We start from the raw sequence: 57671 nt of genomic DNA on the forward strand, positions 1-57671 counted from the left end.
CTACATTTTGTCTGCAGATAGAATCATAGGGGTTTAATGGCAAACCCATCACCTGCGTTAAATAATCTGAATTTGGTTTTTCATAGTCTCCACTAATTGCAAGGTAGTTGTCCCTATTAAGTTTCTGTGGTGCTAATGAGCAGCCAGAAATTAAACAAAGGGTAATGAGTGGTAAGAAAAGCAATTTCATTAGAATCCATCCTGTTAAATTTACATTTTCATTAAAGCGGTCTAATAGCATTTACACAGAAACGTGAAATCAAGTAAACACGAACAACATCAACCCTCGAGACGAAAATTAGGAACCCGCCGATAACATTAATTTAGTAACACATTAATGACCATAACATATAGAATTCGAAGAGAGCTTTCTATTCCTATTTTTCCGGCTTATCATCGAGGTGAACTCTTGTTGCAAGTTGTATCTGGGTAGTGGTTTCTTGACTGTCACTTCCTCCGATAATAACCGAAATAAAACCATCACGATCCACCGATACCGATTTAAAGGTTACACCAACGTCGACAACACCTTTAAAGCCAATACTTTTTCGCATTTCGACTACATCGTTAATAGCTGATTCGAAAACTTCACCAACGGTCAAGGCGTCCCTATCAGTCCTATTTCTATCGTCATCATCTGAACGTCTATTTCTTCGTCTACCTGTTCTATTTGGAGGAGGCATTTTTTTCTTCTTCCATTCTAATTACTCCAATATCAGTATCAATTTTCCCTGCAAGGCTTAACTCTATACTTCCTTCGTCATTGACAATTAATTTATCTGTATCGAGCATTTCACATTTACAAGTTAAATTGAATGAAACAGTTCCAGTTATTAATGCGCGAGCTTGACTACTATCGACATTTGAAGAAGCCTTGTTTACTCGACTAATTGATTTTTGCAATGCCAGTAACAAATCGTCAAGAGTTTGATTTTTAGGCGCACTCTGGTCTTTTTTCTCCGATATGGCCATGGTTGTTAACTTTCCTCTAATGGTGTAGATGCTACTGCCAGTTTATCAATTGCATTTTGAACCGAAGCTGCATCTGATAGCGTTACTCCTAAGTCGTTTAAATATTCAGAAAGGGTTATTTCTGTATCATTAGAAAGTGCGTATTGCGCACGTGCTTGTAATATGCTTTCGTTTGTCGTCTCTTGCATAAATCCAAAAGAACCCGATGCTTGCAACAGACCGACCCCCAAACCCAAAGAAGCACTGCCTTCTGCTCTCTCAATTGACGAGACCCTCATAGTAATGCCAATCGAAACTTGTGCACCAACTTTCCATATTGGTGCTAGTTTCATATGTTCATCAATAATTTTCTTTTTCTGAGTGTCGTCAGCATCATTTACCAGCCTAAGTACGTCTTTCAGCCAGTTAATCCAAGTTTTGCGCTGAATAGTTGCTGCTTGCACAACTGCGTCTGTAGGCGCGGTTAGGAGAGTAGTAATTACTTTAGTTATATCATTTGTTGCCATAATTCATCCTTGTTAGCTATATTGCGATGTGGGTGTTCAATTTATATACAATATCGTAGCATAAATTAAAGAAACGTTAACGCTTTTTGTCGCTAAAAGCCGCTAGTTTCACATGCTTGAAATCATCACAGGTAAAGCGAAGAAATCCATGTTCAGCGGCTCCTTGTTTTTCTATTATCTAAGGGTCCGCTTCAAGTACTCAACGGCCATTTCAATAGTAGCAGTAGAAGGGATAAACTGGCACAAAGAAAGAGGCACCATAAGATTCACCGTTAGAATAAAGCAGAAATAGCAGTATTTAACGAAATTACTCACACCCTTCTCTGGAAACCTTATTCTGTATGCAAACCGTCCCAGAGACAGTAGAGAGTTAGATAAAGCATGATCAGACCAGACTGTAAGGACAGTACCAGCATCGATTTGATTAAACAAAAAGACTACGCAGTGTCGCCGTTGGCCATCAATCCGAGGATGTAGACAACTTTTTTTCTTCCTTCTGCTGAAGCGAATAATTCAGAAGGCGTTTGACCAGATAGTATCGGAAGCGGAGTATTAATCCACTCGTTAATCATTTCATCGTCATTACCAAAAAAATTACGCAATTGAGAACCTACGACTTCTTCGGATATTTCATTGAAATTTTCATTCACGCCGACTTCCTCTTACCTAACATTAGTCTGATTCACGTCGCTTCATATTGCAAGAAATTTGAGCTGCAATAGTTAGCGAGTGGTGCACTTCGGAGTTGAATTCGCGAGCTTATTATTTCAGTAAACAGGCATTAATTTTACCGGTAAACACAATGTGTTTACTAAGGGTATACACATCGTGAAAAGCTTATTGTGTTTACTTCCAGTAGTCATTATGTGTTTACTAGTTTTAGTAAGTAATTGCCGCTATGAAGAGAAGCCTGACTATACGTGTGCTCAGCGAAAAACTTTATAGTGAGGGTCTAGAAGCCACATGCATGCAAAGTTACTGAGCTTGAACTTCTCAATTATTGCGCTCCGATTTTTGGCGCTTTTTACTATTTTTCTATCAGCATATATTCTGAATACGTTATCGTTAGCTGAATAAATTACGCGTCCCCTGCTGAATTCTTGATATTGACTTCCTTCGAGCTCAGGAAAAAATGGTCGATATATTCTTTTTTCTTCCCACTCGACGACGTGGCTGAGGTCACTATCATAGAGACCCATGCTATCGCAAGTCAGCGTGTTAAGGTCTTCTTGTTTCGCAATTACTACAGACTTATAAAGCCAAAAAATACCAATTTGAGGTTTCTGAAGTCGCAAGAGATAAAACCCAAAAGTATAAATAGTCAGCAACTACCTTTCGCTGAATTTACAACCCTTTTTAATTCAGATCTTTGCACGTGAGGCAACTTAGATGGCTTTTAAGGCAATTAAAGTGACTTAAATGACAGTTAGACTGTCTTTTGAGGCAATCTAACTGCCTCAAATGGCACTTAAAATGTCGCAAAAGGCAGTTCGGAATCACACGTTTTTTACCAGTTATTGCCTAAAATACGCTCAGAGAATTCTGTCATTATTTTTATTTATAATTTTATAATTGTTTATAATCGTTAGAATAATTTATAACATACAATTTGATATCTGTGTGCACTAGAGCTAAGAAATGAGGTCTAGGTCTCGAACATTACCGGTCTGTGTTCTCTATCATCAGCATTCAAGATTATAAAAGCTAATATTGCCAATCTTCATGCGCAAGCGGCAAACTGTTCAATAGATCACGCCGCTCCCTCCAGTTGGGCATTAACTTATCCATATGAGCTATAAAGCGTTCGTTGTGATGCCGTTCTAGGAGATGCACAAACTCGTGAGCCACAATATACTCAAGGCACTCGAAAGGCTTTTTGGCTAGTTCAGAGTTGATGATGATGCGCTTTGAATCTGTGTTGCAGCTGCCCCACTTCGTTTTCATTCTCCGCACAGTTACTGACGACGGAGTCCGCTCCAACTTTCGAGCCCAAAATTCTTTTAGCGACTCCAGTGCTTTCTGGGTTTCCGTTTTATAAAACGCATCAAACAGAGTTTGTTTGTCTTCAAGAGACATTTCTTCAGTAATAGCTGCTTGTAATCGTCGATTCTTTACACCCTGTACTTCAGCTTTTTTGCTGACACTGATTATGCGTAAGCGATATTTTTGCCCCCAAAGAAAATGGGCCTCACCATCGATAAACTCGCGAGGTGACTGACGAGGCTGCTCGACAAAGTCTCTCTGTTGTTTCTTTATCCAAGCAAGCTTTGATACTACAGCGGTCCTAATTGCAGTATCAGTCATGGCTGTAGGAACTGAAACTCTCACCCTTCCATCAGGTGGTAAAACATTGATGTGAAGGTTCTTAATTGGTTTTCTATGTAGTGCGAAACTTAATTCACCTATTTTTAACTCCGAAACATCGGCCATTACTGATAATCTTTCTGTTTTTTTGCAAGTTCAATGACATCAGTGACGTTAATGTCATAACCTGCCGCTGTATCAGCGACCGCTCGTGCTATTTCGCGCTCTTTAAACCGATCTCCTATCCAGTCGGCTTTTTTGGTTTCTCGAATAGTCCTATCTAACATTGTTACAAGTGACTCGTTTTTACCGAAGTTATCATAGAAAGCTTTCTTTGCTTGCGTGTCCATGCTTGAAGGATACTTATCATCAGCATCAGAAGGCACTTTTACCATTTTAGCTAACGCGATTATCTTCTCTAAGTAGTCCTGATATTCAATGGCCTTCTGCTTCCGGAGATTAATAAGCTCTGCCAGCAGTGTAGACATTTGCTCATAATATTTCGGGTTTACCGGATTCTCATCAACAATAGTCCTACGAACGTTATTCTCGATTGTTTCAGCCATATTTTCCTGACTCTCTTTAATCCCTTCAGGCAAGTCATCAAGCGCTTCTGCTCCTTTTTTAACAATGAGATCAACTAAACCCAAATCTTCAATTTCGACAAGTTGTTCGCTGGGCTTCGCTCTGACGTATGTATCGAGTAAAAAGCGCATCGCTGGCTCATACTGCTTCATATCGACACTATCTTTACTAGCGACCTTAACTTCGTTTCTTACTGTTTCAAAGTGCAAAACTTCCTGACGAATCTTCTCAGTTTGTTGAGATGTATAACCGGCTTTTCCCATCTCATTTGCTAGATTCCCAAAATTACGGATAAGCTTAGCAACCGCTTTGTAAAACGTCAGTCTCAAGTTTTCCTTATCAAAAAGTTCGTCGGAGTTATCACCGGATGATCCACAAAAATAAATCAAATAATCCTGCGTTTCCTTAGGTGCTTTAACCGGCTCACACAGCCCTCTCACCATTTCTAACGCTGTTTCTAACTCGGCCCTAGCCTCGGTGAGTCTGTCTTTCAATAAGCCCTCAACATCTTCGCTGTCATAACTATCGAAAGCCTCACCGGTATAATCACTAATCGCTTTATCTAAGCTCTTAAATAGATCTTTATAGTCAACAATATACCCGACATCTTTATCCTCAGTGTCGAGACGGTTTACCCGGCAGATGGCTTGGAATAGATTGTGATCTGCCATTTGCTTATCAATATACAAATACGTTGCCGACGGCGCATCAAAGCCCGTTAGTAATTTATCAACAACTATTAAGAGCCGCATTTGACCGGGCTCTTTGATAAACTTTTGTTTCACTTGTTTTTCGAACTCTTCAACTAGCTTTGCTGCTTCGTCTTCCGGCTTTTCAAAATATTCTGCGAGCATCTTCCGGTAAACTTCATATTTGAAGAGCTTTTCCGTGAGACCTTCACCTGTAGTCTCGCCCTTAATACTCGCACTTGTGGGTTGATAGCTTGTTACTATAGCGCATTTACCAGCCAACTCCGTCTTTACGAACATGTCATAAACTGCACAAGCTTGATGCACGCTAGCACACACGAGCATAGCATTACCCCGCCCTTCTTTAAGACGAGGTTTTGTATCCATATCCAGCAATATATCGCTTACGATCTGTTCCAGTCGCGAACGAGACGACAGTAGCTTCTGCATCGATCCCCATTTCTGCTTCAACTGGGTTTTAGCGATATTCGACATACCGCTTGTTTTTGCTTCAAACCACTGGTCGACTTTTTTATGTGAAGATATTGCCTGATCGATATCTCTGGCTTCATAGCGCAAGTCAAGCACGACACCATCAGCCACCGCTTCATCAAATTTGTAAGTATGGATATACGGGCCGAAGATCTCTACTGAGCGAGCCTTGTCTTTCTTCATTAGCGGCGTACCGGTAAAGCCAATGAACATGGCATCCGGTAGAATCGATTTCATGGCTTGGTGGAGTTTGCCGGATTGAGTACGGTGACACTCATCCACGAAAACAAACAAATTACCTTTGGGTGCAAAATTGTCTGGTAATGCAGAACGCAAAGAAGCGATGAAGTCCTGTGTACTCTCGTCTTCATTGGCACTTTGGCGGCCGAATTTATGCACTAATGAGCACAGTAACCAAGGATTAGTTTGATTTATCGTAGATACGAGATCTGCCCCACTTTTACTTCGATAGATTTCTTCATCCACACCATAAAATACGCCCTCAATTTGCTCATCAAGCTCTGTTCTGTCGGTTATTATGAGAACACGAGCATTAGTAACATTTTCCCTGATCCACTTTGCCAGCCACACCATTGTAAGGCTCTTACCTGAGCCTTGCGTATGCCAGATAATTCCGCCTTGTCGAGCATCGATATGTTGTTTAGCAGCCTGTATCCCAAAGAACTGATTATGCCTACAAGTTTTCTTTACGCCTTTATCAAATACAATGAAGTCGTGGATAATCTGTAAAAAACGTGCTTTGCTGCAAAGACGGAAAAGGTCATTATCAAGTTTATGAGGGTATGGTTCTACCCCTTGTTCTTTCCACTCAAGATAATATTTTTCGGGTGTTTCGATAGTGCCGTAGCGCAATCCTTGCGTGTCATTACCGGCCATCACTAGTTGCATAGTGGTGAAGAAATTACGAATAAAACTCTTTTTCTGATTATCCAGATTCTGACGAATGCCTTCACTCACATCTACAAACGAACGTTTTAGTTCGAGAACGCTCAACGCGATCCCGTTTACATAAATCACAATATCAGGGCGTTTGGTATTTGGCCCCTTTATCGAGACTTCTTCAGCAATCGCAAAGTCGTTTGCCTGAGGATTCTTCCAATCTATCAACCACACGGTCTGAAACTGTTCACCAGCTCCACCTTTTACCTTTACGCCGTAACGAAGTAACCGATAGATTTCTTTATTAGCTTCATACAAGCTTTTCCCTTCGCCAAGCGCTGCGGCCTTGCCTAATTCATGTAATACACGGGATATCAAGGATGTATCAATATTTCGCCTTTCCAGCCAATCCTCTAAAAGAGATACCTCAACATTACGATTTTCACGCTCTGTCCAATCGCCCAAATAATCGTATTCAAGCTCTTCAGAGAAGAAGGCAACAACACGTTTTTGAGTTTCTTTTTCTTTTTGACCGACTTGGCTCATAATAATCCTTTAATAAATCATCCAGCTTCAAATTTTTATAAAAATTCTTCACAAGACGGGCACACGACATTGGACGTTTGAGTTGCCCTTGTACGATGATATGTCCACTTTAAACCATTCTTAAATAGAGGTTTAGAGCATTTTCTGCATACCGTTTTAATCGTTAGTAACGAACATGCTGAACATGTTAGCTCCCATCTTGGCTTACCACGTTTAGTGGGCGAATACTTTTCTACCATGGGTTGACCACATCCAATACAGCTCATGTTATGCCAAGCAACATTACCGATGCTCCATGGATTAGAAAGTATAACGCCCTTGGGTTGAAGAAACAGGCCAAGAAGTCTCTGAAGATGCTCTGCTGACCGGTAGCTATCTATCGAAGGGGATAAGAAAATAGACCCATATTTGTGAGCATTAGTCTGTCCATAATTACAATTCTCTCCCCACTCCAAGGGAGACGTTGGATTATCGATTGCTTTTCTAACGGGATGAATGATAAACACAGGATTGCTATCGCCTTCTGAATAATCCTTGTTTAGTCTTAGATCATCTACTATTGCCGCTAATGTGTCTTCTGTTTCTTCTCCCCTGAACTTAGCATCGAGTACTAAGCGATATTTCTTCTCCCCCCGGGTCGTCCACAAACTATTTGAGTTTGATGGTTCGACATATTCAGGGCAGAAGAAGTCGATAACAAAATCTGGTCGCTTACCATTTTTTAATTGCTTTTCGTAAGTAAGAATAATGCGCTGTTGCCTTTCCTCACACTCCATATTGAGTTCAATGTTATAACTATTAGGCGATACGGCGCACAATAATTTCGATTTCCATTCTCTTTCAGGCTTGAACCCATATGTCTGAGACAGGATTTTTAGAATTTGTAGTAAACACCAACGTTCATAAAGATTCGCTACATTTACGAGGCCTATCTCATCAATTTTCAGCATTTCATCAAGAAAGCTATCTGTCACACCGCTATTGTCTTTAAAATACTTGTAGCTTGCCTTTGCTTTGGCATAATGAGGGTTTTGAACAAAGGCCATCGTATTAGGGCAAACGGTCACCATTTTCGACGTATGTTTGTTAAAGAAGCGAAATAGTTTATTGAGACGTTGTTCAAGCACAGGAAGAGGTTTAAGCCAATTTGATGTGCGTTCATACAGGTCACCGAAACCCTCACAACGCTTTTTCAGAATCTCACACTCTTTCTGAATATCTAAGAGTTCTTGTTTATCCAGTGGGATTATCCAATCTTGCTTGGCTAATGCTGTCTCTTGTCTCTCAAGCCTGATTATTTCAGCAGATAATTTTTCCTCGGCTTGAGAACATAGTTGGATTGAATCAATCCGAGAAAAGGTGATGTGGTAACAGAATTTGCCAGTTGCTAAACCAACCTTTTTCCTTTCACATAATCCAGAAATTAAAATTTTTGATTTTGCTATCGTTTCAGAAGCGCCGTCTATATTAAGATTTAAGGGTAATTTAACAATTACATAGTTTGCGCCGGATTCATGCTTGATATCTCGACCGTCAATGTAATTGACAAAAAAACAGTTGTCTTCATTTGAAAATCTATCACCAATGCGTAGCTCATAACCTCTGTGGACAAGAGCGAAATTTTCATCTTGAAACGCATCTGAAGGGTCGATAACGAGAGCCTGTTCGAGCAGCCTATTGCTTCTACCTAACTCAAACTGAATATTCGAAAGCTGGCTTTTCAGTGTATTAATTTCGTCTTTCAATACTCTCCGATCTGCTTTTTTAGTCTTTTGCGTTGATAACTCCTCTAGCCTTACTTCTTCTTGCTCTAGTCTTCGTTTATAGAGATTTTTCTGAGAAATAACGACCTTATGCATATTTTTCAGCAGATACCGCATTCGGCTTGCACAATAAGCAATATAACGATTCTCGTTGGTATCGTAGCTCTCAACACTCACTCGACTCGTCAGCTGCCTAGCATGAGGTTGTGAGATTGTTTCTCTGAACGTTGTTGGAAGAGGCCGAACTCGTCTGCGACTAACCTTACCGTATTGTTCAATCAACTCGATGGTTGGTTTCTTTATTATTTTTTCTACACTGTCGATAAAGTCAGCCAAGTATTCTAAGTTCGATAGCTCAAATAAGTTCGTTCCTGTACTTTCCACCTTGGAAGTTATCGAACTGGATTGGTCCAGAATCAAAAGCCATAAGTCGTTTTTAAAATCTTTTAGAAAATATTCCAGTTCATCAGCACTAAAATTGACCGTATGGTTGTTTATCGTTAGGACTTCATCTAATAGTTTAACCCTACTCTTACCTGCCGTACGATAAAGACTGCTGTAGTAATACCCACCCAATTTATCTTTAGAAGATGTCCAATCATCGAGTTGTACCCACCAAATATTTTCACTGCCCGGCTCTTTTAGTGGCGTTAAAGGTTTACGGCTGCCGTCAGCTAATAGCGTTGAAGGCTGAACTTTTTTGCCATCGATAAAGCGTATGCCTACATACTTAAAAGATTTTGGAAAGGTAACCGTGTCAACGCTATAACCGTCTATATCGTCAATTAGCTCCAGCGCATCATTGCTCGCAACAAGCTTTTTAAGCGTGTCAGGGCTTTTCCAATTAATATCGAGGTATCTAACTTCAAAATCAGCCATTAGCGAGACCAGTAGTTAACTACCCAATCATTGGCTTTGGCATTAGCAATAACTCTATCAAGTTCAGCTACGCTGTAATCAATTCCCTTTAAATTTCTCAGGCTATCAAGCTCAGACCCAAGATAGTCACGGAACTCGCTCAGCAAGTCTTTTTTTGCGTAATCCTCGTCTAATTCTTTTTCACCATCAAACATCATCTTTGGCAAAATTTTATGTAGTACCAGACTGTTCAATATCTGCTCATAGCTGGCTTCAAACTTTTCTGCATGCTTTGCAAATTCTCTGGCTTGCCTAACGCTACGTAAGCCAAACTCTATCCCCAAAGGCTCCAGATATTCTTCGGCTATAAACAACAGAGATTTTACTAATTTATCTTCACGATCAAATCGAGGGTATGATGTCCTAAAATTCAGTTCACCCGGACTCAAGATAACCGATAAATTAATATCCAGTTCGGTATCTTCGAATTCAGCTTCGATATCATCCCATTTACTGAGTAAAGAACTTGAAAACTTGATGATATGAGCACGATCAAGGATTTTTGGTGAAAGATAATGGGTGGTTTCATCAACGTTAATGGCGCCAATAAACCTTACATTTGGTGGAATAACTAAGCTCGATGGGGTTGAAAGATAGCTGCCTAAATTTTTGCGTAACTGGGAATGATACTTTAACAGTGAACTCCCATCCTGAAAGCCGCAGAGTTTATGTAGTTTCTCATTCAACTCTTCATTTTTCAGAATATCCACGAAGCTATTAATAGACTCACTGTTTGATGTAGCTTCATCAACTAAGGACAGAAACATTCTGCACTCACTAACTAGATGTGCGCTTTCCGCTTCAGGGTACAGCCGTAATTCAGGCTGCGACTCACGCTCTTCCAACAGGCTTAAAAAGTCAGCGAAGTAATACTCAACACGCGCTAAATTCATCTCATCCAAACAAATTAGATATGGAATTTCGGGGTGTTTGCTCGCTTCAATAATGGCATCCAGAAACTGAGTGGAAAGGTATTTTTTTTCTAACGGATTATAGTATCCAATTAGGTCTTCCGAACTCGTCCAGTTAGGCTTTACTGGTACAATGACGGATTTGCCGCCGATTGCATCAGCAAAAGACTTAACCAAATTGGTTTTACCTGAACCAGAATCACCTGCGAGAATAATGAGATCGTTACTCATCAATAGCGCATAGAAAGTCTCGAGTACGTTGCGCGAGTAATAGATGCCCTTTTCTTTCAAATAAACCTGAATATAAGCCACGGCAGCACTTACATCAGAGCCAAAGACTTCAGAAAAATCATGACCTGTTCTTTCTGTCGGTGAATTTTCAGCTAACCCATCTTGTGGCAAATCGAGCAGCTCAAGTTTAGTTAATAACTCCGTTCTCTGTTCAATGAAGCGATTCAGTTTAAGCAATTTATTCTCTCTCTTGATAATTTCTCTGTCGTAGCTCGCAACTTCTAACTCCTTTGACGTACGGAGCTGTTCTAATTGCTTTTGCAGTTCCTCCGAATCAGATTTAGTGTTTTCCAAACGGTCATTGAGCCAAGCTATCGACTCCTCTATTTGTTTTTTTTCAACGCCAAGTTGCTCGATACTTTTTAATTGCAGTTCATTTTCTGCTTCCAAATCCGATTTTTTCTGATTTACCTCTCGGAGTACATTCTCTTCGTGTGACTTGCGTAGTGCATCGATTACCCATTCTTCTATAAAGTCACCACTTTCTGTTTGGTAGGGTTGAGTTAGCTCTTTCGGAAACTCTTTCAATGGGCTGACCGCATTATTAATTACATTAAGTTCGAACAAATTATCCCGTTTTGTTCGTTCACTTAGTGGAGCCAACTCCGCTTCAAATAGAATCCAACTTCCCGCTTTAACACCAACTTCTCTCAAGTCTTTGGGTATAGAGCCCATGAATATGGTGTGACGGGTTTTGTCATTTGCTTCAGGATATTTGAGCAACCGACCGTTTTTTGGATTGCGGATTTCGTTAACAATATAAAAAGAATTACCTTCCCTAATCGAAATTTGCTCAACTTTACCAATTACTATCAGCTTGGAATGCTCAGGGTATTCCCATACCCGTCTTAGCTCTTCTAAGAGCTCTTCATCTGTTCTCAAAACAAACCTTTTTAATTCTCAAATTTATCACTATCTCTATCTCTATCTCTATCTCTATCTCTAAACGACTATAGTTCTACTGTTGCTTTTCAAGTCTAAAACTGACTTGATAGCGGTAAAAATCGATATTATTTGTCACGCTGAGTGCGCGTTTGATTCTGATATCGTCCTCCAGAGCAATGATGATCCCTTTAACAGTTTGTCCTTGCTCGCAAAGCTCGTCTTTGACATACCCCATATACCGTTGTATTTGCCCTACTACATTGTCGCTGGCACGGCCTCTTTTTAGTTCGACCACCAATAAAGTCTTTTTATCTTTGCTTATTGCCAGAATATCGATAGGTCCGGTATCAGACTGATATTGTTGCCCGACAATTTCTCCCTCATCGGTATAGATATCGAACTCTCTTCCTAAGTCGGTTGAAGCCCAATTAGCCACAAGAAAGTCTTCCAAATGTTTTTCTAACGCAAATACAGATGGGTCTTCTACCGTCGCATCTGAATGGGTCAGTGCTGGCGGAGCTTTCCCCTCCAGCAGAGCTTCCAACTCTTCAGCGTATTTTGTGATATTAGAAACTGTACCTACAGAACCTGTGGAGTTTTTAAGCGGCTTAGACATTTCTTCACGTGCCACACCCTTGCCATACCACTTAACTAATCTGCGATGCGGGAGTACTTCATTAGATCGATAAACATACTCAGAGGTCACTTCGCCCACGAAGTATATGCCTTGTCCGTTGGGACAAAAGACAATATCACCAACCTTAATCCCTTTACATATCGTGTGCATCATGCCGCACGCTAGGCCTGCAGAAACTTTAGACTTATCAGGGTTAGACTCTAGATAGATGGGAATCATGTCATGATTAAACTCTCGCCAATTTTCAGGAAGTTTATCGGTGAGGTCGATATTATCTAACCAATCACAACCAATGAAGCCATGCTCAAAACAGGCTTGAGCATGCATACTGCCTTTACCAGCAATAATTCGAAAATAGCTTTTTGTCGGTGTCATTGTTAACCTCTTAATTCAATTCTTTGTTAACAAAACAATCATTGGGTACAAAGATCCAGCCTTCAGCCTCTTGCGCATCTTGTTCTGGGCGCCATAAAAGCTCGGGGAGTTGCTGGAACGTCCAACCTATTAACGCACAAATGTGTGCATCAAAATGGTCTTGATGGAGTGCTTTACCGTTTACCATAGTTGGTTTGCTAGCGTTTTTCTTCGCTAAAGGCCATTGAGCCCTATTTTGCAGGTCTGTGATATGTCTCGATTGTTTGCAAGGAGAGGGATACGCTTCAATAGCCGTAATATTTTGACGTTGCCATACGCCAGTAGATACCTTTTCAGGTATAAACTTTGCCAATAAATGCATGCCTTTGGTTGCTTGAGCACCAATCATATCTTTCACGGCAGATAACGGTTTAAAGCCACGATCGGCGAGCAGCCGTTCGCAGTAGCGGAACAAATATGGGTTTTGATGGCTTGCAACACGGGTATTACTTACTACGCCATTGAGTAATTTACGAAAACCGTTACTGACGGTTAAGGGTGTATCAATGGCCAGCACAGTTTGTTGTTGCTGGTAATCCAGTTCGCATAAAGCAAAGAGTGTGCTTAAAAGCGCCTGTTGATTATCGGATTCATTAATAATGTGTGCCAGATTTCCCCGCCACGGAAAACCAAACATTTCGCCCCGACTATCCAGCATTACCAGCGCATCGCGGCTGCTACTGTTTTTATCGCAGTTCCAACCGCCGACATCCCAGCCTATGTATACTCTATCGGTCATTCCTTGCCCTTATCCATGATAGTGTTTGATAGGTAAATTAACTGTCCGTAGAAGACAGTAATAACTCAATCATCTCTTCGCCATGTTTATGTATTTGCTCTTTACCCCACTTACACTCACTTAACGTCATCTGCATCATCTTGTGCAGCTTCAGGCTGTCAATTTTGTTATTTGAAAGAGTAACTTTTATATCTTCCAACTTGGTATCAGGCGGCATATTACTTAACCGAGAGTTCTTGTTGTGACTAATGAGGCATAGATTGCCGAACTGGTGAAGGTAATCTTCATCAAGAGGCTCATGCCCTTTCATTGGATGTTGTGGATAAAAATGCTCAACTGAGCTGCGGAAAGAAAACTCAAAATCTAACATTCTGCTGTTCTTATCGTCTTTGTTTTCCTTCCATAGGAGATAATCAAGATAATTGAACACGAACGCTTTAATGTTTGGATAGTTGAGTTTGGCTACATCAAGGTCTTCAAAATCTTTGTTTTCGGGGGTATATTCAAAGTCAGAACCAAATATCATGTCAGCATATTCGTCACCTTCCCCAATACACAAAAAGTGGTCAAAAATATACCTTTTTGCTAAGTTGTTTAAGTACCGTAAGTAATTTTGGGGATTTATTTCATCCTGCTCAATCAGAAAGTAAAGCACCCCGGTCAACCAATGTTTGTAGGCCAGTGTTGGAGTAGAAACATGAAATGCAGATAACAACATGAGAATATCTTGGTTAACACTATCAGCCCTATTTTCGTTAGTGTCGAAGGTATTTATAAAGCTAACGCTTTTTTTATTGTAGTATCTGAGTTTTTTTAAACTCCACCCATCATTTGCAGTAGATAATTCCCGCTTGATTACAAATTGGTCAAATTGAAATTTGCATTTTAGTAGGCAGAATACAAAATCCATTACCTCCTGTGCAGGGCTTTCAACATTGTCCAATAATTTATTCTGGAAAGTCTTTATTAGATTTTTATCGTCAAGAGATATGTCGGAGCCTTTCTCATTCGAAGGCAACCCATGTTCTTCCCCTACACCGTACCAATACTCCCCACAATAAACGCGAAGTACATGTAGTAAGAAATTAGAAAAGTTTATAACACTACTGAATCTGTCTTCTTCTAACTTATCAGCTTCATCTTTTAAAAAGGAATTATCTGATTGAGATCTGTTGTCTAATATTTCAGAGATAGATAATCTTATAGCAATTTTATCATCAGTATCGAGTGCGTCAGACAGCGCATTAAAATTGTCTACAGTAAACCGTCCCCAATCGTTTTTACCAAATATTTTATGCCTTTCAGCAACGGTAAATTCATATTGAACGTACCGCTCCATATTAGCGCAGGCCTCCCACACTCGATTAAGCGTATAGAGCGCTTTCTCTCTTTTAGCGCCTCGAAGCTTACTCTGAAGTACTGACATCAATTCAGCTTTTAATACTTCATGCTTTTCGAGTTGCTCTCCCCTGCTGTTCATGATTTCAAAGTAATGATTTAAATCAGTATCATCAGGCACTTCCACCTGCATAATCTTTACGTGATTAAGTAGGTAATTGGCAAACTCCGTTAATTTTACGTTCCCTATCTCCGCCAGTGCTTTTAAACATAGGTCATAACCCGAAACCAAATCTTCGTTAAACTCATTCTTTTCGTCAGATTGAAGTTTTTTTAAAGGCAGTCCTTCACTGATTGCTGTAAAAGTTGCTTGAGATTTATAACGGCTTTCAAAGTTAATATTAGGCGACTTATACCACGTCGTTACTTTTCTAGACGTCTTAGTCCGTTTGTATTCAACAGCTTGGTTTTTGATAGCAGATATCAATAATGACAAGGTAGTAAAACGCTGTTGACCATCAATTACTTCTAAATGTCCATCTTCTCGCCTATAAACGATTAATGTTCCTATGTAGTAATTATTAGCTGTCATAGAGTCTGCAATATCTCGAACCAATTGCGTGATTTGGCCCTCACCCCAAGAGTAATTTCTCTGATACATTGGAACGAGATAATTATTGCCACTACCCAGTAGGCCTTGAACAGAAAACTCTTTTACTTCGTTTGTGTTACTCATAATAGCCCATTCCTTCAAACAGAATTACAAGTGGGTCATACACTTTTGCGCTCACCGCGGACTGGTTCTTGTTGCCTCTATTTTTGCCTGAGTTATTGCGATTTAACTCATCATTTAACATTGGTAGTCGAAGCGCCATTAACTGGGAAGGGTGTATGGCTTGCGATATGAGCTTAAAAACATTCGACTCTTCAACTACGTATTTATCAACTGAGGAAAGTTGTAACACTTGCCTTTGGATACGTAAGGAATATGCCCAAATAAATAGCTTCTCGATAGCTCTCGATAAATCTGTTACTCCAAACTTATCCCAATAAAATACAAGGGCACAGTCGAATAACTCCCTGATATAAATATCGCCTGTGCGCCGTTTGTTTTTATATAAAGCTGCAGAATTAAGTGTTTGTAATATCTTTTGAGCATTGTCACTTAGTTGAACACCAAGAAAGGCGTCACTTGATTCATATTCATTACTTATTAATGCCTCAATCTGTTTTTGATAATGTGCGATCATCTCAAAAAATCGACGGCCATTAACAATTGGCTGGTCTAACCCAAAGGGGTACTTCTGGTATTGGCCATCGACTTTCCGTTGATATTGCTGGTTGAATTCGTCTGTGTAATGGTGTGCTATTTTAAGACTTGTTGTATAAGGAAATGCATCACCCATGTAGAGGTTTACCCCCTTAAAGACATCTACTTGGTTCTTTCCAAAATAAAGCGCTCGCTCGCCATTTGCCCAACGCCTTATCCGATAGAGATAATCTGCAAATAATTTTTCCAAAGTCTTACTTTTCAAACTCTCCCAGCCTGCCACTGACTGAGCTTTCAAATGTTGTTCCGGTATACCAAACTCTCTTAAATGATATGCTTTTAAGAGGTCATGAGGAGACAAGTCCTTGCCTCTAGCATTTTGAGAATCAAAAAATTGAAACGCTTCTGAAACATTTTGCAGCGTAAAGATCACCACTTGGCACTTATTCAGAAGAAAGTCGATATGTGCTTCGGTAAAGTCCGGCCTGCCGACTATTCTCTTAATTTCCAGAAAATTCGCCCGCAAATTTGCCTTACTAATATCACTAGAAAAAGTCTGATCATTTAACAATTGCTCTACAGGGCTACTAAGCCGCTGAATCTGCTCTTTTAACAGTCCTCGGTCAATCTTACTCAAGCGCTTTTCAATTATTGCCCACACGGCAAGTAACAGAGTTAACGTTCGCTGTTGACCATCAACTATGTTTCTCTGATTTTTTTCTTCATCGTAATGGAACACCACAGTACCAAGACGATAGCTCGTCTTGCTTATATGCATATCTATGTCGTGAAATAGCTGCACCACGTTTTTCAGCGTCCACTTGTAAGGGCGCTGATAGTCGGGAATGGTAAGAGACTCGATTGTAAGCAAATCGGCAATAGAGATAATATCTTTCTTTAGTTCACTCATTGAATAACGTCCCTGTTCCACTATCACACTAACCGGGTTTTACCGGTGAGGAGTTCCTGTATCATGCCTTGTTTAATCTGACGGGTTTTATCGAGGCGCTGTTGCAGTGACTGAATTTCTTCGTCCATATCGGAGAGGGTATTGGCAATGGCGGTTTGTTCTTCTGTAGTAGGAACGATTAATTTGAGAATTTTTAACTTTTCTGCTGATAAACCGGGCTGGGCAGATGACTCTGAATATTGATTTAGGTTCATGCGCTCCAAATAAACAGCTAACCAATAGGCACTAACTATATTTTTTGGTGTTGAAACTAGTGCATGCTCTGAGGCAAAAAATTTACCACTTACATGTTGAATATTTCCACATAGAGCTCCTTGTCTACCAATAAGAACGTACTCTCCTTCATGAGTGAAAGTGTTTGTGTATCCCCTCAAACCATTTCCACCGTAACATCTATATTTACTACTGTTGTCTATAGATTCAGATGTTATTCCTAATCCGCTCTTCAAATCACATAGCTCAGAAAGTGGCTTTACCTCCCAGTCCTCAGGAATCTCGCCCAGTTCGGTTTGCTTGTAGCCCTTCGGAGTGCCGTCGGGGTGGTTGGCGAATTCGGGGAGGCGGGTGCGGCCGGTGAGCAGTTGCTGCATGGTGGCGGTTTTAATCGCCTGCTTTTTGGTGATCAGCTTTTCCAGCTCGGCTATCAATGCATCAACGTCGGATAATGCATTGGCGATGGCGGTTTGTTCTTTGATGAAGTTTGGTATAGGAAGGATAAATTTCTTCATCTCTCCCATCTGAGTATGCACAAGTGCCGATGCGCCGTGGGCAGATTCCTCTATTATCTTGGTAAGTGCCTTTAAAGCAAAATAAAAGTAATCCGGTGCTAAATTTTTGGCAGTTATTACTACTTTCCACGTATGATAATTTAGTAATGCTTTTTGCCCTTTCCAAATATGTGGACCAAATGACGTTCCGCGGCTTCCTGACCAAGCGAAAAGTAACTGACCATTCTCAATCTCAATCTTGGGATCGTAATGTCCGTCAAAGTAATTAAAATCATCTGAACCATTTAAGTTTTGAATTCTAATGATAGGAAAGCCTTCTGTTACCCATTCGTAAGGTTTGAAACCGCGTCCATTAATAAGCTTACAAACATCACCAAGCGGCAGGGATGTCCAATCATCAGGAATTTTTCCTAATTCAGTTACATCTGTCATAAATCCAACCCCATAGCCTTCAAATGCCCTGCAACTTTATCACTGAGTTCGTCAACGGATTTGGTGAGTACTGGCAGCGGCTCTGAATAGCGTTCTTCCAGTTGCTTAACCCGATTGGCGAGTTGCTGGGTGACCCGCTCTATTTCTGCCTGTATTCGGCTTTGTAGCGTTGCGAGCCATTTGTCGTCAACGATAAGTGTTTTACAGTCTTCCTCGTTGAGTTCGCCGTACTGAGCCAGTACTTTTGCATCCAATACTTCCTGCGCCTCTTTTACGGCTTTTTTGCTGGTAGCTTCGGTTTCAAATAGCTTTTTGGCATGTTTGAGCGCGGCTTTTTCTTCCGCGTCGCTGGCATTTTTTAACTGTGCGGTAACTGTGGCTTTGGTTACTTTGTCTTTGTCGTTAAGCGCGTTGGTGAGTAAACCCTCTTCACCGGTTTGCTCTTCAATGTAACTTTCAAGTTCCTGTGTGGCAGCATCCTGCTTGGCTTGTAATTCATCAATGGCCCGCTGCTCGGCTTTAAAATAGCGATTTACAATTAATTGCGGTGGAATGAGCTCCATTACGTACTTGGCTCTGCCAATGGTAAGGTCCGGCGTTTCTTTTAGCTTCTCGCCTTTTTTAGGTACCAGTTCACGAACCTGCTTACCGGCTAGCCAGCCGTCTTGCGCCAGCACGTAAACATCGTCTTGCATAGCTTCGGCCCAGTAATCCATCAGGATTTGGTAAATGTCGTATTTACTTAGCAGTTCAGCATTGGCATAAGCGGCTAACAGCGCCTCTGAGCGGGTGTAGATCCACGTTTTGGGTTTGTCACCTAATTGCACGTTACGCAGGTCGTAATCCCTCGCCCACTGTTTAAACGGTAACAGGCTGCGGGTTGCAAAATCCTTAAACTCCTGCGAGTTTAAGATGGTGGGTTTTACTTCACTCTCACCTACCAGTGCCTTGCTGTAGTTTTCCCGCAGCGGTTCAAACAGGCTGGCTCGTAATGAGGGAAACACTTCCCAGTACTGATTTAATGCATCGATATCTTTATTGGGAATACCACCTTTAAGGTGTGCCGATAAGTCGTGTAAGTCCTCTGCTTCGCTGCTATCGATATAGCGTGGAATATTAAGGTTATAGTCGTTGTCGGCAATTTCTGTTACCGGCACAAAACGGCTGTAGCGGTTAAGCTCGATGCGTTTATTAAAGACATCCACAATTTTATGAATATCCTGACTGCGCAAGCGGTTTTTATTGCCGTCTTTCATAAAGCCTTTACTTGCATCCACCATGAAGATGCCTTCGGCAGTACCTGTAGCTTTAAGCGATCTGGCCTGTGCGTTTTCTTTATCGATAACGATAATACAGGCCGGAATACCTGTGCCGTAAAACAGGTTGGCCGGTAAGCCAATAATGCCTTTGATATACCCTTGTTTAATCAGGTTTTCGCGTATGCGAGCTTCAGCGTTGCCACGGAATAATACACCGTGAGGCAGGATTACTGCCCCTTTACCCGTGCTCTTTAAGCTTTTAATAATGTGCAACAAGAAGGCGTAATCACCGTTTTTCTCCGGTGGAATACCCCAAGTAAAGCGCTCGAATTCATCTTCATTCGGGTTTAAGCCGCTCGTCCAGCTGGCGTAAGAAAACGGCGGATTGGCTACGGCAAAATCAAAAGCTTTTAAGTTGCCATTAGCTTCTTTCCAGTGAGGGCTGCCAAGAGTATTGCCCTTCCAGATCTTCGCGGTTTCGTTACCGTGCAAAATCATGTTCATACGTGCCAGTGCGCTGGTCGCGTTATCCATTTCCTGCCCGAAAATTGATAATCCTCGAGGCGCTTCGTCGCTGGCTTTTAATAACAATGAGCCCGAACCACAGGTGGGGTCATAAACGGTCGCATCCTGCGACGTGTCATCGGTAATACCTACCACTTGAGCAAGAATACGAGAGACCTCTGACGGTGTATAGAATTGTCCTTTCGACTTCCCGGATTCGGTGGCAAAGTGGCGCATCAGGTATTCGTAGGCATCGCCTAACAGATCGTCGCCATCGGCGCGGTTATTGGTTAAGTTAAGGCCTTCAAAAATCCCCACCAGCTTGGTAAGGCGGTCAACCATTTCTTTGCCTTTGCCTAAACGGTCTTCGTCGTTGAAATCCGCAACGTCAATAACACCTTTCAGGTCGTTAGCTTCTGCCAGTGCGTCGATAATCTTATTGAGTTTTTCGCCTATTTCTTTGTCGTTCTTAACGGCAAGCATGTCATCAAAGCCGGCGCCTTCCGGCACCTCAATCATGCCGTAGGGGTCACCTTTGTATTTGTCCGTCACGTACTTCATAAATAACATGGTGAGTACGTAGTCTTTATATTGGCTGGCATCCATACCTCCGCGCAGCTCGTCGCAGCTGGCCCAGAGAGAGGAATAAAGTTCGTTCTTTTTAATTGCCATTATTTGTCCTGATGTATTGCTTAGCGATTTATTCGTCGCTTTAATTTGTTACTGGATCACGTAGCGTTCTTTAGATAAGCGGGTAACCACCTGTCCGAACGTGATCGGATGGCGCTCGCAGAGCGCACTTAATTCGTTGCCGTCAATGATAGTGACGTTCAGTTTACCAGCGATTTCCCGAGTTGATTTTGCCAGTTGGGTAGCGTTGGTAATAAATATCTGCTTGGTAATTTCCCGTCCCAAATGCTGACCATAAATTGCATTAGCGTTGGATATTTCCTGCACTGCATTATGGCCCTTATAAGCACCTTGCTTATGTTTAGCCTGAATCAATATAGCTTCGCCGGCGAAGGTTAACACACCGTCGGCGCCAAAGTCTGAACCGTCTTTGGTAAGCCAAGCACTGTCTGACTGAGATTCGCGAGCAAGTAGCTCAAGCGTAAGCGCTTCGAACTGTTTCCAGCTTAAGCGTGGCATATCTTCAAAGGTAATAACACTGTCAGCACCAAGGCTATGCTTGTCGGAGCCCGTTGGATTAGGCATTACTTCGCCCGGCGTCACCACAGCGTCTTTAAGCATGGACTTTTGCGATAGCAAGCGATGCAGATTCACATCAAAAGATTCAAACGTGGGGTGATGCAATATGGGCACGTAAATGTTTACGTCTTTCTTCTGGCCAATACGAAATACCCTGTCGGTAGCCTGTGCTTCTTTGGCCGGATTCCAGTGCCGTTCGAAGTGGATAACGTTGTTGGCTCCCACAACCGTTAAGCCAACACCGGCCGCTACCGGCGACATAATAATTACGTTAAAGCCTTCTTTGGCCTCAAAGTCAGTGATCATGGATTTACGGCTCAAGGCACCGGCTTTTTTTACTACCGCTTTGGCATCGCCATTGATAACATGCAATGGTCCAAGCCCAAAGTAACTGCCCAGCGCAATGCTTAAAAAACGTTGCAAGCGTTTATTTACCGCGAAGATAATGCACTTTTCGTTTCTCGATTGAATATCTGTAAGTACTTCGATGGTTTTGACCATTTTGGCAGATTCATCGAAAAGGTTTTTAATTTCACGCTTTGATGTAGGCGCGTCTAATCGACCACCGTCTGCTAATCGTGGGTGCAGCGAGCTATCACGTAAGCGCATTAAGGTGGTTAGTACATGACTGTTTTCATCTTCTAATTGAGCTTCTATAGAGCCTTCGTACACCTTTTGCTGATAGGAAGTCATAATGGCATGTAGCTTAGGTTCGTATTGCCAGTCGCTTGACTCTATCCCAACCAGCATACGCTTTTGCGGTAAACCTTCGAGGTTATCTTCTTTTACGCGGCGAAGCATTAATGCCCCTACTTTTTCCCGAAGTTGACGCCCCAAGTTTGCCCTAACGTTATCGATCTCATCCCCTGCTGCCTGCAAGATAGGTGTAATGTAGGTTTGCCTGAACGTTTGGTAAGAATCCAGATAACCCGGACAAGCGGTATCCATTAAACACCAAAAATCGGCTAGGCTGTTTTCTACCGGTGTACCGGTTGCTAGGAGCTTAAACTTAGCTTTTAAGGCTTTGGCGGCTCGGGTTTGCAGCGCATTGGGGTTTTTAATGTTTTGCGCTTCGTCAAAGACCGCCAAGCCCCAGTCAATTTGAGACAGGGAAAACTGGTAATCACGCAGTGTTTGATAGGTAGTGATAACTAAGCGACGTGGTAAATCCAAACGATCCGCCCCGTATTTTTCGCCGAACTTAAGAGAGTAGCGAGGCTCGAATGAATCTACATCAAAATTAGAACCTTTTGTCTCGGTACTGCCATCACGAAAGCGGTTTAGTTCGCCGTCTGACTGTAAAATAACAATGTCTCTGAAAGGCGATTCGTTGAAAGTTGCAGCGACTTCGTCCTTCCAGTTTTCCAGTAAGCTTAGCGGGGCAACAATTAGTGTGGGACGACAGGTTTCGGCCGCTTCTTCGCACAACCGATAGTAATGCTCAGTAGCAGAAAGTGACATATAAGTTTTACCCAACCCCATGTCGTCTGCCAGCAATGCTCCGTTAACCAGATCTTTATGGCGTGCCATTTCTTCCAATCCGAGGATCCATTTAACACCCACTAATTGATGTGGGAACGGTGTACGCTTATGATTCGACCAGTCGAGTTCTTCGCTGTACAGCACGTCATTAAGTGCTTCTTCAACCAGCTTAGAAGGGCTGTCTAGTTCGTCATCATTTAGTGCAATATCGATAACGATTGGGCCATCGTCGATATCGATATTCTCATCGTTATTCGGTGAGTCTGGCGTATCCGGCTCATTTTCGCCGTCATCGTCTGGCTGGTTGCTAATTTTATCTTGCAGTTTGATAAGGGTTTGCGTTACGTCGGCTTCACTACCGATATCGTAGTTTTTGCCCTCAAAGACAACTTCGGTCGCACCTGTTGCTTTAGCATCATTTATAACTTGCTGTAGTTGCGCAAGATCTTCCTGCGTTTTAACTTCTTTGGTAACCGCACTGATTGGCAGAATTTTTCCGGCAGCATGGCTTTGACCAAACCAATCGATTCCCGACTCGTCGGTTTCACCAAAGTAAGCGTGCTTGAAGCGAGTGGCCCCTTTTACGCGAAGCGCAAATCCGACATCCAGATCAACAAGCGAAGCATCCAAAAACGCACCGGGGGCCTTTAAAAACTGTTGAACCTGAGAGCGCGGAATGGCTCGCTGGCTGATAATTTCTTTGGCGGCTTTGGCGGTTTTCTCGTTAAAGAGAATAATTTCGTTACCTACTTTTAGGGTACGGCCATTTTCGGTTTGTAACTGACCTAATACACGTTGAAGTTTATCGTGATCAGTCTTTTGTCCCAGACTCGGGGTAAGAATGAGATTACCTTGAGCATCAAGCTCAGCTTCTACTGCAACCTTGTCTGGTACATGTATATCCAGCTTATCAAAGTGGCTTAACGAGAGTTTCGCCCCCGTCTGTTGAGCTTGCTGTAAGCTATGCAGTAGCAAAAGATTATCTGATTCACTTTTAGCAGACTCAGAGTGATCAGACAGTGCTGAGAAAACCGCAAACATGGCTTTTGTTAACGTATATTGGGTGTCACCAAAGGCGAGAATGCTGCCATTTTGTTTGTACGCTGCCGTCATGCGGCCTGAAGGTGATTCTACATTGACAGAGACTTTAAAGGACTCTCCTGAGCTAGTGCCTTTAATATCGACATCGGCTTTACCATTCCATTTTGCTGGCAAGTTTAATAGCTGGAAAACATCCTCATCTAACGCAGCAACAACGTGATGAGGCACTATAAATCCGTTAGGGATAATTTCGGCATTACCCTCTTCAGCGAGCATTTGTAGGGCAACATACTGCGCAGTGAGATATTCATCTGCTCCACCTGATTTAATTTTATTAAATTGATAATCAGGACAATAAAAATCGATACTTTCATTGCTGACTTCAAAGTTAAACTTTGCACTTGAGTCTTTTACGCTGAACAAAGATGAAATCCAGTTTTTCATTACCCTACTCCATACATCCGCTTATATTTTTTATAGTCTTCTTCGCTAAGCACATCTGAAGCTTTTATTTTTACGCCCATTTGCTTTAACGTATTTACAGATTTTTGCTGCCATTTATATGTTTCCGAAGACGAATGAGCGAAATGATCAAAAGCACTACAACCTAGTGAGTACATCCTACGATTGAGGCGTCCTGTTAAGTCTTCGTATTTGATACGCTGCGTACCAAACTCTAAAACGGGGGCCGATTCGTGTAAATTTTTATAAAACCAAATCTGACAATTATGACTTCCCTCAATCATGTGCCCGCGGGTTAGCTCTGCATAAATAATAGAGCGCTCACCGTCCTCGACTATAGAGTAATCAGGCACGTGCTCGGCTTTGTAATTTAAGCGAATATATCTATCGGCTTTTTTTGAAAGATAGAGTTTAGTGTGAACAATGGTGTCAGCCTCATGCATTCCTTCAAGAAAGTGCTTACGAGAAGGGAACATCCGCATCATATCGCTATCCCTCGAACTTTTTGAGTAGTCTTCCAAGGCTTCAAGAAACAGTTTTAAGTCAAGCTTTGACAACCAACTTTGCACCTTTTTACTTTGTTGCTGGTTTAACTGACTCCACCATTTAGAGTAGCGAGGGTGGCCTTTTGGTACACGAGGGTCACCAGCTATAGCAATAACAGCATTTTGCCAGCTTTCATGTACATTATGTGTAGGCGCTCTATCGATTAAAATACGTAATGCTACATGTCCTATGAGATCTTCTGAATCGTAACGACTATTTGCGACATTCGGTTTACTCACTTCCTCAAGCAAATCATGTGGTTCGTTAACCGGTATACTTTTAAGCTGTTCTACAAAATAAACAAATTGTGCACGCTTTAAAAAATCACCAGAAGAGTACTCATTTAACCCCCAATGACTGACTTGTTGAGCAAAGTTAACGTCTCTTTCAATGGCTTGTTTAGCAATATATGTTGGCCCATCGCTATGCAATATTTTTTCTTCACCTGCACGGCTCAATGACTTACGTTTTCGTTCAGTATGAAGCCATCTACCTACAACATCTGGCTCTTTTATTGAATCAAAGTCACTAAGAAAGAATTGGAATAGATTTTCATTAAATAGGTTACTTCCCTTTGGAATTACTGTTGATACCCTATCAAGTATTTCACTGTTAATTTCAATACGTTTTCGAAGCTCTTTCTTCCCAGTTAAAGCAATAGACAACGCTCGTACATCGAACCTGTCTTCAATTTTAAATTGATCAAAGCGATCTGTACTGAGTAAGTTTAAAAGTATTGACCATGCTCGCTCAAATTTAGGGTTGTCTGTACCTGCTTTCTTCGCAATTTCCTTGAGTTCAGCACTCAATATTTCAAGCTTTTTTACACGCTTAATATAAATGTCGTCACTTAACGAAAACTTCATATCTTACCCCGCATGCAAACGAGCCCGCTAAACATCTTTCGCTCTCTCATAGTCTTCAAGCTTGGGTTTTTTGACCGTAAAACGAATATCAATCCTTCGATTTTTTGCTCGTTGCTCAGCGGTTTCCTCAGTCAAGTCTAGGCGCCTTGTATCAGCGTAACCGCTTACAGAAAACAATAATTGGCCATTGAAATTTTCAAGCTCACTTAATCTTGGTACTACCGGTATTTCAGTTTGCCACAGCTTCCAAATAGAAACGGCCCTATCGGCAGAAAGCCCCCAGTTTCCTTTACCTCTATAGTAGATCCCAACGCTATCGGTGTGCCCTTCTACAAATACGGTATCTAAGTACCTCCATCGCATATTGGTAGTAATTGCTTTATGCAACGCTATCCCTATTGCTTTAACTTCATCTTGTGTTTGTTCATCCTCCGGTAACGTATCTTTTGCAGACTCGAATGAAAGTGTACTTTCAGGGATTCGTAGCACTGTATCGTTCTCTACTATTTCAACATGAATGTTTTGCTTAGCAAGTTCTTCCTGAATGTCGATAAGAATGTTTCTGCGAGCTTCTTCTGCTTTTTTCAGCTCCTCAATACTTGCATCTATTTTTTCTGACTTTTGGGTTAGCTCGATGATCAGCGCTACTGCCGCTAGAATAAAAATTACTAACAATCCTGACATCAAATCTGAAAAAGACATCCAATACGGGTTTTCTTCATCGACCTTCGTGCCACCGCGATTAAATAACCTATCCATACGTTACCCCAGCTTTACTTGCATTTCGTCTACAACACTGGAGAGTGCTTTAACCGCGTTATTCATCTGCGTTGAGTACTCGTGTACTGATTGAGACCAAACTTTTAGGTGAGCGGCAGTTTGTCCATTTGCCTGTTCAGCATAGTCTTCTAACTGTTGAGTCATGTTTCTATTAAGTTTTTCAACTTCACTATTGAGCTCAGCAATAAATTGTTTTTGACTAAATTTGAGTTCAGAAAATGTTGAGCCTGCGCTTTCTATGAGTTCGTTGAGTTGAGTAGTTAGCTGACCAAATCGAGATACGTCGCTTAGAAGCTCTTCGCGTAAGATTTCCATCTTTTCAGCAGACATTTGATTTTGATTTGCTAAATCCGCAGTACTTTCCACAGCTTCTTTTATTGCACCAGACAACTTATTTCCAGCATCGTTAACATGAGAGCTCAAAACCCGCATATTATCTGCTGAAACACGCAGTTCAGTAGAAGACTCGCGCATGGCTTGTGTAGCTTGCGCACTGGCATCTACTGATGAATTAATACTGTTTTGAAGCGTTTGTCCTTGGGCTATCAATTGTTTAACAGTAGCAACCTGATCGCTTACTGATTTTTCTACTGACCGGAGAATTTCATTAGATAGCGAGGAAATCGCTTGGGTTTGCTGCTCAATCTTCAGGTTACGCGCTTGTTCCAATTCATTTGAGCGCTTTTCACGCTCATCAAAGTTTTTAGTTAGTCCGCTGAGTTGTGACTCAACAAAGCTGGTTAATGTTTCCCCTTGAGCTCTGGAATTATTTACTAGTTCGTCAATTTGGGCCCTAATTACAGAAACCAGCTCTTTTTCTCGGTCAGCTGAAGCCTTCTCTCGTGTCTCTATTTGAGAACCCATTGAGGATATTTGAGATTCGAAAAAAGAAGATAATTTTTTCTGGAACTCATCACTGCGAGCTTCATATGCCCTCATACGCTCATCTTCAATATCTTTTACTTTAGCGTCTCTTTCGTTAAAAGAGTGTGTTAAGCCATTTAGCTGAGTCTGTACAAAATTCGTAAGTGTCTCGCCTTGATAACGAGAGTTTTCGATTAATTCATCTACTTGAGATTTAATAGTTTGAACAAGTTCAGTATCACGTTTTGCGGAAGCATCTTCCCTTTTTTGCATCTGAGACGACATTTCATCAACTTGATTTTCAACAAATCGAGTTAACTTTTCGTGAATAGCTTCTGATTGAGATGTAAGGCCACTTACCTGATTTGATATGTCAGCAATTAAGGCTTTCTCTCTATCGCCTGATTCCGCTTGAGACTTCTGGAGCTGTTCCACAAAGTTGCTCATTGTCGTTTGCATCGAATCTACAGCAGAATTAACTCTTATAGAAACATCATCCAAAGCTTCTCTCTGTTGATTCCCTGCTCTTCCAAATCCTTCCATGAAATTTTCAAGTAAGCCATCTAATGCTTTTTGATTACCTTCAGAAGTCGTCTCTACTAGCTTATTAATTGCAGGAGCCATTATCTCAGATAGGCTATTTTCTAAACTAGACTGTATTCCCTGAGTTGCTGTTACAACGGCTTCTTGCATCCTCTCTCCAATTTGTTCAGCTAATCCTTGAAGAACTTCCCTAGACTCGTTGCTATTCTCAGAGATATTTTGGAGCTGTTCTTCGGGCCTGATCCTTGGAAAAAGCTTATCAACTATGTACTCAATGCTTCTAATCTTCTTTCTAGTGCTTTGCTCGAGCCACTTTTCCCCAAAATTAAAAATTACACTTAAAAATACCCCCCAAACAGAAGTTAAAAACGCAATTTTAGCGCCTTCTACAACACCTGCCACACCGTCTTGCATCTCGTTAACATCAACACCTGCACCAAGCTCTAGTTGACTCAACCCTAGTTGCAAACCAATAAATGTCCCTATAACACCCAATGCCGTCAAAAAACCGGGCACAGCAGCAACTAGTCTATTTTCAGTTACTCCGCTAGCTAAAGTATGTGTGTTAAAAAAATGAGCGGCGTCTAATGTATTTCTAATTTCGATTCTGTCATTTTTTTGAACCTCAACGAGAGTTTCGTCGAATTCCATCCATAAGAAGCCTATATCCTTGTCTCTTTTTTTTGCCTCGTTTAACAAGTCTTCTCTTCTATGGGCGATATCGTCACGTTCTAGTTCATTAAGAAGACCGTATAACCAATCTAATCGCTCTTTCGATCTAACATATTTGTTCAAAAATACGACTGAAGCGATAAACGTAACAATCCATAGAAAAATAACAAAGAAGCTACTTAACTCAACGCTAGTCTGGGGAAAAAAAGTAAGATTTGCGAAGTCGGGGAATAACCATGAAAGTTCTATTTGCTTTTCACTTGCCACATCCAAGTCCTTTTAATTGTTGCAATACATCTGATAGAAAACGTTGTTTAGCTTTATTTCAACGCCCATCACTATACTAAAGTATATATCAAATATTTTTCTCTTGTAAGTCATTCACATACCGTCGCCGAATGATTTTGACAGTAAAAGGCTTCAAGGTCTTTTACAGAGAGAAGGTTTTAATCGTGATTTTGTCGATGACGGGTCAAATTGCTTTTCTGTGAGACTTTTTTATTTATTACACCGAAAAAATGCTTTAGGAAACAGACAATACAGACTAGTTTTTATGCCTTACAGAAACTCAATGTTTTAAATTCACAATATTTTTTAAACAATCCTGATATTAGGTTTAAAGTATTCCGCAAGCATTAGTGTGACACGTGTCACATTTTCATAACTGCATAAAACACCTATGTTTTTCCTGTGTTAATAATAACAATTCATAATAAATCAGAAGGAAAAACAATGCCTAACTATGAGCCTTCATCATTATCCGAAATTTGCAGTTCACTACTAGAGAGAACACACTCAACTCCCCTTCTTTTTGGTAACGTTTTAAGAATTGCGGAAGAAAAGGATGATAATAATATATTACTTGCTTGTATAACAAAGCACTTTCAAGACGATAGTATCCTAGCAATGCTAGCTCATGATGCCGCGATTCATGCGCCCCCTGAAACCGCAAAGTTTATTGTTAATGAGTGCAGTAAAAGCAAACATTTTACAGGTGTAAGAATGATCACGATTAAACACCTTATCTTTGCAGAAGAACTTGAATTACTACCTATTTTTTTAGAAGTAATTCAGCCAGCCAACTTACGGAAATACAAATGGTTAGATGATTTAGATGTGGCTTTTGGCCAGTGCTATAGCCCTATAGTTGGGACTTATATACCTACTCCTCGCCAGAAGGAGGTAATAAAAGTAATAGCAAAATACTATGACCGTCCGCTTGAAAAGGAGTTTTTTGATGTCATCGACGCCATATATAAACTGGACGAAGAGTCTCTTATGAGGCGTACAGATTTATCTGAGCAAGTCGTCATTGCTTGTCTCAAATACAAAAATATTAAACCACTCGCCTTTATGCAGAAGCTACCTCATAATCACCCTCACAGACTGGCTACTTTGTCTTGGATGAGCAAAGCTCTTGCAGCGATATGTTAATCTTTCTTAAAATTCACTGCTCAAGCAAAAGCGGTTGAAGAAATTGGAAGGTATAAAGATTTTTGCTTCAGAGCAAACGATACTTAACTCTTCTCGTCCAACGTCGTTCAAGCGTGCATTGCACCCTCGTAAATTTTCATCTACATCCATATTTAACGACCATCGATCAGATGTATTATCGGAACCGCTTCTACCAGCATTTAGAATAACTAGTTATCGGCATTTGTTGAGTTCTTTATCAAGAGCACCCACCAGATTCCCCCACTATTAAAGAGCTGATAGTAGCAAGGTACTTAACTTTTTTAACCCAAAAAGATCTTTAAACCTTCATGATTGGATTCGTCTTAACGTTCTGCCATGGGAAAGAGTTATCCAGATAAAAGTCCATAGCACCTTGTCCTACAAAGGTAGTATTCTAACCGTCATCACCAGCAGGTTTGTCCAATATAGGTAGTATTCTGACCGCCAGTACTAGCAGGTTTGTCCAATATAGGTAGTATTCTAACCGTCAGCACTAGCGAGTTTGTCCAATATAGGTAGTATTCTGACCGCCAGTACTAGCAGGTTTGTCCTACAAAGGTAGTATTCTACCCGTCATCACCAGCAGGTTTGTCCAATATAGGTAGTATTCAGACCGCCAGTACTAGCAGGTTTGTCCAATATAGGTAGTATTCTGACCGCCAGTACTAGCAGGTTTGTCCAATATAGGTAGTATTCTAACCGTCAGCACTAGCGAGTTTGTCCAATATAGGTAGTATTCTGACCGCCAGTACTAGCAGGTTTGTCCTACAAAGGTAGTATTCTACCCGTCATCACCAGCAGGTTTGTCCAATATAGGTAGTATTCTAACCGTCAGTACTAGCTGGTTTGTCCTACAAAGGTAGTATTCTAACCGTCAGCACTAGCAGGTTTGTCCTACAAAGGTAGTATTCTAACCGTCATCACCAGCAGGTTTGTCTTACAAAGGTAGTATTTAATGCATACTAAGATGTTTTTGAATTACAATCAGCTAAGGTACGCTAGTAACCGCTACCACTTAAATATCCAGAATATTGATCGCATTTAACTTAATATCACGAGGTTACTTTACTCAAGCTCTCGAAAAAGCTAGTTGACTGACTAAAGATTGTCTGTAGAGTACAGATGAGTACACGTGGTGAGTACACAAACTGAAATTTAGAACTAGGGGCATCGCTGAAAGCGAGGAAGAGATTGGTCGGTGTGAGAGGATTTGAACCTCCGACCCCTGACACCCCATGACAGTGCGCTACCAAGCTGCGCCACACACCGACCGAAAGAGCCGATAAGTCTACTTATTTTTAGTCACAATGCAACGACAATTACACAAATCCTTGATTAAGCGCTTAATTGCTAATCAGTTTGTAATATAAAACTGCAAATTCCGGTGCACAACGCCGTTTTTATAACGTTAAATAACACACACCTGTTACCACTAAGGCAACAATTACGTTAAGCACTATGCCCTCTCGTGCCATGGTTTTTATATCAAACTTCTCGGTGGAATAAGCAATTGCGTTTGGCGCGGTAGCTACTGGCAGCATAAACGCACAACTAGCGCTAATAGCGGCGGGTATCATTAGTAGTTTAGGATCTACACCTACCGCAAAGCCTGCTGCCGCTAATATTGGCATAAGTAGTGTGGCTGTGGCGGTATTCGATGTAATTTCGGTCAAGAAGGTTACAAATAAACAGATACCCAGAATAAGGAAAATCACCGGTAGGGTTGAAAGCCCGGTAAGCCACTCCCCCATTAGCACGCTCAAGCCCGATGATTTAAACGCTTTAGCAATACAAATACCACCAGCGAACAATAACAACATGCCCCAAGGAATATTATTGGCGGTTTTCCAGTCGAGTAATTTGTCGTGTTGGCCTTTGCGCGTTTCAGTGGCAGGCGTTGTTTCACCGTTATTGGTCATAAACATGGCCACAACACCGGCTACCGCAATGGTGCTATCGCTAATAGTGGTAATACCTAACCACGCACTCCAGAACGGCCTGAATACCCACGCCATGGCGACGGTGCCGAATATCGCCAAAACGCGCTTTTCGGCCACTGTCCATTTGCCTGGTTGAGGTAAAGCAATGTTACCCACTTGCGTTAACCCCCGTGCTAGCCACAACGCCATTAGCGGAATAGAGACCAGTACAATGGGCACCCCAGTTTTCATCCACTCAATAAAGCTGTATTCATGCCCTTGCGTTTCTTCATAAACGCTCATAAAAATAATATTGGGCGGCGTGCCAATGGGCGTGCCCACGCCGCCTAGACTTGCGGCATAAGCAATACCTAAAATAAGGGCTACACCAAATCGTGGGTTTTCCATAGCATTAATAATGGCCATGGCCATAGGTAGCATCATTAAAATGGTGGCTGTGTTACTTATCCACATGCTTAAAATAGCGGTGGTCAGCATAAAACTTAATATTAGCTTTAGCGGGCTTCCCGCCCCAGTGACTCGTAGCATATAAATAGCGAACCGTTGATGTAGGTTAGCTTTCTCTAACCCTTTCGATAGCATGAACGCCGCCATTAGCAAGATAATAACGTGGCTACCTAGCGATGAAGCCGCTTCGGCATGGGTCAATACCCCGGCAAGAGGAAATAGTGCAAACGGGATAAGTGAAGTGGCTGGTATGGGCAGCGCTTCCGTTACCCATAATATAGCCACAAACAAGGTAATGCCTGCGGTAAGTGCAATATCAGCACTTAGATCTGAAAAGTATATTCCTGAGCCAAGCGCAAGCGAAGTAAGAAGGGCAACAAGAATAATAAACGAGCTTTTGTCGAACGGCTTATTGGCACTCACTGCGCATCCTTTTTATACTTTACTTCATGTTTTGTTACATGTTTTGCTTTATAGAGTTTTTGCGCCGTAGAGTTTAGGCGCTGTTTTTATCGTCTGACGATATACGGCTGGCGACTGCGCCGTCTTGCCCCTTGTATTTGGCATCTACGCGGGCATTGTATGGCTTTTCGGCGGGGTTCGATAACACTTCAAAGCTTAACGCTCCAATTTTCATCTTGGGGCGAAGAGCTAACGGCAATTTTCCGCTGTTGTAGAATTCCAGCACAATATTGCCAGACCAACCTGGATCGATTCTGTGTGCGGTTACATGTACCATCAGGCCTAATCGTGCTAGCGATGAACGCCCATCTAACCAACCTACAATATAATCTGGCAGCGTCACAGATTCGTGAGTGATTGCCAGTGCAAGCTCGCCTGGGTGCAAGAAAAATGCTTTGCCTTCAGGTAATTCAATTTCATCACTCATTACATGGTCTAGCGCTTCTTGTACCTGCGCTTTAGGGCCGCTTAAATCGATGTAAGGTGCTTGATGATCTTCAAATACGCGAAATTTATTACCTAGGCGAATATCTACCGTCACCCCACTAATTTCTTCGTAGTCGGGAGTTGGGTCTATTTTTATTTTCCCAGCTTTTAAATGTTCGTATATATCGCGATCGCAAAGGCGCATAAGCGGTAAGTCCTTACTATAAAGTGTGCGGTATTATGCGTATGTAGCACTCGCCAATCAACTGGCTATAAGCTCTATTTACTTTAAATACCAAAATTAATAACTGAGACGGTTAAAAGTGACTAATTTCTGTTTAAATTTATCATTTACAGCTTACTGTTAACGCCAATGGGGTCGCCTTTAATATGCTTGCTTTGCTGCGTTCTGGGCACAACGGTTAACGCTAATTGCATCGACAACGCTCTAGCGGCTTCGCGGTAGCTTTCACTTAATGGGCTCTCAGGTGCACTTACCAGCAATGGCGTACCTGCATCGGCGTGTTCGCGCACGGTGATATCGAGTGGTAATTGACCTAGTAGTGGCAAGCCATGTCGCTCAGCTAAGATTTCGCCGCCATCTTTTGAAAACACATAGTCTTTGGTGCCACAGGCACGGCATTGGTAATAACTCATGTTTTCAACAAGCCCCAATACTGGCACACCCACTTTTTCGAACATGCTAATGCCTTTTTGGGCATCGGCTAGGGCTAAGTCTTGGGGTGTGGTTACTACTACCGCAGCAGTTAGCGGCACTTGCTGCGCCATAGTAAGCTGAATGTCACCAGTACCCGGCGGCATGTCTACAATTAAGTAGTCGAGCACTGGCCACAAGGTTTCGTCAATAAGCTGTTTTAATGCCCTACTCGCCATTGGGCCGCGCCACACAGCGGCGTCTTCTTGTGGCACTAGGTAGCCGATAGAGTTTGCCACCAATCCATGAGCGCTTAACGGCTGCATGTGTTTGTTATCAGTGCTATGAGGATGTGCGTCAGTATTGCCCAACATAATAGGCACAGATGGGCCGTAAATGTCAGCATCTAAAATGCCTACACTTGCCCCTTCTTGCATAAGTGCAAAGGCCAAATTAATACTGGTGGTCGACTTGCCTACCCCGCCTTTGCCTGATGCCACGGCTATAATGTTTTTAATATTATTAACGGCAGTATTTTTAGTTTCACCCGATGCTATGTGCTGGGTAACAATCAATTGCTGATCGGTAAGCTCGCCTTTTAGTGCTTCTAGCACGTAAGCTTTAATTGTTGCTTGCTGAGTTTTATAACAAAACGGTAAGTTGATGGTGAATGTGTTGGAAGGAGTTTCGTGATCAGCTTTCGTGTTGTCAGCTTTTTTGTCACCAATGGCTTGATTTGAATCTAACTTATCTGCACACCATCGTGCGGTAATGTCGGCTTCAATACTGAAATAGCTGGCTAAAATAGCCGCAACTCTGTCGATGAGTGGCTTAGCTTTACGGGAAAAGAACATAAATTATCCTGTCTACGGGGTATTTTGTGAATTTCGTAATGCAAAAAACGCGGATTTCCGCTAGTATTTGCAGCCATTTTGAAACGCGAAGAATCTATACGTTATTATGTCTGAAAATCGCCGCATTCTGGTAACCAGTGCGTTGCCCTACGCCAATGGCTCTATTCACTTAGGCCACTTGCTTGAACACATTCAAACCGATATCTGGACACGGTTTCAGCGTCTGCGTGGAAACGAATGTTACAGTGTTTGTGCCGATGATGCACACGGTACACCTGTTATGCTTAAAGCGCAGGAACTGGGCATTACACCAGAAGAAATGGTGGCCAGAACTCGTGCAGAGCATCACCAAGACCTGCTCGATTTTCACGTAGAGTACGACAACTACTATGTAACCCATTCGCCTGAAAACAAGGCGTTGTGTGAAGAAATTTACACTCGTTTAGATAACGCCGGTTACATTAGCAAGCGTACGATTAATCAATTATACGATCCGCAAAAAGAAATGTTTTTGCCAGACCGCTTCGTTAAGGGTACCTGCCCTAGCTGTGGTGCTGAAGATCAAAACGGCGATAGCTGTGATGTGTGCGGCGCAACCTACAGCCCTACTGAGGTTAAAAACCCTCGCAGTGTGGTATCGGGTGCTACGCCGGTATTGAAAGAATCTGAACATTTCTTTTTCGACCTGCCTAAGTTTGAAGACATGCTTAAAGGCTGGATCCGCTCGGGTGCCCTGCAAGAAGAAATGGCCAACAAACTTCAAGAGTGGTTTACCGAAGGTTTGCAGCAGTGGGATATTAGCCGCGATGCACCTTACTTTGGCTTTGAAATTCCAGGTGCGCCGAATAAGTTTTTCTATGTATGGGTAGATGCCCCCGTTGGCTACATGGCCAGCTTTAAAAACTTCTGCGACCAAAATAACTTGGAATTCGACGATTTCTGGAAAGCCGATTCAGACGCCGAGCTTTACCACTTTATCGGTAAAGATATTACCTACTTCCACTGCCTATTTTGGCCTGCCATGCTAGAAGGTGCGGGTTACCGTAAGCCTACTGGTGTAAATATTCACGGTTTTGTTACGGTGAATGGGGCGAAAATGTCTAAGTCTCGCGGCACCTTTATTAAAGGGCGCACTTATTTAGACCACTTAAACCCAGAGTACTTACGTTATTACTTTGCGTCTAAGCTTGGCGATAGCGTAACCGACATCGACTTAAACTTTACCGATTTCGCTCAAAAAGTGAATTCAGACTTAGTAGGTAAGGTAGTAAACATTGCTAGCCGTTGTGCCAGCTTTATTACTAAGCGTTTTGACGGCAAATTGTCTGACAACGTGTTAGAGCCCGAGCTTATTACCGAGTTCCAAAATGCAGCCGACACTATTGCCGATTTATTCGAGCGCCGTCGTTACCATCAAGCAATACGTGAAATCATGACATTGGCCGATAAAGCCAACCAGTTCATTGATACCAACGCCCCTTGGGTAACTATTAAAGACGAAACCAAACAGCAGTTCACTCACGATGTATGTTCGTTGGGTATTAATATGTTCCGCCTGTTGGTCATTTACTTAAAACCTGTGCTTCCAGTATTGGCAGAAAAAGCGGAAGGCTTCTTGAACGATGAGTTTACGTGGTCGTCTCTTGAAACCGTGCTAACGGGCCACGCTATCAACAAGTTTAAGCCAATGATGCAACGTGTAGAAATGGAGAAAGTAGACGCCATGGTTGATGATTCAAAAGAAAACCTAGAGCCAGCAAAGCCAACGGTTAACCCAGACAGCCCGTTAGGTAAAGATCCTATTAGCGAGACAATCTCGTTCGACGACTTCGCTAAAGTAGATTTACGTATTGCACGTATCGCCAACGCTGAGCATGTTGAAAAGGCCGACAAACTTCTACGTTTAGAGCTAGATTTAGGCGGCGAAACAAAGCAGGTATTTGCAGGTATTAAGTCTGCCTACTCGCCTGAGGCGTTAATCGGGAAGCATACCGTAATGGTGGCTAACCTAGCACCGCGTAAGATGCGCTTTGGTATGTCTGAAGGCATGGTATTAGCTGCCGGCCCTGGTGGTGATGAGCTTTATATCTTAGAGCCACACGAAGGTGCATTGCCTGGTATGCGCGTTAAGTAAAACTGGGTTGCTGACTTTTTAGGTAAACGAACCGCCAGAAAATTTGAAAGCCGTGTTGATAGTCTCAACGCGGCTTTTTTGTTTATGGGAAAATGATGTAGATTTTCTTGTTTCTCTGCCTAGTTTAAAAGTGGACATCCATGTATTAACGCCACTAAAAACATGGGCACCCACTTATTAAAATCCCAGTTCTATTGCGGACACCCACTTTTATATTGACCAACTGAGTTGTGGGTGTCTTGTTTTTGGCTTCTTGTTTTTGGCTCTCGTCAAATCGGTGATAAAAGTGGACATCCATGTTTTAACCCCAATCAAAAAATGGATATCCACTGATTAAAATTCCAAATTAACGTGGGTGTCCACGTTTAAGCACCCAGAAATATCGTGGGTGTCCATGGTTAGGTTCGGTTAGCTAAACTGTGGGTGTCCAAGTTTCGGCTTCGGTTAGCTAAACTGTGGGTGTCCAAGTTTCGGCTTAGACCAAAACTGTGGGTGTCTCAGCTTTTGGCTTTATTGTATGAAGAAGTTCTGGCGCTGGCGGCACCGACAGGAGAGAACTGGCGTTTTAGTTGAAGTTTTGGCCGAATAGCCGTCATAGGCATTACTCGCTTTCTGGCCAGTATTACGTAAACGGCACTGCACCACGGGAAGTAAGTGGAAAGGTATTGCTGAATGTTTTTCGCGTAACCCCACCGCTGTTCAAAAAACAATGTAGAAAACATAATTTGGCGCTGTTCTACAATTTCAAAGCCCAACAGCTGCAACCAATCTTTAATGCGATATGAGGTAAAAAAACGAGCGTCATGCAGTTTATTGTCGCGCTTGACCGGTAAGTACTTGGCGATGCCGGCTAAACTCAACGGGTTGAACCCGCTAATAATAACGTAACCACTTTGAGTAATAACTCGGTCTACTTCCCGTAAAATTTCGTGAGGGTCTTGCGCAAAGTCCAATTCATTGGCTAGTAAAAAGCCATCTATGCTGTTTTCAGAAAATGGCAGCTGATGTGACTGTCCTACTATTTTGGGGCTTGCTGAACTATCAACGCTTTCTGTCCGCTCACCACTATTATTCGCACTTTCACTTATTTCATCGTGCTCTAAATGCATAGCACTAAATGGCACTTGGCTAATAATGTTGCGTATAGGGCTTTGCTTCAACGGTATTTGCGCACTTAAACTGCCGAGTTTCACGAAGTGATACCCAAAAATGCGTTGGGTGTAGTCGTCGCACACCTGCGTGATGGCTTGCTTAATTTGCTCTCCTGCTGGAAAGTCGGTCCAGTCTTCAGGATAACGAGGGGCTTGGGAATGAAATGCTGATCTCATAGTTGCTAAGCGTGCCTTAAGGTTGCTCTGTGTACAACAAGTTCTTATAGTATCGCATAATTATACCTACACAAGCAGGTGCACAATGACGACTAACGTTCTTCCTCACGGCATTTCAATTTTTCCAATAGAAGCATTTAGCGACAATTACATCTGGTGTATTCACAATAACGAACAAGCGATCGTTGTCGACCCAGGCGATGCAGAGCCCGTACTCTCGTTTTTAAAAAGTGAAAATTTACATTTAGCGGCCGTATTAATAACCCATCACCATCATGACCATACGGGTGGCATTGCCAAATTAGTCTCAGCAAACCCAGGCCTTCCCGTTATTGGCCCAAGAGGGGGTCATATTCGTGGCATCACTAAATCCGTTTCGCAAGGCGATACCTTACAGCTTCCAGTATTAGATTTAGAATTCCAAGTAATGGAAGTGCCCGGTCATACGCTCGATCATATTGCGTTTTTTGGCCATAACGTTTTGTTTTGTGGCGATACCTTATTTTCAGCAGGTTGTGGTCGGTTGTTCGAAGGTTCGCCTGAACAAATGTTGCACTCGCTGAACAAGCTGAAGCGCTTGCCCGACAACACTCTGGTTTACTGTACTCACGAATATACTCAATCGAACGTACGCTTTGCTTTAGAAGTAGAACCAGAAAATCAAAACCTTCAAAACTATTCATCTTGGGTAGATAAAAAGCGAGAAATGGGTATGCCAACCCTACCCTCAAATTTGGCTGAACAAAAACAAATTAACCCTTTCTTACGTTCTCATGAACTTTCTGTACAAACTGCTGCCGAAGCTTATTGCGAAAAAAACATGGGCGACGATGTAGCGGTATTTGCTGCAGTTCGGCGCTGGAAAGATGAGTTTTAATGCAAAACTAACGCACTGAAGGTAGAATGTGCGGTTTGCAGGTATTCGAGAGGTCCCTTCTACATGCAGTTGAAGTTGTTTGTTTTGTCACCCGTTTTATTAGCGTTAGGGCTAAGTGGGTGCCAAATCACCGAAGAACAAATACAAGAAGACGTGGTGAATGTACAAAATGTTGAAGGCGCTACTGAACCTTGCAACACATTACACGACACACCAGAAGCAATTGAAGACTGTGAAATAGCGCGCGAAGGCGTTATTGATGTAGTGCACCCTAAAGATAATCTGCTGTCGGAAGCAGAGGAACTTATTGACGACCCTTCAGTAGAAACCGAAGCCATTATTACCAATGTATGGCAGCGAGTAAGTGACGGGCTTAATTTATATATTCCTGATGATCGTCGCGTTGATGTACAAAAAAACTGGTATTTAAAGCATCCAGAGTACATGAAACGTGTGGTTACTCGTGCCAAGCCGTTTCTCTATTACATTGTTGACGAAATAGAGAAGCGTGATATGCCAATGGAATTGGTGTTATTGCCCATTGTTGAAAGTGCTTTCGACCCTTTTGCCTACTCTCATGGCCGAGCCGCTGGTATGTGGCAATTTATTCCCGGTACGGGCAAGCGTTTCGGAATGGAGCAAACCTGGTGGTACGATGGGCGTCGTGACGTTATAGCGTCCACCAAAGGTGCTTTAGATTACCTAACCTATTTATCGAACATGTTCGATGGCGATTGGCTACATGCTCTAGCGGCGTATAACAGTGGCGAAGGTCGTGTATCTAAAGCCATTCGCGCAAATAAAAAAGCCGGTAAGCCTACCGATTTTTGGTCGTTAAACTTACCTCGTGAAACCCGTGCGTATGTACCGAAATTATTAGCATTGGCAGACATTTTAAAACATCGTGATGAATATGCTTTTGCATGGCCTGAAGTTGAAAACGTCGCCGTTATCGAAGTGGTTGATATTGGTTCACAGGTAGATTTGGCCTTTGCTGCCGACCTTGCGGGCATGACGCTTAAAGAGTTACATGCATTGAACCCTGGCTTTAACCGCTGGGCTACTGCTCCAGAGGGCCCGCATAGATTAGTGTTACCGTTAACCAAAGCCGCTGACTTTAGTGATGCGCTTGCTAAAATTGATCGTACCGACCGATTGAATTGGGTACGTCATACGGTGAAGCCAGGTGATAGCTTAGGGAAACTTGCGAATAAATATCACACCACTGTGAAAGTGATTAAGCAAGTTAACGAGCTTAACTCTAACGTTATTCGTATTGGCCAACCTATTATGGTACCTGTGGCTTTGAAAGCCCTAGACAATTACGACCTATCACAAGGCCAGCGTTTAGCCAGTGTGCAAAACAAAAAGCACGGTGCATATAAAGTTACCCATACTATTCGCTCAGGTGATACGTTATGGGATATTGCGCGTAAATATGGTGTTACGACTAAAAAACTAGCGAGTTGGAACAATATGGCGCCTGGCGACATGCTCCGTCTTGGGAACAAATTAGTGGTTTGGCAGAATAACAAAAGCAACTCAAAAAACGCAGATGCTATAACCAAACGCGTAACCTATACGGTTAGAAACGGTGATTCCCTGTCGCGCATAGCGAGTAAATTCAATGTCAGCATCAGTAATATTGGCAAATGGAATAACATTAATACATCGCGTTACTTACAGCCGGGCCAGAAGCTAAAGCTGTTTGTAGACGTCACTAGATTAAATAGCACAGGCTAAATAGCAAAGGATAAGAGCAATGCTAAGGATTAACCGGGACAATTTACGTAACAGTCATGAAACGCCCTGGTTAATCTTAGATTTAGTCATGCTGGGTATTTTATTTTTAAACCTAGCATGGCTAATTTTCGATGCCTTGTACGCTACCGATTTTATCTATTCTCAAATAGATGCCTTCTTCCCCGCTTTAATTAACGCTTACGACCCCATTCACCACAACTTCTTGTTGGTTGATTTAGTCTTCATTGGCATTTTTCTTACTGAGTTTTGTTTTAGGTGGATTGTTGCCATCGTGCGCAAAGAGCACCTGCGTTGGTATTTTTTCCCTTTTCTACATTGGTACGATTTAGTCGGGCTAATTCCTCTTGGGGCTACGCGGCTGTTCCGCTTCCTACGCATATTTTCAATTTTGCACCGGCTGCACAAATATCAAATTATTGATTTAAACCGCACCGCCATATTTCGGTTCTTCGCCTTCTATTACGATGTATTTGTTGAAGAGCTCAGCGACAGAATTGTGGTAAAAGTATTGAGCGATGCACAAAAAGACATTGCCGCAGGCTCTCCCTTGGTAGATGAGATTACCGAGCAAGTCCTTGCACCACGCCGCCCTGTTATTACCCAATGGATGGCGGGTGTTATTAATCACTTAGGGCAATCTATAAGTAACGATGAACATGGCGAAGTGATACGTGAACATGTTCGCAAAAGTGTAGGCAAAGCGGTGCGCGGAAACTCTCAGGTGTCTACGCTTAATTACTTACCCATAATTGGTAAAACAATTGAGAACACGCTGGAAGAATCAGTAACTGATATTGTCACCATGTCGCTGGTAAACTTATTGTCTGATTTAGATGCTGAGCGCATCGACCATTTCATCTCAGTGGGTATGCACGATTACACCCCTACAGCCGATGCTTTAGATAAGGAAGTATTACAGGTGGTAAATGAATGCTTAGAATTGATGAAAGGACACATTGCACAGCAGCGCTGGAAATCAGAGCTCGCTAAAAAGGAATCTACAATGCCAGTAACAGAACCTTCAGAAGAAACAACAATAGAGAAGAACTTGTAGGTACACGCTCAAAAAATTAAAACTTAATGATAACTATTATTATTTCAATACTCATATGGTAGACTTCTGACCAATACCAATGGTTGTTAGTCTTACATTTTGAGGAAATAAAGAATGTCGAACGGTCGTAAAGGTTGGTTTTACCCTTCCTTAACCGCATTAGCGATAGCGGTAGCGGTAGCTACATCACCAGTTGCACAAGAACAAGAAGATGAAAGCCTTGAGCACATTGAAGTTAACCCTATGCAGTCGTACAGAAGTACGGCCACTAAGTCTTCTTTGCGCCCTATCGATTCGCCTGTCAGTATCAGTGTTATCGATCAAGAGCTTTTACAATTGCGCCAAGCACAAACGGTATCAGAAGCCTTGCGCTATAGCTCTGGAGTAACGACTGAAAGTCGCCCAACCATCACTATTTTTGACCAATTTACCATTCGTGGCTTCGATACCTACCAAACCTTTTACGATGGCTTACCTCTTTTAAGTAACAACAGCTGGAACCTTTATCCGCAAGTTGATTCTTTCGCAACAGAATCTTTAGAAATATTAAAAGGCCCTGCGTCATCGCTTTATGGCCTCGTTCCTCCTGGCGGCATGATTAACCAAGTTGCCAAATACCCTAAAGACGAAAACGAAACCTTAATTCGTGCAGCGGTAGGTTCAGATAACTTATTTGAGCTTGGTGTAGATACTACCGGCCAACTTACCGACAACGCGCGCTATCGTGTTGTGGCACTAGGTAGAAAACAAGATGGATTTCAGGACACTACTGAAAACGAGCGTTATACCATTGCGCCTTCAGTTACCATTGATCTTAGCAAGGCAACGGAGCTTACCTTATCTGCCTATTATCAAGACGACCCTCAAATGGTGCCCTCTACCCCACTTCCAGGCGTTGGTACCCTTTACGAAGCACCTTATGGAAAGCTTGACGCCAGCGTTTATGCAGGTGATGAAAACTGGAACAGCTATTCTCGCGAAGTACTTATGCTTGGCTATAAACTGAACCATGAATTTAATGATAACTGGTCAGTGTTACAAAAGTTTCGCTATACCGATGCTGACGCCCTGCAACAAAATACCTATCACTCAGGTACGCCTACAGACGATATTTACCTAACTCGTTCAGCATACCTTACCGATGAAGAAATTGACGGTGTGACTGTTGATACGCAGGTGGCTGGGTTTGTTCAAATCGGTGATGTGGCACACAACCTATTGTTCGGTGTCGATTACCAAAATTCCGACTCAACCGTTGCGTATCGAGATACATTAACTACCGACACGCCAGTACTAGATTTAAGCAATATCGATAATGACTTGTTCGATGTAGATTCTCTACCACTCGACTTCTACCAAGAAGATCACGTTATCGACATTGAGCAAATTGGTTTTTATCTTCAAGATGAAATACGTATCGATAATTTCACGTTCTTGCTAAATGGTCGATATGATCAATTTGAAAGCACTGATGTGGCAGAGAATGTATATGCGGGTTTTGAGTACGGCAGCACCACAGAAATTGACCAAAATGAGTTTTCAGGCCGTGTAGCCGCTATGTACACGTTTGACTCAGGCTGGCGCATGTATGCGAACTACGCTGAATCTTTCGAACCAGTTTCAGGTACCGACTCAGTTACTGGCGAAGCTTTCAAACCTACTACAGCTGACCAAGTTGAAGTGGGAACCAAGTATATTAGCGGTGATGGCGCAACCACGTTTACCGGTGCGTACTTCGTACTGACGAAACAAAATGTAGTGGTCAATACGTCAGACTTTGCGCAATATACGCAAAATGGTGAAGTTGAATCGAAAGGTGTTGAACTAGAGCTTTCTACTAAAGTAACCAACGCCCTTTCACTGCAAGCAAATGCTACTTTGTTAGATTTAGAAGTAACTGAAGACACATTGGACCCAGACGTAGTAGGTAAAACGCCAGTTTGGGTTGCAGAAGAAAGTGCATCAGTATGGGCGAACTACTTCTTCGATGATGCGCTAGACGGCTTAATGCTAGGTGCAGGTGTTCGCTACGTGGGTGAAACACAAGCAGATAAGTACAACACCGACACTGTGCCTTCTTACACCTTGGTTGATGCGGTATTGTCTTACGACATGCCAGAGTACGATTTAAAACTAACAGGCAGTGTAAGTAACTTGACCGACAAAGAGTATGTTGGTGCATGTTACGACACGAATAACTGTTGGTATGGTGCACAACGTAGATTTGAAGTTGGTATTGAAAAGCGTTTTTAAGCGAATGTTTTTTGATAATCAGGGCTTAGCCGATGATGTCAGCTAAGCCCTTTTTTGTTTTGAGCACCTAGCCTCTGCGCCAAGTCGTACCTGCAGGCCCATCTTCTAACACTATATTCTTAGCGTTAAGTGCATCTCTCGCAGCATCTGCTGCTGCCCAATCTTTAGCTGCACGCGCATCGTTACGCTGTTTTATCAGCGCTTCAATCTCAGCGGCTTCATCATCGTTTTCGCTACCGCCTTTAAGGTAAGCATCTGGGTCGCTTTGCAGCATGCCCAAAATAGCACCTAAACCTTTAAGTACCGCCGCTAATTTACTCGCTTCTTCGGCATTATCTTTATTACGGTTTATTTCACGCGCCACATCAAACAATACTGAAAATGCTTCAGGTACGTTTAAATCGTCATTCATGGCAGCTTCAAAGCGCGCTAAATAACCGCCGTAGCTAAGGTCGGTAGATTCATCTATTGATACACCACGAAGCGCAGTGTATAAACGCTCTAATGCCGCTTTTGCTTGGGTAATGTTATCTTGCGAGTAACTTAGCTGGCTACGGTAATGTGCCGACATTAAGAAGAAGCGCAAGGTTTCAGCATCGTGCTCTTGTAATACGTCACGAAGGGTAAAAAAGTTACCTAACGACTTAGACATTTTCTCGTCGTCTACTTGCACCATGCCAGCGTGCATCCATACGTTTACGTACGGTGTATCAAATGCACAGCATGACTGCGCCACTTCGTTCTCATGGTGCGGGAACGTAAGATCAGAACCTCCTCCGTGAATATCAAAATGTGCTCCCAAATGCTTTTTGTTCATGGCAGAACATTCAATGTGCCAGCCAGGGCGGCCTTCACCCCACGGCGATTGCCATGCAGGCTCACCGGCTTTAGCGGGCTTCCATAATACAAAATCCAGTGGGTCGTTTTTATCCAATGCCACTTCAACACGGGACCCAGATTGAAGCTGATCTAAGTCTTGCTTACTCAACTTGCCATATTCAGGGAATTTGCTTACATCAAATAATACATCGCCATTTGAGGCCTGATATGCAAAGCCTTTATCCATCAATATCTTAATAATATCGATGATCTCATCCATATGGCCGCTAACGGTTGGCTCTACGTCTGGCTCAAGTAAATTGATAGCAGCAAAGTCTTCATGCATCATGCCAATGGTGCGCTTAGTTAACGCTTCGAAGGTTTCTCCGTTTTCATTAGCACGGGCAATAATTTTGTCGTCAATATCTGTGATATTACGAACGTACTTCACATCAAAACCTAAATGACGCAGGTATCGAACTAAGATATCAAAGCTAAGGTAAGTGCGAGCATGCCCCATATGGCTTAGGTCGTACACGGTAATACCACACACATACAAGCCCACCTTCCCTTCTTGAAGCGGCACGAATTTCGCCTTGTCACGGGTACGGGTATTGTAAAGGTGTAGCATAAAGTGAATTCCTAAGTATCAAAATGGCCGCAAAGTTTAGCACTGTATGTTGCCAAATGGTAAGATTTTGCGATGCTTTTTAGCATCGCTACTTCCCCGCATGGCTGGTTATGCGGTAATATTACCAAGTATTTACTTATTTAAAGGCAGGACACGAAGAAATGGTTACTCTCAAAACAAACTTTGGTGATATCACCCTAGAATTATTTGAAGACAAAGCCCCTAAAACTGTAGAGAACTTTCTAGCTTATGTTAAAGAAGGTTTTTACGATGACACTATTTTTCACCGTGTAATTGACGGTTTCATGATTCAAGGTGGTGGTTTCACTGCAGATATGGATCAGAAAGACACCAAAGATACTATTGAAAATGAAGCAAACAACGGCGTTGCTAACGAAATTGGTACTATTGCGATGGCACGTACTAACGATCCGCATTCAGCAACTGCGCAGTTCTTCATTAACGTGGGTAATAACAGCTTCCTTAACCATACTAGCGAATCAGTGAATGGCTGGGGCTACTGCGCATTCGGTAAAGTTACCGACGGTATGGACGTAGTTGAGAAAATTAAAAGCGTTAAAACCGGTTCAAGCGGTTATCACCAAGATGTACCTGTTGAGCCAGTTGTTATTGAAAAAGCGGTTGTCGCTTAGTGCTGTTAAGTGAGCATTTCAAACCTTAAATGCTCACTATCGCTACATCTTAAGCAAAGGCCGTACTCATTCAAAGCGGCCTCTTTTTTCCAAACGCCTTTCAAAGTTGTCCATTTCTATGTCATTTACCTACTTCATTGCCGATTTACACCTAAGTGCAGATCGACCTGACATCACAGCGTGCCTAATGCAATTTTTAGAAAGCGATGCAAAGGAAGCCGATGCCTTATATGTGCTGGGCGATTTATTTGAAGTATGGATAGGCGATGATGACGTTACCCCATTTAATACCGCTATTGCAGAGGCATTCAAGACTTTAAGCCAACATGTGCCTATCTATTTCATGCATGGCAATCGCGATTTTGCCATACGCGAAGGCTGGACAAATAAAGCGGGCATGACACTTATCAACGAACCCACCGTTATTGACTTATACGGGACACCCACACTTATCACCCACGGCGACGAGCTTTGCACTAACGATGTGGCTTACCAAAAATTCAGAAAGAAATCTCGCGGTTGGTGGTGGCCTAGGCTAATGCTAGCCTTGCCTTTATGGTACAGACGCCGCGTTGCAAGAAATGGTCGAGCGGAAAGTAAAGAGAACCAAAAGCACCTTAAGCCAGACATTATGGATGTGACACCCACAGAAGTGATTAAGGTTATGGAGCAGCACAATGTTCAACGCTTAATTCATGGACACACACACCGCCCAAACATTCATTCTCTTACCGCCAATGGCAAACCTGCTACCAGAATCGTGTTAGGTGACTGGTATGATCAAGGCAGTACATTGTGTGTGTCACACTCCAATGTTATGTTACAACATCACACTTTTAAGTAGCGATATCTGAGACTTAGCTTCCTGCCATACTAAAAATTTCATAAATTTAATTTTATTATTTGTCTTTTAAACATGCTTTTCTAACACCCTAATTTGTAAAGATAACTTACAAATAGTCTTACCCTCCTTTTCTTAAATTTTGTACCTATTAGTTGCTTTGTTAAAGCCCGTTCAAAAATCTGTCAAATAAACGTCACTTTCACGATATATCGTTGAAAATAGCGCATTTAAATGATAACGAGAATCAATTTCATTTGTCGATTTGCGTACTAATTAACAATAAAACTGACCATCACAATTTAAATTCAATGTAGGGAACGACGATGAATCGTACTTGGAAAACGAAGCTTAGTGCTCTTGCACTGGTTGCTTCATCTGGTTTGCAAGCAGCTGTTTTACCCGAACACCAAACAGATAACGCATGGTATTCAGATGCGCAAAGCAAACTTACTGAAAAACTAGTGACAAACAACCAGTTCAAAGCCAAAAACGTGATTTTGTTTGTAGGCGACGGAATGGGGGTTTCTACGCTTACTTCTGCGCGCATCCACAAAGGGCAGCTTGAAGGCGGTTTGGGCGAAGAAGGTTACTTGGCATTTGAAACTTTCCCCCACACGGCGTTGGTTAAAACCTACAATGTTGATGCACAAACTCCAGATTCAGCAGGTACGATGACAGCGATGATGTCGGGCCTAAAAACGGATGTGGGTGTTATTGGCGTTGACGAAGATATTGAACGCGGTGAATGCGCTACCGTTGCTGGCAATGAAGTTATTACTGCACTTGAACTTGCTGAAATTAAAGGGTTAGCAACCGGTATTATCTCTACTGCACGTATTACACACGCTACGCCTGCGGCCACTTACGCTAAATCAGCTGATCGTAACTGGGAAGATATTTCAGATATGCCAGAAGAGGCTGCTGCGGCTGGCTGTATTGATATTGCCGATCAGTTAGTAAATTTTGAGAGCTTCCTAGAAGGCAGATATACAGGTGTTGATGTAGACGGTATTGAAGTGGTTATGGGCGGTGGCCGTCGTCACTTCTTACCTAAAGACGCGTCTTTTAATAGCGCTGATGCAGTTAGCGAAGTAGAAGGCGATCGTACAGACGACCGAGACCTTACGTCAGAATGGCAGCAGATGTATGAAAATGGTGTTTATATTGTTGACCAAGCAGGCTTCGACACTTTAGACACTGAATCGACTGAACGGGTTTTTGCTTTGTTCAACGAGTCACACATGCAGTACGAAGCAGACCGCGCCAATGACGTAGCGGGCGAGCCATCTATTGCTGAAATGACCGAAGCTGCGGTAAACATCTTAGATAACAACGACGCTGGTTTCTTCTTAATGGTTGAGTCTGGCCGAATTGACCATGCCCACCATGCTGGCAATGCAGCCGGTGCACTTACAGATACTTTGGCGTTTGAAGCCGCTGTTATGGCCGCGTATGAAAACACAGATCCATCTGAAACACTTATCTTAGTAACGGCTGATCACGGCCATGTATTTACTATTGCAGGCTACCCAAAACGCGGTAATCCCATTTTAGGTAAAGTGGTTAATGTTGGAGCAGAAGAACCTGCTACAGCGTCTGACGGCACGCCTTATACCACATTAGGTTACACCAACGGCTTAGGTTTTCGTGACCTTGGAACAGAAACCGATTCTGATGAAGGTTACAACTACGATAATGCGGCAGGTCGTATGAACTTAACCAATGTAGATACCACTACCGCCGGTTATCACCAAGAAGCACTTATTCCACTTGGATCTGAAACACACTCTGGTGAAGATATAGCATTACACGCAACTGGACCAGGAAGTCAATTAGCACAAGGTGTGATAGAACAAAATGTTGTTTTCCACCTAATCAACCAAGCCCTTGGCCTGATAAACGAATAAGTGGAGAAGAACAATGAAACTTTTTAAATTGAGTATTGTTGCATTAGCAGTTGCCGGCCTAACCGCCTGCTCTCTTGAAGGCGATGACGGAAACGATGGCGCAGCAGGCGTTGATGGTTCAAACGGTCTTAACAGCTTAACCGTGCAAACAGCGTTAGCAGTAGGCGATACCAACTGCCCGAATAGCGGTGTACAGTTTGATTCTGGCCTAGACACCAATGCAGATGGCACCTTAGGTAGCGACGAGATTACCGACACAAGCTACGTTTGTTCTCTAGGCAGCTCTGAAGTTGCAACCGGTGAGCTACTTACTACTTTAAACAACGACTGGTTTATAGCCGCCAGTGCAGAAGTGGAAAACAACAAGCAAGTGTGGATGGATGCTACCGGCACCTCAGCCAGCATATCTAACGCTAACATTGAAGTAGCTCAAGTAGCTGACGATGAAGAATTACAGGCTATGGTAGCCGACCTTCGCGGTAAAGCGAAAAACGTGATTCTATTCGTTGGTGATGGCATGGGCATTTCAACCATCACAGCCGCACGAATTCTAGATGGCCAATTGAAAGGGCTTGATGGCGAAGAAAACCAGCTTAGCTTTGGTAAATTCCCATTCTCTGGATTGTCTAAAACGTATAACGTTGATGCACAAACCCCAGACTCTGCTGGCACCATGACAGCCATGATTAGCGGTGTAAAAACCGATGTAGGTGTTATTGGTGTTGATGAAGATATTGAGCGAGGCGAATGCAGTACAGTTGCTGGCAACGAACTCGTAACCGCATTAGAACTTGCAGAAATAGCGGGTAAATCTACCGGTATTATATCTACTGCTCGTATTACTCATGCTACGCCAGCCGCTACCTACGCCAAGTCGGCCGATCGTAACTGGGAAGATGTATCTGATATGCCTGAAGATGCGGTTACTGCTGGCTGCCCTGATATTGCCGATCAACTAGTAAACTTCGAAGCCAACTTAGAAGCTAACTATGAAGGCTTAGACGTGGATGGCTTAGAAGTAGTCATGGGCGGCGGCCGCCGCCACTTTCTTCCCAACGATGCTGCATTTAATAGTATAGATGCTGCAAGCGAAGTTGAAGGTGATAGAACGGATGGTCGTGACCTTACCGCAGAATGGCAAGATATGTATGAGAATGGTGTTTATATCGTCGACCAATCTGGTTTTGACGGCTTAGATACTGAAACGACCGAACGCGTATTTGGTTTGTTTAATGAATCGCACATGCAATATGAAGCTGATCGCGGCAACGATATTGCTGGTGAGCCTTCGGTGGCAGAAATGACTGAAGCGGCTATCAATATTCTTGATAACAACGATGAAGGCTTCTTCCTTATGGTTGAATCGGGCCGTATTGACCATGCTCACCACGCTGGTAATGCTTATGGTGCTTTATACGACACCTTAGCCTTTGCTGACGCTGTTGCTATGGCTGACGAGCTGACTAACGATGAAGATACACTTATTATTGTTACTGCTGACCACGGCCATGTGTTTACCATTGCAGGCTACCCTAAACGTGGTAATCCTATATTAGGTAAAGTGGTAAATGTTGGCGCTGACGAAGCCGCTACCGCGTCTGATGGTACACCCTATACCACGTTGGGTTACACCAATGGTCTTGGCTTCAGAAACCTTGGAGACGAAACCAATTCAGATGCGGGTTACGCTACAGCGTACGATACTGGTCGCAAAGACCTTACTGATATCGACACTACTACCCCGGGTTATCACCAAGAAGCGTTAGTTCCTATGGGCTCAGAAACTCACTCAGGAGAAGACGTGAGTATTCATGCTAAGGGCCCTGGCGCTTTCTTAGTAAATGGCACAAACGAACAAAGCGTAATCTTCCATATTATGGACTTCGCGGGTGACATCGTTACCCAAGCAGACGCCGTAGTGGAATAAAAAATTACGTTTATCATCAGTTCTAAGGGAGCGTTCACGCTCCCTTATTTCGGAGTTTTAAATACATGAAGTACCTAGTTTTACCCTCGTTAGCTTTAGCCACGTATGTTATTTCAGCCTTACTAACGGCAGCGCCTAGCCTCGCAACCTCTGTTACCACAGATTTGGACACCCACTCCAGCAAGGTGGACACCCACACAACTAGTATTCTGGATGCTAATAATCTGGCGAAGAATAATTTGGACACCCACACAAAATGCGAACTTGAAGCGGGCAACCTGAAAGCTGACTATACCGTCACTACCCGCCGCGGATTCACTCCCGGTAATAGCACGGAAATTTCGCTTTTACGCTATAACAATACGGTTGCTCATCAGTACCCACAGGTTGGCATTACTGAAACTTGGACGATGGTGCGAAACAAGCTAATCAAGCCTGTTCGTTATTTTGATAAGCACGAACGCGCTATCGAATATCAGCCGGGCGAAAGTATTCACGGCCGAGTAGAAAAAGATTTTTCATTTCGTTATCAGTTAATTAGCAATACTTTGCTAAACAAAATGACTTTAGAGCGTTCTGAAGGCAAAGGTTGTATGAAAATTGAGTATTTAACTTATCAAAATAGCAAAGTGGATATGACGCTCGCTTGGCTACCTGAGTTAAAACTAATCCAACAGTTTCGTGTTAATGAAAAGAATACTACCCGAGAGTGGTCATTAGTTTCAGTTAACGACAATGTAAACTTAGAAGCATTTTTTGAAAGCCGTGGTAAATACAAAGCTACCGATTATGCTGACATTGGCGATGATCATACCGACCCCTTTTTAACCAATATGGTAAATCAAGGGTTTATAGAAGCAGGCGCTAGCGGATTTTACGACCAAAATGGAAATGCGATAGGTGAAGGTCACCGTCATTAAACTTTAGGTTTATCATATAAAACTGTCCCTAGTTTGGTCGTTTTTCACTGGATATATAAACAGAATGTGATATAAAAAGGTTAATAAAAACATCATCAGGGACGGTGTAAATGTTAGATATTTTGCTGAGCGATGCGAATTTTTGGTTTAGTATCGCGTTAGCCACGGTAGCCATTCTATTTATTATAGAAATTGTGGGGCTAGTTTTTGGCATAAGCATGGTTGGTTTGCTTGACGATATGCCTAACTCAAATATTGATGTAGAAAGTAGTTCTATTCTTAGTTTTGGGAGCTGGCTCAATTTAGATAGAGTCCCGCTACTAATATGGCTGGTGGTACTTTTAACCATTTTCGGTTTACTTGGGTTTGTGACTAATTTCGCCACCCAATCTATTGCTAATATCACCCTACCCGTTTGGGTAACGCTCCCTTTTTCCGCGATTGTCGGTACCCTACTCACATCGAAAGTCAGTGTGATAATTGCGGTTGTTATTCCGAAATTTCAAACTTCTGCTATTCAAAACGACGACTTCATAGGTGCGGTAGCACATATAACTATTGGGATTGCATCGAAGGGAAATCCTGCTGAAGCTAAATTCACCGATGATTATTCACAGCCCCACTATGTTTTAGTCGAACCTTTTGAAGACAATGAACTCTTCAAACAAGGTGAGCGCGTTATCCTTGTTAAGAAAACCACCCACAGCTGGTTAGCCACCCGTTATCAATAATAAATAAGAGACTGAGTATGGAAACCCTTCAAACATCAAACTTACCTTCATTGCTATTTATTGCAGGTATTATTGTAGTAGCCCTTATCACTATTGGGCTTATTTTTGCCAAACTATACACTCGAGCGACCAAAGAAACTGCCTTTGTTCGAACTGGGCTTGGTGGTGAAAAAGTCATCAAAGACGGGGGTGCAATTGTACTTCCTGTTGTACATGAAATTATTCCAGTCAATATGAACACACTGCGTATAGAAGTGGAAAAAACGCAAAAAGATGCGCTCATAACGAAAGACAGAATGCGCGTTGATGTTAAAGCTGACTTCTATCTACGAGTAGCGCCTAATTCAGCCGGAATATCTATGGCAGCGCAAACTTTAGGTACGCGCACAACCCGAGCTGAAGAAGTTAAAAAACTAATGGAATCGAAATTTGTCGACGTACTTCGTGCGGTTGCCGCCGAGATGACCATGACGGAAATGCACGAACAACGTGCCGATTTCGTACAGAAAGTACAACAGAGCGTGGCTAACGATTTAGAAAAGAACGGTTTGGAACTGGAATCAGTCAGTTTAACTGGCTTCGATCAAACTGACCTTGAATTTTTCAATGAAAACAACGCATTCGATGCTGAAGGTCGTGCTCGCCTTGCTAAAATTATTGAAGAAAAGCGCAAAGAGACTAATGATATTCAGCAAGAGAACCGTATCCTTATTGAACAACGTAACTTAGCTGCTGAAAAGCAGTCTTTAGAAGTAAAGCGCGATGAAGAAGAAGCCCGCTTGATGCAGGAACAAACCCTCGCATTTAAACGCCAAGAACAAAAAGCGGAAATCTCGAAACAGCGTGAAATGAAAGAGCGTGAAGAGCGCGAAGCGGAGATTGCTAAAAATCGTGCGATTGAAGCTGCTGAAATCGAAAAGTCTCGCGAGATAGAAACTCAAGAAATTGCGAAAAGCCAGGCTCTTGAACAAGCGCGTATTCGTCAACAGCAAGAAGTAGAAGTTGCTGAGCAAGTAAAACAAATTGCGGTTGCTAATAAGTCTGAAGAAGAATCTGCGGCACGCGCGAAGGCCGCAGAAGCAGAGAAAACCAAAGTTGAAAAAGAAGAAGCCGTTATTACCGCAAAATTGGTGGCCGATGCTGAACGTAAGAAACAAATTGAAGTTATCGATGCGCAAAAAGAAGCGGAACGTGATGCGGTGAATATTACTGTTGAAGCAGCTGCGAAGAAAGAAGCGGCTGAAAATACTGCTGAAGCTATTTTAACGGAAGCAAAAGCTAGCGCTGATGCGAAAATGCTACAAGCTGAAGCGGACGAGAAAGTGCTTGCCGTAGAAGCCGCAGGTAAACAAGCACTTTATGAAGCAGAAAATACACTTAAAGATGAACAGATCGAACTTCAAAAATCGCTAGCTATGATGGAAGTTTTACCTGAGCTTATCGCCCAAGCAGTTAAACCTCTTGAGAACATCGAAGGAATTAAAATTCTTCAAGGTTATGGTCAAGGGAACGGTCAATCTGGTAGTGGCCAAACCGTTGCTACAGGTAGCGGTTTAGCCGACCAGGTTACACAAGCGGCTTTAAGTTACCGAGCGAATGCACCTGTAGTTGATGCAATGCTTCGTGAAGTTGGTTTGGTAAATGGTGAAAGTGGTACCCTCGATGACTTACTTACTGGCAAAAGTGAAATATTAACAGGCACAGCTGCTAACGCACCTGTCATAAAAGCCCCCACTCCTCCTAAACCCGATGCATTAGCGGAGTAGTATTTCGTAGCAGATAAGCTCATAAAGAAGCCCCTTTTAGGGGCTTCTTTGTTTTATATTGATAGGCTGTATTCACTTTCTTTAAGCAAAACTTAGACACCCACCGAATTTCATATTCGATGCCTCGCCTACACTAGCAACTTAAGCTCGGACAGCCACACAAACCCGCCACAAGTTCAGTATATTAATATTTATGTAAACGGCACTATTGTGAAACTTATAAAATTACAGAGTTTACGCTATGCCGCGCCCTCGAAAATCGCTCATCTGCTTACAAGATACCCCTTACTACCATTGTATTTCGCGGTGCGTGCGCAGAGCGTTCCTGTGTGGTGAAGACCATTACAGCAAAAAGAGCTACGAGCATCGCCGTCAGTGGGTTGAAGCCAGGCTAATCAAACTAGGAAGCATATTTGCTATTAACGTTTGCGCCTATGCAGTGATGAGCAACCATACACACGTCGTTTTGCATGTCGACAGAGATGAAGCCTTATCGTGGACTACTCACGAAGTATTGAAACGATGGCATACGCTTCACAAAGGCACTAACTTAACCCGTCAATATATGCAAGCTGAACAGCGTAGCTTGCTTTCGGACGCCCAAATAGAATCCGTAATAGCAACTGCAAATATATATCGTCAAAGGTTGCACGATATCAGTTGGTTTATGCGGCTTTTAAATGAGTTTATTGCGCGTTTAGCAAACAAAGAAGACGAATGTACCGGACGTTTTTGGGAGGGGCGGTTTAAATCTCAATCATTACTTGATGAAGCCGCCTTGGCCGCCTGCATGGCCTATGTGGATTTAAATCCATTGCGCGTAGGTTTATCAGAAACTCCAGAACAATCTGACTTCACCAGTATCAAAAAAAGAGTTGCTGCAGCTAAGATTGGAAAGCAACCTCAGTATTTACAACCTTTTTCTGGTAGCGGAAATGTAGTTAAAGGGCTTCCTTTTCTTCTCCATGATTACCTAGAGCTCGTCGATAAATTGGGAAGAAAAATCCGTTCTGATCAGAATGGCTATATTTCCAATATTCACTCGCCTATTCTTGATCGCACTGGTCTACAAAATATAGACTGGGAAGGCATGTGCCAAGGAATTGAAACACAGTTTTCATCGTCAATTAGCCTTTCAATAGCTATACGGAGACAGAAGATACTGGAAACCGCCTAACTAACTGTATAAACCTAAACGCTACATAAACCTAAAAGACACCCTCAGCGCAACTCTTCTAATAGTAACCAATCGCACGTTCAATTTTATAAAAAACTTTATATCTCGACCACTTAATAAAAGCACCATACGAATTACTCTAACCTCTCCAATAAATCACTTTTAGCAACAAGAGGGGCTATTATTTACTCTTAAAACCTCAAATAGATAAATGGCCTATATTGCAGCTGATGTATGGATGTCTAAATATTGGAACTCTATCAAAATATTCGATTTTTTGATTGAAGTAAAAATAAAATCAGTATGAAATTTAATCAATATGTGAAAAAACTGTTACACTCCGAAAGTCTCTTGGAGTTTGAAGTAGGGGGCATTAACTCACTTCAATATTATCAGGAGATAATGAATGAAAATTATACTTTTAGTCCTTACGCTAATTGGCGTTTGTACAAACCTACAAGCCAAAGATCGCCTTGATGTCTATGAAGATTTTGATATTGGTACCGAGCTTGTTTCGATGACCATGGTTAAAGTCGACCCCAACATGGAAGATATGTATTTAGCTGGGCTACAGCAATCTTGGGCTAAAGCCGTGCAAATTCAAAAAGATATGGGTTACATCAAAGACTGGAAAATATACGCAAGTGAACTCCCCTTAACTGGTGACTTCAATATGCTATTAGTCGTTACCTACGAGAAACTTTCTGATTTGGAGCCCAGTAAGAAAAAATATGAAGCCTTTATGAAAAAGTGGGGGGAAGACAATCAAACTATGTCTGAAGAACTCAGCGCCGGATACCCAAAAATCCGCACCTTGACTGGGGAATATATTTTCCGTGAAATCATCTTAAAATAATCAACGTGATTTATATATCTTCTCAACGTGTGACTCTTCGCGTCCTTGCGATTTAAGAGTCACACATATTTTTATCTTCATAAGTTAAGGATAATGGTAACGTTTTACGGTTAAAGCCTATCGGTTCTCCATAAATTATTGACTAAGCTCATACCTAGCCTAATCACTTATTTTGCAGTCCTTCCATCACCTTATCCATTGTGATTGGAAATTCCCGAATTCGCACGCCTGTTGCATCTGCAATCGCATTGGTAATAGCGGCTCCAGCGCCTGTAATACCAAGTTCGCCAATACCTTTGGCGCCAATAGGAGATGCTTCATAATCTGGCGTTTCTAGGAAATCTAACGTGACCTCAGCAATATCGCGGTTTACCGCAATATGATATTCACCGAAGTCAGGATTGATAAAACTGGCCGAATCAGTGTGATGATGAATGGCTTCGGTAAGTGCATACCCTGCCCCCCATACCATCCCGCCTTTAATTTGCGAAGACGCCGTTTTTTCATTAAGGATTTTACCTGCTGAAAAAATACCATATTGTCTTTTCAGTCGCACTTCACCTGTGTGGGTGTCCACTTCCACTTCTACGAAATGCGCGCCACAAGAGTATTGCTCGTCTTCACTGGTGTCGTCTTCGCTCACTTCACCTACTTCCGTTAAAGGAAAGTCATCCTTATCGATAAGCTCACTTAAAAGAAAACGCTGTGGCTCGCTACTATTAGTGTGGGTGTCCACATCTGTTTTAGTGTGGGTGTCCACATCTGTTTCATAAACCACCAGCGTGTTGCCTTCTAACACCAATTCACATTCCGGCGTAAGGTTTGGCAACTTTTGTCTGAGTGCTTTCTTCAACGATTTCTTCAACGACTCGCAGGCCTTCATTAATGCTGAGCCTGTACTTGCCGCGCCGAAAGAGCCCCCAGAACCACAGGATGGTGGCAAGCTGCTATCACCAAGTTGTACATCTACACTATCAAGCTGTGAATGGAATGCGCCTGCCGCTATCTGCGCCAATATTGTGTAAGATCCCGTTCCGATATCTGTCATATCCGAACGCACAGTAAGCTTTCCGTTGCTGTCGAGGCTTATGCTGGCTGCACTGGGTACCAGAACGTTCATACGCATAGCACTCGCTACACCGTGGCCTATTAATTTCCCAGGCTTGGGCGCTGGTTTATGTTGCCACCCAAACTTCTGTGCCCCTTCTTGCAAGCAGTCGCCAAGCCTATGGGTGGTAAAGCGCTTACCGCTAACAGGGTGAACTTCAGGTAG

The 57671-nt window shown here is 42.4% G+C and carries 40 protein-coding genes and 1 tRNA gene (1 of these 41 running past the window's edge); 15 read left to right on the forward strand and 26 right to left on the reverse strand.

What is annotated here, in order from left to right; translation table 11 throughout:
- From AAC006_RS15355 to zorA, 19 genes are all read right to left on the reverse strand, one after another.
- On the reverse strand, nucleotides 1-190 hold a 190-nt coding region (locus tag AAC006_RS15355), incomplete at its 3' end, for a hypothetical protein (RefSeq protein ID WP_339891825.1).
- A 187-nt stretch (nucleotides 191-377) separates the two neighbouring features.
- A complete protein-coding gene (locus AAC006_RS15360) occupies nucleotides 378-683 on the reverse strand; it encodes a hypothetical protein (protein WP_339891827.1) in 306 nt (101 codons plus the stop codon).
- Nucleotides 667-972 (reverse strand): hypothetical protein, encoded by a 306-nt coding sequence (locus AAC006_RS15365; protein WP_339891828.1) that lies wholly within the window; start codon nucleotides 970-972, stop codon nucleotides 667-669. Before AAC006_RS15365 ends, AAC006_RS15360 begins: the two co-directional genes overlap by 17 nt.
- A gap of 5 nt (nucleotides 973-977) precedes the next feature.
- Nucleotides 978-1478, reverse strand: coding sequence for a hypothetical protein (locus tag AAC006_RS15370; protein ID WP_339891829.1), 501 nt, complete (start codon nucleotides 1476-1478; stop codon nucleotides 978-980).
- A gap of 437 nt (nucleotides 1479-1915) precedes the next feature.
- On the reverse strand, nucleotides 1916-2128 hold the full coding sequence (locus AAC006_RS15375) for an MbcA/ParS/Xre antitoxin family protein (protein ID WP_339891830.1): 213 nt from the start codon (nucleotides 2126-2128) through the stop codon (nucleotides 1916-1918).
- A 1054-nt stretch (nucleotides 2129-3182) separates the two neighbouring features.
- The gene (locus AAC006_RS15380; protein WP_339891832.1) at nucleotides 3183-3908 is read right to left on the reverse strand and encodes a SprT family zinc-dependent metalloprotease; all 726 of its coding nucleotides are present in this window, start codon (nucleotides 3906-3908) and stop codon (nucleotides 3183-3185) included.
- The gene (locus AAC006_RS15385) at nucleotides 3908-6994 is read right to left on the reverse strand and encodes a type I restriction endonuclease subunit R (RefSeq protein WP_339891833.1); all 3087 of its coding nucleotides are present in this window, start codon (nucleotides 6992-6994) and stop codon (nucleotides 3908-3910) included. The genes AAC006_RS15380 and AAC006_RS15385 overlap by 1 nt, the downstream gene beginning before the upstream one ends.
- 35 nt (nucleotides 6995-7029) lie before the next feature.
- Complete coding sequence (locus AAC006_RS15390) at nucleotides 7030-9636, reverse strand: nuclease domain-containing protein (RefSeq protein WP_339891834.1); 2607 nt, start codon at nucleotides 9634-9636, stop codon at nucleotides 7030-7032.
- Nucleotides 9636-11759, reverse strand: coding sequence for an AAA family ATPase (locus tag AAC006_RS15395; protein WP_339891836.1), 2124 nt, complete (start codon nucleotides 11757-11759; stop codon nucleotides 9636-9638). Before AAC006_RS15395 ends, AAC006_RS15390 begins: the two co-directional genes overlap by 1 nt.
- Nucleotides 11760-11835: 76 nt before the next feature.
- Complete coding sequence (locus AAC006_RS15400) at nucleotides 11836-12774, reverse strand: endonuclease NucS domain-containing protein (protein ID WP_339891837.1); 939 nt, start codon at nucleotides 12772-12774, stop codon at nucleotides 11836-11838.
- 10 nt (nucleotides 12775-12784) lie between these two features.
- Entirely contained in the window at nucleotides 12785-13552 is a 768-nt protein-coding gene (locus AAC006_RS15405; RefSeq protein ID WP_339891838.1) for a hypothetical protein, read from the reverse strand.
- Between the two features lie 37 nt (nucleotides 13553-13589).
- Complete coding sequence (locus AAC006_RS15410; RefSeq protein WP_339891839.1) at nucleotides 13590-15626, reverse strand: DUF262 domain-containing HNH endonuclease family protein; 2037 nt, start codon at nucleotides 15624-15626, stop codon at nucleotides 13590-13592.
- Nucleotides 15619-17070 carry a DUF262 domain-containing protein gene (locus tag AAC006_RS15415; RefSeq protein ID WP_339891841.1) on the reverse strand — a complete coding sequence of 484 codons (1452 nt, stop codon included), beginning with the start codon at nucleotides 17068-17070 and terminating at the stop codon, nucleotides 15619-15621. Before AAC006_RS15415 ends, AAC006_RS15410 begins: the two co-directional genes overlap by 8 nt.
- Nucleotides 17071-17093: 23 nt before the next feature.
- Complete coding sequence (locus AAC006_RS15420; protein ID WP_339891842.1) at nucleotides 17094-18290, reverse strand: restriction endonuclease subunit S; 1197 nt, start codon at nucleotides 18288-18290, stop codon at nucleotides 17094-17096.
- Nucleotides 18287-20725, reverse strand: coding sequence for a type I restriction-modification system subunit M (locus tag AAC006_RS15425; RefSeq protein ID WP_339891843.1), 2439 nt, complete (start codon nucleotides 20723-20725; stop codon nucleotides 18287-18289). The genes AAC006_RS15420 and AAC006_RS15425 overlap by 4 nt, the downstream gene beginning before the upstream one ends.
- Nucleotides 20726-20773: 48 nt before the next feature.
- Entirely contained in the window at nucleotides 20774-24229 is a 3456-nt protein-coding gene (locus AAC006_RS15430; protein WP_339891845.1) for an SNF2-related protein, read from the reverse strand.
- The gene (locus tag AAC006_RS15435; protein WP_339891846.1) at nucleotides 24229-25659 is read right to left on the reverse strand and encodes an EH signature domain-containing protein; all 1431 of its coding nucleotides are present in this window, start codon (nucleotides 25657-25659) and stop codon (nucleotides 24229-24231) included. Before AAC006_RS15435 ends, AAC006_RS15430 begins: the two co-directional genes overlap by 1 nt.
- Before the next feature lie 27 nt (nucleotides 25660-25686).
- On the reverse strand, nucleotides 25687-26418 hold the full coding sequence (locus tag AAC006_RS15440; RefSeq protein ID WP_332932372.1) for an OmpA family protein: 732 nt from the start codon (nucleotides 26416-26418) through the stop codon (nucleotides 25687-25689).
- Between the two features lie 3 nt (nucleotides 26419-26421).
- Nucleotides 26422-28785 (reverse strand): anti-phage ZorAB system protein ZorA, encoded by a 2364-nt coding sequence (gene zorA, locus AAC006_RS15445; RefSeq protein ID WP_339891851.1) that lies wholly within the window; start codon nucleotides 28783-28785, stop codon nucleotides 26422-26424.
- Between the two features lie 465 nt (nucleotides 28786-29250).
- Between zorA and AAC006_RS15450 the strand changes: the two genes are divergently transcribed.
- Nucleotides 29251-29952: a hypothetical protein gene (locus AAC006_RS15450; RefSeq protein ID WP_339891852.1), complete on the forward strand. Its 702-nt coding sequence runs from the start codon at nucleotides 29251-29253 to the stop codon at nucleotides 29950-29952.
- Nucleotides 29953-31165: 1213 nt separating this feature from the next.
- Here AAC006_RS15450 and AAC006_RS15455 read toward each other — a convergent pair.
- From AAC006_RS15455 to apbC, 4 genes are all read right to left on the reverse strand, one after another.
- Nucleotides 31166-31242: transfer RNA gene (locus AAC006_RS15455), tRNA-Pro, on the reverse strand.
- 131 nt (nucleotides 31243-31373) lie between these two features.
- Nucleotides 31374-32783 carry an SLC13 family permease gene (locus tag AAC006_RS15460; protein ID WP_126871483.1) on the reverse strand — a complete coding sequence of 470 codons (1410 nt, stop codon included), beginning with the start codon at nucleotides 32781-32783 and terminating at the stop codon, nucleotides 31374-31376.
- A gap of 73 nt (nucleotides 32784-32856) precedes the next feature.
- A complete protein-coding gene (dcd, locus tag AAC006_RS15465) occupies nucleotides 32857-33453 on the reverse strand; it encodes a dCTP deaminase (protein ID WP_057791038.1) in 597 nt (198 codons plus the stop codon).
- 146 nt (nucleotides 33454-33599) lie between these two features.
- A complete protein-coding gene (gene apbC, locus AAC006_RS15470) occupies nucleotides 33600-34757 on the reverse strand; it encodes an iron-sulfur cluster carrier protein ApbC (protein ID WP_126871482.1) in 1158 nt (385 codons plus the stop codon).
- Nucleotides 34758-34863: 106 nt separating this feature from the next.
- Here apbC and metG point away from each other — a divergent pair, with 106 nt between their 5' ends.
- A complete protein-coding gene (metG, locus tag AAC006_RS15475) occupies nucleotides 34864-36891 on the forward strand; it encodes a methionine--tRNA ligase (RefSeq protein WP_126871481.1) in 2028 nt (675 codons plus the stop codon).
- A 497-nt stretch (nucleotides 36892-37388) separates the two neighbouring features.
- On the opposite strand, the gene AAC006_RS15480 is transcribed toward metG, so the two are convergent.
- Nucleotides 37389-38219, reverse strand: coding sequence for a methyltransferase domain-containing protein (locus tag AAC006_RS15480; protein ID WP_013783533.1), 831 nt, complete (start codon nucleotides 38217-38219; stop codon nucleotides 37389-37391).
- 85 nt (nucleotides 38220-38304) lie between these two features.
- On the opposite strand from AAC006_RS15480, the gene gloB reads away from it, so the two are divergent.
- The 4 genes from gloB to AAC006_RS15500 all read left to right on the forward strand — a co-directional run bounded on the left by gloB (nucleotide 38305) and on the right by AAC006_RS15500 (nucleotide 44167).
- Nucleotides 38305-39096, forward strand: coding sequence for a hydroxyacylglutathione hydrolase (gloB, locus tag AAC006_RS15485; RefSeq protein ID WP_013783532.1), 792 nt, complete (start codon nucleotides 38305-38307; stop codon nucleotides 39094-39096).
- A gap of 63 nt (nucleotides 39097-39159) precedes the next feature.
- On the forward strand, nucleotides 39160-40839 hold the full coding sequence (locus AAC006_RS15490; protein WP_013783531.1) for a LysM peptidoglycan-binding domain-containing protein: 1680 nt from the start codon (nucleotides 39160-39162) through the stop codon (nucleotides 40837-40839).
- A 19-nt stretch (nucleotides 40840-40858) separates the two neighbouring features.
- On the forward strand, nucleotides 40859-41914 hold the full coding sequence (locus tag AAC006_RS15495; protein WP_126871480.1) for an ion transporter: 1056 nt from the start codon (nucleotides 40859-40861) through the stop codon (nucleotides 41912-41914).
- 114 nt (nucleotides 41915-42028) lie between these two features.
- A complete protein-coding gene (locus AAC006_RS15500) occupies nucleotides 42029-44167 on the forward strand; it encodes a TonB-dependent siderophore receptor (protein WP_126871479.1) in 2139 nt (712 codons plus the stop codon).
- Nucleotides 44168-44234: 67 nt separating this feature from the next.
- On the opposite strand, the gene cysS is transcribed toward AAC006_RS15500, so the two are convergent.
- Complete coding sequence (gene cysS / locus AAC006_RS15505) at nucleotides 44235-45617, reverse strand: cysteine--tRNA ligase (RefSeq protein ID WP_126871478.1); 1383 nt, start codon at nucleotides 45615-45617, stop codon at nucleotides 44235-44237.
- Between the two features lie 161 nt (nucleotides 45618-45778).
- Here cysS and AAC006_RS15510 point away from each other — a divergent pair, with 161 nt between their 5' ends.
- The 9 genes from AAC006_RS15510 (at nucleotide 45779) to AAC006_RS15550 (ending at nucleotide 56398) form a co-directional block, all read left to right on the forward strand.
- Nucleotides 45779-46270, forward strand: a complete 492-nt coding sequence (locus tag AAC006_RS15510; protein WP_013783527.1) for a peptidylprolyl isomerase — start codon at nucleotides 45779-45781, stop codon at nucleotides 46268-46270.
- 118 nt (nucleotides 46271-46388) lie between these two features.
- Nucleotides 46389-47114: a UDP-2,3-diacylglucosamine diphosphatase gene (gene lpxH, locus AAC006_RS15515; RefSeq protein WP_126871477.1), complete on the forward strand. Its 726-nt coding sequence runs from the start codon at nucleotides 46389-46391 to the stop codon at nucleotides 47112-47114.
- A 323-nt stretch (nucleotides 47115-47437) separates the two neighbouring features.
- Entirely contained in the window at nucleotides 47438-49021 is a 1584-nt protein-coding gene (locus AAC006_RS15520) for an alkaline phosphatase (protein WP_126871476.1), read from the forward strand.
- Between the two features lie 13 nt (nucleotides 49022-49034).
- On the forward strand, nucleotides 49035-50948 hold the full coding sequence (locus AAC006_RS15525; protein ID WP_126871475.1) for an alkaline phosphatase: 1914 nt from the start codon (nucleotides 49035-49037) through the stop codon (nucleotides 50946-50948).
- Nucleotides 50949-51013: 65 nt separating this feature from the next.
- Nucleotides 51014-51868: a hypothetical protein gene (locus AAC006_RS15530; RefSeq protein ID WP_208805796.1), complete on the forward strand. Its 855-nt coding sequence runs from the start codon at nucleotides 51014-51016 to the stop codon at nucleotides 51866-51868.
- Nucleotides 51869-51978: 110 nt separating this feature from the next.
- A complete protein-coding gene (locus AAC006_RS15535) occupies nucleotides 51979-52599 on the forward strand; it encodes an OB-fold-containig protein (RefSeq protein WP_013783522.1) in 621 nt (206 codons plus the stop codon).
- Between the two features lie 17 nt (nucleotides 52600-52616).
- The gene (locus AAC006_RS15540) at nucleotides 52617-54365 is read left to right on the forward strand and encodes a flotillin domain-containing protein (RefSeq protein WP_208805797.1); all 1749 of its coding nucleotides are present in this window, start codon (nucleotides 52617-52619) and stop codon (nucleotides 54363-54365) included.
- Between the two features lie 241 nt (nucleotides 54366-54606).
- Complete coding sequence (locus AAC006_RS15545) at nucleotides 54607-55542, forward strand: transposase (protein ID WP_013783519.1); 936 nt, start codon at nucleotides 54607-54609, stop codon at nucleotides 55540-55542.
- A 406-nt stretch (nucleotides 55543-55948) separates the two neighbouring features.
- Nucleotides 55949-56398 carry a hypothetical protein gene (locus tag AAC006_RS15550; protein WP_013783518.1) on the forward strand — a complete coding sequence of 150 codons (450 nt, stop codon included), beginning with the start codon at nucleotides 55949-55951 and terminating at the stop codon, nucleotides 56396-56398.
- A 163-nt stretch (nucleotides 56399-56561) separates the two neighbouring features.
- Here the strand turns inward: AAC006_RS15550 and AAC006_RS15555 are convergent, their stop codons facing one another.
- Nucleotides 56562-57671 carry the final stretch of a xanthine dehydrogenase family protein molybdopterin-binding subunit gene (locus tag AAC006_RS15555; protein ID WP_013783517.1) on the reverse strand. It continues 1152 nt past the right edge of the window, so 1110 of the gene's 2262 nt are visible here — the last part of the coding sequence; its start codon lies off the right edge, out of view; it ends in the stop codon at nucleotides 56562-56564.

This window comes from uncultured Alteromonas sp. (assembly GCF_963976965.1).
Lineage (GTDB): Bacteria > Pseudomonadota > Gammaproteobacteria > Enterobacterales > Alteromonadaceae > Alteromonas > Alteromonas naphthalenivorans.

What these genes read in the sequence shown, in the direction of transcription:
- AAC006_RS15385 (WP_339891833.1), bottom strand. Translation starts at nt 6,994, where the DNA reads ATGAGCCAAGTCGGTCAAAAAGAAAAAGAAACTCAAAAACGTGTTGTT.
- AAC006_RS15360 (WP_339891827.1), bottom strand. Translation starts at nt 683, where the DNA reads ATGCCTCCTCCAAATAGAACAGGTAGACGAAGAAATAGACGTTCAGAT.
- AAC006_RS15550 (WP_013783518.1), top strand. Translation starts at nt 55,949, where the DNA reads ATGAAAATTATACTTTTAGTCCTTACGCTAATTGGCGTTTGTACAAAC.
- AAC006_RS15410 (WP_339891839.1), bottom strand. Translation starts at nt 15,626, where the DNA reads ATGAGTAACACAAACGAAGTAAAAGAGTTTTCTGTTCAAGGCCTACTG.
- apbC (WP_126871482.1), bottom strand. Translation starts at nt 34,757, where the DNA reads ATGTTCTTTTCCCGTAAAGCTAAGCCACTCATCGACAGAGTTGCGGCT.
- metG (WP_126871481.1), top strand. Translation starts at nt 34,864, where the DNA reads ATGTCTGAAAATCGCCGCATTCTGGTAACCAGTGCGTTGCCCTACGCC.
- AAC006_RS15430 (WP_339891845.1), bottom strand. Translation starts at nt 24,229, where the DNA reads ATGAAAAACTGGATTTCATCTTTGTTCAGCGTAAAAGACTCAAGTGCA.
- AAC006_RS15390 (WP_339891834.1), bottom strand. Translation starts at nt 9,636, where the DNA reads ATGGCTGATTTTGAAGTTAGATACCTCGATATTAATTGGAAAAGCCCT.
- AAC006_RS15480 (WP_013783533.1), bottom strand. Translation starts at nt 38,219, where the DNA reads ATGAGATCAGCATTTCATTCCCAAGCCCCTCGTTATCCTGAAGACTGG.
- AAC006_RS15435 (WP_339891846.1), bottom strand. Translation starts at nt 25,659, where the DNA reads ATGAAGTTTTCGTTAAGTGACGACATTTATATTAAGCGTGTAAAAAAG.
- AAC006_RS15535 (WP_013783522.1), top strand. Translation starts at nt 51,979, where the DNA reads ATGTTAGATATTTTGCTGAGCGATGCGAATTTTTGGTTTAGTATCGCG.
- lpxH (WP_126871477.1), top strand. Translation starts at nt 46,389, where the DNA reads ATGTCATTTACCTACTTCATTGCCGATTTACACCTAAGTGCAGATCGA.
- AAC006_RS15420 (WP_339891842.1), bottom strand. Translation starts at nt 18,290, where the DNA reads ATGACAGATGTAACTGAATTAGGAAAAATTCCTGATGATTGGACATCC.
- dcd (WP_057791038.1), bottom strand. Translation starts at nt 33,453, where the DNA reads ATGCGCCTTTGCGATCGCGATATATACGAACATTTAAAAGCTGGGAAA.
- AAC006_RS15440 (WP_332932372.1), bottom strand. Translation starts at nt 26,418, where the DNA reads ATGGATAGGTTATTTAATCGCGGTGGCACGAAGGTCGATGAAGAAAAC.
- AAC006_RS15495 (WP_126871480.1), top strand. Translation starts at nt 40,859, where the DNA reads ATGCTAAGGATTAACCGGGACAATTTACGTAACAGTCATGAAACGCCC.
- AAC006_RS15490 (WP_013783531.1), top strand. Translation starts at nt 39,160, where the DNA reads ATGCAGTTGAAGTTGTTTGTTTTGTCACCCGTTTTATTAGCGTTAGGG.
- AAC006_RS15530 (WP_208805796.1), top strand. Translation starts at nt 51,014, where the DNA reads ATGAAGTACCTAGTTTTACCCTCGTTAGCTTTAGCCACGTATGTTATT.
- gloB (WP_013783532.1), top strand. Translation starts at nt 38,305, where the DNA reads ATGACGACTAACGTTCTTCCTCACGGCATTTCAATTTTTCCAATAGAA.
- cysS (WP_126871478.1), bottom strand. Translation starts at nt 45,617, where the DNA reads ATGCTACACCTTTACAATACCCGTACCCGTGACAAGGCGAAATTCGTG.
- AAC006_RS15520 (WP_126871476.1), top strand. Translation starts at nt 47,438, where the DNA reads ATGAATCGTACTTGGAAAACGAAGCTTAGTGCTCTTGCACTGGTTGCT.
- AAC006_RS15450 (WP_339891852.1), top strand. Translation starts at nt 29,251, where the DNA reads ATGCCTAACTATGAGCCTTCATCATTATCCGAAATTTGCAGTTCACTA.
- AAC006_RS15380 (WP_339891832.1), bottom strand. Translation starts at nt 3,908, where the DNA reads ATGGCCGATGTTTCGGAGTTAAAAATAGGTGAATTAAGTTTCGCACTA.
- AAC006_RS15400 (WP_339891837.1), bottom strand. Translation starts at nt 12,774, where the DNA reads ATGACACCGACAAAAAGCTATTTTCGAATTATTGCTGGTAAAGGCAGT.
- AAC006_RS15500 (WP_126871479.1), top strand. Translation starts at nt 42,029, where the DNA reads ATGTCGAACGGTCGTAAAGGTTGGTTTTACCCTTCCTTAACCGCATTA.
- AAC006_RS15415 (WP_339891841.1), bottom strand. Translation starts at nt 17,070, where the DNA reads ATGAGTGAACTAAAGAAAGATATTATCTCTATTGCCGATTTGCTTACA.
- AAC006_RS15540 (WP_208805797.1), top strand. Translation starts at nt 52,617, where the DNA reads ATGGAAACCCTTCAAACATCAAACTTACCTTCATTGCTATTTATTGCA.
- AAC006_RS15525 (WP_126871475.1), top strand. Translation starts at nt 49,035, where the DNA reads ATGAAACTTTTTAAATTGAGTATTGTTGCATTAGCAGTTGCCGGCCTA.
- AAC006_RS15405 (WP_339891838.1), bottom strand. Translation starts at nt 13,552, where the DNA reads ATGACCGATAGAGTATACATAGGCTGGGATGTCGGCGGTTGGAACTGC.
- AAC006_RS15370 (WP_339891829.1), bottom strand. Translation starts at nt 1,478, where the DNA reads ATGGCAACAAATGATATAACTAAAGTAATTACTACTCTCCTAACCGCG.
- AAC006_RS15510 (WP_013783527.1), top strand. Translation starts at nt 45,779, where the DNA reads ATGGTTACTCTCAAAACAAACTTTGGTGATATCACCCTAGAATTATTT.
- AAC006_RS15545 (WP_013783519.1), top strand. Translation starts at nt 54,607, where the DNA reads ATGCCGCGCCCTCGAAAATCGCTCATCTGCTTACAAGATACCCCTTAC.
- AAC006_RS15365 (WP_339891828.1), bottom strand. Translation starts at nt 972, where the DNA reads ATGGCCATATCGGAGAAAAAAGACCAGAGTGCGCCTAAAAATCAAACT.
- AAC006_RS15425 (WP_339891843.1), bottom strand. Translation starts at nt 20,725, where the DNA reads ATGGCAATTAAAAAGAACGAACTTTATTCCTCTCTCTGGGCCAGCTGC.